Origin of the sequence: Methylobacterium sp. Leaf466, assembly GCF_001425565.1 — a bacterium.
In the GTDB taxonomy this organism is placed as follows: Bacteria; Pseudomonadota; Alphaproteobacteria; order Rhizobiales; family Beijerinckiaceae; genus Methylobacterium.
In genome coordinates this window covers 1-57671 of the sequence record NZ_LMRC01000001.1, presented here as the reverse complement: position 1 = coordinate 57671, position 57671 = coordinate 1, and the positions used below count along the sequence as shown (strand labels likewise).

Sequence of the window (57671 nt, the reverse complement as noted above, 5' to 3'; positions counted from 1 at the left end):
GACATGGGCGCCTTCAGCGGCCGTATCCGCGTCTCGGTGCCCAGGATGGGAGTGGGGGAGGCGGCGGCGACGACGCTGGCGCTCGTCATCCACGAGTTGGCGACCAACTCGCTCAAGTACGGCGCCCTCTCGGTCGCCACGGGCACCCTCGACATCTCCTGCCCCGTGCAGGAGGACACCGTGGTGATCACCTGGACGGAAAGAGGCGGCCCGCGGGTATCGGCTCCCACGGGGCCCGGCGGCTACGGCAGCAAGCTCCTGAACCGGGCCATGACCCAACAGCTCGATGGCGCGGTGGAACGGACCTGGGACGAGGCCGGCGTGGTGGTCACCTTGCAGATGAACAAGGCCTACCTGGTGGCGTGAGGTCCGGCCTCGGCCGACGCGAGACGTCGAGAGCCGTGGCGGCGGCCGTGAGCGACAGGGATGCGAACGATCCGTGTCCCAACGCGCCGGCGGGCCCGGGCCCCGCCCACGCCCGGCTGTCGGTTCTATGAACGGGGGCGACGCACCGTCGAAGCGTCATGGGTCTTCGGGACGGTCGGACATCGAGCACCGCCGTTCTGCACGGCGGCATCGGTCGTCTGGCCGGTCCGGCGGGGGCGCGGTGACGACGTTGCCGCCGCTTGAAGGATGATGCGATGACCGCTGACCGGGTCCAATATGACCATGGGAAGGCTCCTTGCCACAGACAATCGGAGCGCGACCGCATGGCTAAGGTAAAGTGACGACACAATTTTTTGTTCCGAATATCTTATGACGAATCCTTATTCCATTTTCTTTTCGTCTTGATTTCGAACTGAACCCGCTCGGTCATTTGTGTTTTTCCGCTGTCAATCTATTTCGTTGCTATCGCTGGTCGCAAATCGAGGGCGTCGGCGCCTGTGAGTAGGATGTGCTCCCGCCTGATCGTCGCGGAGAGACACTCGGCACCCACTGACATCGGCTGTCGCATGCCGTATCCGAACGGGATGATCGCAGCCGCGATGGCCTGCGGGTGGCCCGCGCCGGAGCCCTGCGGCCTCACGTCTCGGCGCCCCCAAGTCGTCGTGAGTTAGGTATCTTCCTGATTGAAGGCAGATATCGGCAAAAGCCGTCGCGTGAATCCGAACAATATTTTGATCTTCGCTCCGCACCGCCAAGGCCAAGCGAAACTTTTCCCGTTCGAAAGGGTTTCCGATTGTCGACAGTCGGGGTCGGCGTGCGCGTCGCACCCGAGTAAAAGCGCCTCGTCGCACGAACGACATCCGCGAATCGCCCGGACGTCGTGGCCACCGTCGGCTCACCAAGGCAATGCATGAAACTCCCTCACGGCCTGCCGGCCGCCTTCCGCGGCGGCGCGTTCCCAACTACTCGCGCCCTGGCCGAATGCCGGATCGCCGGTGCCACGTCGGAACAGGCGATCCTTCCTACGTCGGTGTCGGCGCGCGCTCCTCGGGCCTGCGGGCGGACCGGATCATCGGAGCCGAGGCTTGCGGTTCGGCCGACAGGATCGCCGGCATGGTCAGGAACGCCGTCTTCGCGCCGACGGACCGGCGCATCGACGCGGTCATGGACTCGGGCGGCTTCTTCAGCCCGGGCGAGGACGGCATCGTCGTGCCGATACGGGCGATGAAGGTGTCGCATGAGCGCGACAGTGTCATCCCGCCGTTCTTCCGCGCCGAGGTGAGGGGGATCCCCCCTATGGCGGACCGGGACTACAAGTGGCCCTCGAACGACGCCTGGCGCGCCCGCAAGGACGCCTTGTTCGGCCGCCCCTGCGGAGCGAGCACCGAGAGATTGTGAGGAAACCGATTTGAGCGACCGCGACGCGTCCATGCCTCCGCACGAGGTTCCGCGGGAGGACCAGCCGATGCACCGGGAAGCCGCGCTCGAAGCCGAGATCGCGCGTCTGAGGCGGGCCCTCGACGAGGCGGTGCAGCGCCTGGCCGAGGAGAGCCCCTCGGCGCGGGCCCAGGACGAGCGCGAGATCGCCGAGGGCCGAGCCGCCCTCGCGCTCGAACGGGAGCGTGCGGCCGAACTCGAACGGGCCCTGGCGGACCTGAAGGCGCGCTCGATGGTGCTCGCGGCCAGCGAGGCCCGGTATCGCCTCGCCGTCGAGAGCGCGAAGGATTACGCGATCTTCACCATCGACCTCACCGGCCGCATCACCGGCTGGAACACGGGGGCGGAAAACCTGCTCGGGTGGGCGGAGGACGAGGCGGTCGGCCGCCCCGTGAACGTCATCTTCACACCCGACGACAACCGGGAAGCCATTGCCGAGGAGGAGATGCGGCTCGCGGTCACCGACGGCCGGGCCGACGACAACCGCTGGCACCTGCGCAAGGACGGCGTGCAGTTCTGGGCCAACGGCCTGATGATGCCGATGCGCGACGACGCGGGCGGCCTGACCGGCTTCTTGAAGATCCTGAGGGATCTCACCGAGGCGCAGCTTGCCAGCGAGCATCAGCAGCTCCTCATCCACGAGCTCAACCACCGGGTGAAGAACACCCTCTCCACGGTCCAGGCCTTCACGACCCAGTCGCTGCGCACGGCCGCCTCGCTGCACGACGCCCGTGAGGCGATCACGGCACGGCTCATCGCCCTGGCCAAGGCCCACGACGTCCTCACCGCCGAGAAATGGGAGAGCGCCGAGCTCACCCGGCTCGTCGACGACGCGCTCAACCTCCACAACGCCGACCGGCAACGCTGTCGCTGGCAGGGCGACGCCGTCCGGGTGGTGCCCCGCACCGCGCTCGCCCTGTCGATGATGCTGCACGAACTGGCGACGAACGCGACCAAGTACGGGGCCCTGTCGAACGACGTCGGCACCGTGACGGTATCGTGGGCCATCCTCGACCGGGAGAACGGCTCGGAGGAGGCGAGGCCGCGTCTCACTCTGCGATGGCAGGAACGGAAGGGCCCGAGCGTGACGACGCCAACCCGGCGCGGGTTCGGCACGCGGATGATCGAGCGGGGCCTTGCCAGCGAACTCGGAGGCAAGGTGCAGATTGACTACGAGCCGGCAGGGGTCGTGTGCACCATCGACATCCCCCTCGAAGCGGTGTGAGCCGCGAGGTTGGATCGATCGTGTAGACGGCGGCTGAGGAAAGTCCCGACGATGAGTGTTCGCGTTTCCATGATCGATCTCGGGTTCCACCTCGTTCGCGATCGGGCGACCGCCGCGTGGCCGTGCCGGGCGCCGCTGCGCAGCCCGCCAGCCCGGGCCGTCCCGTGAGCGTCATCGTGATCGATTCTCCCGTCCTGGCCGGAAAGAGCGCCGAGCCATGGGCGTCCACCTTTCCGGGGGGCGGGGAGGCGGGCGCACTGATGCGGGCCCACGACTGGAGCGCGTCGGAACTCGGCGAGCCGGCGACGTGGCCCCCGCCGCTGATGACCCTGGTCACGGTGCTCCTGGGCTCGCGCCAGCCGATGTTCGTGGCCTGGGGCGAGCACCGCATCCTCCTCTACAACGACGCCTACGCCCCCATGCTGGCGGCGCGCCACCCCACCGCCATGGGACGCCGGTTCTTCGCGGTCTGGCCCGAGGTCAGCGAGTCGGTCGGTGCCCTGATGGACCGGGTCTTCGCGGGCGAACCCGTCCATATGGACGACCTCGAACTCACGCTGCATCGCAACGGCTACCCCGAAGAGACGCATTTCGCCTTCTCATACACGCCGGTGCCGGGCGAGGGCGGTGTCATCGCGGGTCTGTTCTGCGCCTGCACCGAAACGACGTTCCAGGTCCAGGCCGAGCGGCATGCGGCGGGCGAGCGCAGGCGCCAGCGCCAGCTCCTGCAGCAGATGCCGGGCTTCGTCGCCGTCCTCGCCGGTCCGGACCACGTCTTCGAACACGTCAACGACGCCTATATCGCCCTTTCGGGTCCGCGCACCTTCGTGGGGCGGAAGGTGCGCGACGTCTTTCCCGAGATCGAGGTACAGGGATTCCTCGTCCTGCTCGACGAGGTCTATCGCACCGGGCTGCCCTTCTCGGCGCAGGCGATGCCGATCCAGCTCGCGGGCGACCCCCACACGCGCTTCATCGACTTCCTCTACCAGCCGATCCGGGACGACCAGGGAACGGTCACCGGCATCTTCGCCGGCGGCTACGACGTCACCGAGCGGGTCAGGGCCGAGGAAGCGCTACGGACCACCGAGCGCCGGCAGGCGTTCATGCTCGCCCTCGGGGACGGCCTGCGCGGGCAGGCGGACCCGCGCGCGGCCATGCAGGCGGCGGTCGACGCCCTCGGTCGCCACATCGGCGCGGATCGGGTCGGCTACGGCCTGATCGAGCCCGACGGCGACACCGTCACCCTCGAGACCGAATATCTCGACCGGGTGGGGCCCCTCGTGGGCACCTATCCCCTGGACGCATTCGGTCCGGGCAACATCGCCAACCTCCGGGCGGGGCGGACATCGGTCTATGCCGACGTCGAGGCCGATCCGGGCACGGCCGGTCTGGGGCTTGGCAACTACGGCATCGCCGCCCTGATCGCGGTGCCCCTGGTGCGGTCGGGCGAGCTGCGCTCGGCGCTCTACGTCAACCAGCGGGTGCGCAGGGCCTGGACGCAGGACGAGGTCGAGCTCGTCGAGGAGGTGGCGGCGCGGGTCTGGGACGCGGTCGAACGGGCCAGGGCCGATGCGGCCAGGCGCGAGAGCGAAGAGCAGTTCCGCGTCTTCGCCCAGGTGATGCCCAACCAGGTCTGGGCCGCGTCCGCGGACGGGCTCCTGTATTGGTTCAACGATCAGGTCTACGCCTATTGCGCGGCCGAGCCGGGCGAACTCGACGGCACGACCTGGACGAACATCGTCCACCCCGACGACATCGAGGCGGCGGGGCTGACCTGGGCTGCCTCCGTGGCCACCGGGGACGTCTACGAGGCCGAGTTCCGCATCCGCCGGTTCGACGACGCCTATCGCTGGTTCCTCGTGCGCGCCGAGCCGATCCTCGGCGCGTCCGGCGAGGTGCTGCGGTGGGTCGGCACCAATACGGACATCGAGGACCAGAAGCGCATCTCGGCCGAGCTGCGCCATCTCAACGAGACGCTGGAGCAGCGTGTCGAGGAGCGCACGCGCGAACTCGGACTGGCGGAGGATGCCCTGCGCCAGGCCCAGAAGATGGAGGCGGTCGGGCAGCTGACCGGGGGAGTCGCGCACGACTTCAACAATCTCCTGACGGTCATCAAGTCGTCCACCGACCTCCTGAAGCGTCCCGACCTGCCCGAGGAACGGCGGCAGCGCTACGTCGGCGCGATCTCCGACACGGTGGCCCGGGCGGCCAAGCTCACCGGGCAGCTCCTCGCCTTTGCCCGGCGCCAAGCCCTCAAGCCGGAGGTGTTCGATGTCGGGCGCAGCGTCACGGGGGTCGCCGACATGGTCGGCACGCTCACCGGTGCGCGTATCCGCATCGTCACCCGGCTGGCCGAGACGGCCTGCTACATCGACGCCGATCCGAGCCAGTTCGATACGGCCATCGTGAACATGGCGGTCAACGCCCGCGACGCCATGGAAGGCGAGGGCGTCCTCACGATCGCGGTGGCGGCGACGTCGCAGGTGCCGGCCATGCGCTCCCATCCCGCGCGGTCCGGGAACTTCGTCGCGGTCTCGATCGCGGACACCGGCGCCGGCATCGCCCCCGAGGACATCGAGCGCATCTTCGAGCCTTTCTTCACCACCAAGGGCGTCGGCCAGGGGACCGGCCTCGGCCTGTCGCAGGTGTTCGGCTTCGCCAAGCAGTCGGGCGGCGAGATCGAGGTTCGGAGCACCCCCGGCATCGGCACGACCTTCACGCTCTATCTCCCGCAGGTCCCCCCTGGCGGGATCGCCCAGACGACAGCGCCCGACGACGAACCGTCGAGCGACGGCCACGGCATGCGGATCCTCGTGGTCGAGGACAACATGGACGTCGGCACCTTCGCCACCCAGACCCTCGCCGAACTCGGCTATGCCACGGTCTGGGCGACCAACGCCGACGAGGCCCTCGCGGAGCTCTCCGGAAACGCGACGCGCTTCGATGTCGTCTTCACCGACGTCGTGATGCCGGGCATGAACGGCATCGAGCTCGCCCACGAGATCCGCCGCCTCCACGGGGACCTGCCGATCCTGCTCGCGAGCGGCTACAGCCACGTGCTCGCCCGCAACGGGACCGACGGCTTCGAGCTCCTCCACAAGCCCTATTCGGTCGAGCAGCTCTCGCGGACCCTGCGCAAGGTCGCCGCGCGACGCAGGCGCGGCGGCGGGTCGGCCGCCTCGTGAACACATGCGCCGACGGACCGTCGTCTCCCGCACACCGTCGCGGATCGCGATCGCCGCGCTTTGCACGCTCGGGCGCACGATGCTTGGATGGTGGCCTGCCGCCGCGTCCCTGAGGGTCGCGGGCGATGCCCTGTCGCCGGCAGCGCGAGGAGGGAAGCCAAGATGATCGCCAAGAACACGATCTGCCTCTGGTACGACAAGGACGCCGAGACCGCGGCCCGCTTCTACGTCGAGACATTCCCGCAGAGCACCATGGGCGCCGTCCACCGGGCGCCGGCCGACTACCCGTCGGGACAGGCCGGCGACGTGCTGACCGTCGCGTTCACGGTGGCGGGGATCCCCTGCATCGGCCTCAACGGCGGCCCGGCCTTCCGGCACAGCGAGGCCTTCTCCTTCCAGATCGCCACCGACGATCAGGCCGAGACGGATCGCCTGTGGAACGCCATCGTGGACAACGGGGGCCAGGAAAGCGCCTGCGGCTGGTGCAGGGATCGCTGGGGCATCTCGTGGCAGATCACGCCGCGCGTCCTCACCTCCGCGCTGGCGGCCGGCGGCGTGGCGGCGCAACGGGCGTTCTCGGCCATGATGGCCATGCGCAGGATCGACGTCGCGGCGATCGAGGCGGCCATGGAGACCTGACGGCACCTCGGCTGCGCCGCCCGCCCGGGCGCGAAGTATCCCTTCGCGACCCGAGACGGCCGGGCGGCACGGGTCGGGCCGACATCTGGGACGCTCAGACACGTCGCGCGACGGACGGCCGGCGTCCCCCATGGTAGTCCTGCGCAACCAGACGCGGCGGGGCAGCGTGGCGGACAGTCGAGGCCATCGTCGTGACGAATCGGCGTTCGAAACGCTTGTGGCCTCCGGGCAAAGCCCCCGGCCGGGCAGCCTCGAACGGGAGGGCGCCCGGGTGCATCCCGGGTCGGCGCTCCTGGAGGCCCTCGGCCGGCTGGGGTGCGGCACCGTGATCCTGAATCACCTCGGCGCGGTCCAGGCCATGAATGCGCAGGGCCGGGCCGTGCTGGGGCAGGAAACCGCCCTCGTCGGCGAGGCAGCTGCCGACGATGGCGCGATCGCCGGCGCGGTCAGCGCCCTCCTGGCGCGCGGGGCGCGGCGATTGGGCCTCGGGGTCGACGACTGGACGGTCGTCGCGCGCGAAGGCCGCCGGCCGCTCCTTCTGCGTGCGGTGCCGATCGCACAGGCGGGGGGCGAGCGCAGCGATACCGCCCTGCTCCTGATCGACCTCGACCGGCCGGTGGCGCCCGACCGTTTCGCGATGGAGCAGGTCTTCGACCTAACTCCCGCCGAAGCGCGTCTCACCATCCTCCTCACGGGCGGCGCGAGCCCGTCCGAGGCTGCCGCGGCGCAGGGCGTGAGCCTTGCCACGGTCCGCAAACAACTTGTGTCGATCTTCGGCAAGACCAGGACGCGCGGTCAGGTCGAGCTCGTTGCATTGGCATCGCGCCTGGCGGGCCTGCCTTGACGATCGTGCAAGCCGCCCCGGATCGAGCGATCGCTGCCTACCTTATAACATGTGTTGGTATTCGACTGAACGTCGACCGCCTCGACTATCGAGATACTGCCGCAGATTGGCCACAGTTAATCAAAGCCGGTGAATGCTCGCTAACGTTTAAGGCGCATCATCCATATGGATGATGCGCCGGCCGCGCCGGCCCACTATGCCACTGTGCGAGAAGGCGCCTGTGCGACCGCGAGACGGACAGTCTCTCGCGGTCGTGGTGAGGCGTGCAGATCACCGCGAACAAGAAGGACCGACGACGCCTCCCGATCGGAGGGGGATCGCCGGGGCCGGGGGCCATGTCATGTCGCAGTCCGTCAGCAACACCCAGCCGTCGCTCGTGGTGAAGTCCTACATCACGACCCAGGGGCTCTATCCCACGGCCGGCAGCGGCGGCCCCGGCACGGCCCCACAGAACGACGACGAATACATGGGCGTCATCCGGCTGACCGCCGCGTCCTACGCGCCGGGCGTGGATGTCAGCGGCCAGACCTTGAACATCAGGGGTAACGAGGCGCTCTACTCGATACTCGGAACGCGTTACGGCGGCGATGGCCGGACGACCTTCAAGCTGCCCGACTTCATGGGCGACGTGTCGGTCGGTGTCGGCGGCGGCTTCCTGACCGGCCTCGGACAGCACGGCGGGACCACCGCGACAGCCCTGACCACCGCCAACCTGCCGGCCAACCTCGGCGGACAGGGCCAGGCCTTCGACAACCACCAGTCCTCGGAGGCCGCCAACTACTTGATCTCGGTCAATGGATTCTTCGGCACCTATCGGGCCGGGACTCTGATGCAGACGGCATTCGACATCGTACCGGAGGGCTTCCTCCCGGCCGACGGACGCCTGCTGAACAGCGCGGATTATCCACTTCTCTACGCCGCGCTCGGCACGGCCTACGGCGGCGACGGGACCACGTTCCGCCTGCCCGACCTCACGGGACGGGCGGTCATGGGCGACGACGCATCGACGGTGATCGGCCAGCAGGTCGGCTCCGCCACCGTCTCGCTGACGAACGCCAACGCCCCGGCGTCGGCTGGCGGATCCGGCCAGGCCTTCGCCAATGGCCAGCCGGCCCTCGTCATGACCTACCTGATCGCGGTCCAGGGGCTCTACCCGGACCGTGACGGAGGGCGCGGCGCGTACTCGGAGCCTTACATCGGGGAGCTGTTCGCCTATGCGGGCACCGACGTCAGCGACGCAAACCTGCCGGAAGGCTACCTGCGCGCCGAAGGCCAGCTGCTGCCGATCAATCAGTATCAGGCGCTGTATACACTGATCGGAGCAACCTACGGTGGCGACGGAATCAGTGTCTTTCGATTGCCGGACCTGCGCGGCCGGGTCGCCGTGGACGACGGGACTGACCGCCCCCTCGGTCAGACCTTCGGCCAGGCGGGCGAGACCCTCGACGTCAACGAGATCCCGGCGCCGGCCGCTCCGGTGATCACCGGCCCGGCCAACGGCGCGACGACCACCGACGACACGCCCGACATCAGCGGCACGGCGAGTCCCAACAGCATCGTCACCGTCGTCATCGACGGCGCGACCGTGGGCACGACCAGGGCCAACGCCTCGGGCGCGTGGACCTTCACGCCGACCGTCAAGCTCTCGGACGCCGCCCATAGCGTCACGGCGGCGGCCAGCTATGGCGGCGATCAGAGCCCGGTCTCGACCGCCCGGACCTTCGCGGTGGACGTCAACGACGCGCCGGCCCTGACCGGCCCGCAGACGGCGCTCGCCGCCGGCAGCGAGGACACCGCCTACACCGTGACGGCGGCCCAGCTCCTCCAGGGCTGGACCGATGCGGACTTCACCACCCTTGCGGTGACGGGGCTGATCACCTCCGGCGGCTCGGTCACATCCGACGGCAACGGCACCTACACCGTCACGCCGGCGGCGAACGCCAACGGCCCGGTGACGCTGAGCTACCAGGTGAGCGACGGCGTCAACGCGGTCAGCGCCACCCGCACCTTCACGCTGGCCGCCATCAACGACGCCCCTCAGCTCACCGGCCCGCAGGCGACACTGCCGGCCGGTACGGAGGACACCGCCTTCACCGTGACGAGCGCTCAGTTGCTCCAGGGTTTCTCCGATCCCGAGGGCACGACGCTCGTGGTCTCGAGCCTCAGCGTCGACCACGGCACGGTCGTCAGCGACGGCGCGGGCGGCTACACGATCATGCCCGAGGCGAACTACAACGGGCCGCTCACGATCAGCTATTCGGTCGGCGACGGCACCGCCTCGCTCCCCGCGACCCTGAGCACGACGCTCGCGGCGGTGAACGACGCGCCGCGCCTNCGACCGAGCTCGAAGCCCTCGACGAGCGCGTGCGTTCGCGCCTGGGCGGCCACCCGCGGGCCGCAGCGCGCCACCCTCGAACTCGCCATGGACGGCCGGGTCGTCAGCGACGGCGCGGGCGGCTACACGATCACGCCCGAGGCGAACTACAACGGGCCGCTCACGATCAGCTATTCGGTCGGCGACGGCACCGCCTCGCTCCCCGCGACCCTGAGCACGACGCTCGCGGCGGTGAACGACGCGCCGCGCCTCACCGGCGCGCAGGCGACGCTCGCGGTTGGCACGGAAGACACCGCCTTCACGGTGACGAGCGCACAGCTGCTCCAGGGCTTTTCGGACCCCGAGGGCACGACGCCCGTGGTCTCGAGCCTCAGCGTCGACCACGGCACGGTCGTCAGCGACGGCGCGGGCGGCTACACGATCACGCCCGAGGCGAACTACAACGGGCCGCTCACGATCAGCTATTCGGTCGGCGACGGCACCGCCTCGCTCCCCGCGACCCTGAGCACGACGCTCGCGGCGGNCGGGCCGCTCACGATCAGCTATTCGGTCGGCGACGGCACCGCCTCGCTCCCCGCGACCCTGAGCACGACGCTCGCGGCGGTGAACGACGCGCCGCGCCTTACCGACGCGCAGGCGACGCTGGCGGACGGCACGGAAGACACCGCCTTCACGGTGACGAGCGCACAGCTGCTCCAGGGCTTTTCGGACCCCGAGGGCACGACGGTCGTGGCCTCGAGCCTCAGCGTCGACCACGGCACGGTCGTCAGCGACGGCGCGGGCGGCTACACGATCACTCCGACCGAGCCTCAGCGTCGACCACGGCACGGTCGTCAGCGACGGCGCGGGCGGCTACACGATCACTCCGACCGCGAACTACAACGGGCCGCTCACGATCAGCTATTCGGTCGGCGACGGCACCGCCTCGATCCCTGCGACCCTGAGCACGACGCTCGCGGCGGTGAACGACGCGCCGCGCCTCACCGGCGCGCAGGCGACGCTGGCGGACGGCACCGAAGACACCACCTTCACGGTGACGAGCGCACAGCTGCTCCAGGGCTTCTCGGACCCCGAGGGCACGACGGTCGTGGCCTCGAGCCTCAGCGTCGACCACGGCACGGTCGTCAGCGACGGCGCGGGCGGCTACACGATCACTCCGACCGCGAACTACAACGGGCCGCTCACGATCAGCTATNCCCCGAGGGCACGACGGTCGTGGCCTCGAGCCTCAGCGTCGACCACGGCACGGTCGTCAGCGACGGCGCGGGCGGCTACACGATCACTCCGACCGCGAACTACAACGGGCCGCTCACGATCAGCTACAACGTGGGCGACGGCACCGCGTCGATCCCCACGACCCTGAGCACCGCGATCACGGCGGTGAACGACGCCCCGCGCCTCACCGGCGCGCAGGCGACGCTGGCGGACGGCACGGAAGACACCGCCTTCACGGTGACGAGCGCCCAGCTGCTGCAGGGCTTCACCGACCCCGACGGCACGACGCCCGTGCTCTCGAACCTCAGCGTCGACCACGGCACGTTCGTCAGCGACGGCGCGGGCGGCTACACGATCACCCCGACCGCGAACTACAACGGGCCGATTACGATCAGCTACGACGTCGGCGACGGCGTCTCCTCGGTCGCCGCGACGCGCGATGTGACCATCGACGCCGTCGACGACGCGCCTGTGCTGGCTGAGCCCGGCACCGTCACGCTGTCGGAGAGCGCCGCCCCCGGGACGACGGTCGCGACGCTGTCGGCGACCGACCCGGACGGCGCCGGCGTGCTGACCTATGCGATCCAGGGCGGGAACCAGGCCGGCCTGTTCACCATCGATGCCACCACCGGCGTGGTCGCGCTGGCCGCCGGCAGGAGCGTCGACGCGCAGACCGCGGCCCGGCACGTGCTCGGCGTGCGGGCCACCGACGGCAGCGGCCTCGTCAACGACCGGAGCCTCACCATCGACGTGCTCGACGTCGACCGGGCGGGGGTCCTGACCTTGACGGGCTTGACCGACGGCAATGCCCGCGAGGGCACGCCGATCGTCGCGCTGCTGGCGGATGCCGACGGGGCGACGGGGGCGATCACCTACACCTTCACCGACGTGAGCGATCCTCAGGCCCCGAGGGTGCTGTTGACCGGATCGTCGGCGAGCTACACGCCCGACTACACCGCGGCGGGGCAGGCGATTGCGGTGACCGTCTCCTACACCGACGACCAGGGCCACACCGGCCTGGCCTCGGCCTCGGCCGGCGTGGTCGGGAACGTCGACGTCGCGCCGCCGCAGACGCAGCTCGTCTCGGGGCCGGCCGCCGTCACCCGCGCGACGAGTGCCACCTTCACCTTCTCGGGCAGCGACGATATCGCCGTCGATCACTACGAGGTCAGCCTCGACGGCGGCGGCTACGTCAGGACGACGAGCCCCTACACGGTGACCGGGCTGGCCGACGGCGTGCACAGCTTCGCCGTGCGGGCGGTGGATGCGGCCGGCAATGCCGACCTCACGCCCGAGTCCACCCTCTGGACGGTGGATACCCAGGCGCCCACGGTCTCCGGCGTCTCGCTGTCCGGTCCGGGGATCGTCAGGGGCTCCGGCACCCTGACGGTGGGCCAGAGCGTGATCATCTCGGTGGCACTCTCCGAGCCCGTCACCCTGACCGATGCCGGCGGCCTGCGCCTCCAGCTCAGCGACGGCGGCGTGGCGGCCTACGACGCCGCGGCCTCCGATGCCTCGCACCTGGTCTTCACCCACACCGTCGTCGTCGATGGGGTCAGCGCCGATCTCGCGATCACCGGGCTGACCCTGGGGAGCGCGACGATCCTCGACGCGGCGGGCAACGTCGCCTCGCTCGCGGGCGCGGCGACCAATCCCGCCGGCACCCTGCGCATCGACGGCTATACCGGCACGGCCGCCGCCGAGACCTTCCACGGCACCCCCGGCGCGGAAACCTTCAAGGGGCAGGGCGGCAACGACACCTATCTGGTCGACAACGTCGGCGACCGGGTGATCGAGGCGATCGGCGGCGGCAGCGACAGCGTGATCGCCAGCGTCAGCTACCGTTTGGCGGCGGGGCAGGAGATCGAGAGCCTCGCCCTGTCCGCCTCCACCGGCGGCACGGCGTTGACCCTCACCGGCAACGAGTTCGTCAACATCCTCACCGGCAATGACGGCGACAACACCCTCAACGGCGGTCTGGGTGCCGACACGATGACCGGCGGGGCCGGGTCTGACTTCTACGTGGTCGACGATGCCGGCGATTGCGCCATCGAGTTCGCCGGCCTCGGCACGGATCTCGTCTACGCGACGGTGTCCTACTCGCTCGGCGGGTCGCAGCTCGAGAACCTGACCCTCGCCGGCACCGACAACCTCACCGGCCTCGGCAACTCGCTCGCCAACGTCATCTCCGGCAACGGCGGCGACAACGTCATCAACGGCCTGGGCGGTGCCGACCGGATGAGCGGCGGGGCGGGGTCCGACACCTACTACGTCGACAACCTCGACGACAAAGTCATCGAGGCCACCGGCGTCGTCGGCACCGACCTCGTCTACGCCTCGGTGTCGTACTCGCTCGCCGGGGCGCACCTGGAGAACCTGACCCTGACCGGAGCCGGTAACCTCACCGCCACCGGCAACTCGCTGGCCAACGTGCTCACCGGCAACAGCGGCGCCAACGTCCTCGACGGCCTGGGAGGCGCCGACACCATGTCCGGTGGGGCGGGCTCCGACACCTACTACGTCGACACCATCGACGACCGCGTCCTCGAGGCCACCGGCGCCGTCGGCACCGACCTCGTCTACGCCTCGGTGTCGTACTCGCTCGCCGGGGCGCACCTGGAGAACCTGACCCTCACCGGGGCCGGCAACCTCACCGCCACCGGCAACTCGCTGGCCAACGTCCTCACCGGCACTCGCGGCGCCAACATCCTCGACGGCCAGGGTGGCGACGACGTCCTGACCGGCGGTGCCGGTGCCGACACCTTCGTGTTCAAGACCGCGCTCGGTTCGGGCAACGTCGACCACATCACCGACTTCGTGGCCTCGACCGCGGCGGTACACGATACGGTGCAATTGGCCCGCAGCGTCTTTGCGACCCTGGCCGCGGGCCAGCTCACCGAGGCCGCGTTCAAGGACCTCGGCGTGAGCGCCGCCGACGCCAGCGACCGCATCCTCTACGACAAGGGCACGGGCGGGCTGTTCTACGATGCCGACGGCAGCGGCTCGGCTGCCACCGCGGTGCAGTTCGCGGTGATCGACACCAAGGTCACGCTCAGCCACCTCGACTTCTTCGTCGTGTGAGCGGCTCGACCCCGCTTGCGGATGGACCCCGCCGGCTGTCGGCGCCGGCCTCGATCGGCGCCGACAGGCCGGGGAAAACACGGCCTCGGTCGCCGCATTCGGGGTATTGATCGGGACCGACGAAAAACCCGGTGCGGTTCGGTGTCGTATCGGTCGGCCTCACCGCTGCGCCGGCCGACCGGTCGCCGCCGACAGGGCCGCCATGAGGTCGCCCTCGAACAGGAGGGCCGAGCCGTAGTGGAACTCCAGGTCGAAGGGCCGGCGCGAGTTCATCGACAGCGAGGCGCTCTGCATCGCGATCAGGTGCCCGCCCTCGTCGAACAATCCAGAGCCGGAACCGCCGAATCCGTCGTTGCAGTCGTGGCGGACCCGGCGCGCGCCGGCCTCGCTCGGCGGGTCGACCTGTCGGATGAAGCAGGTCTCGAGACTGCTCGGCCCGCGGTAGTTGCCGTGGCCGCCGGGCGACACCATAACGATCGCCATCGTCGTCGGTCCCGTGGCGAGGCCTGAGACCCGCGGCATCGGTTGCGGGCGCACTCCCTCGGCGGGCTGGGTCAGGCGCAGGATCGCCCAATCGTCGGTGATGTGCAGCCCGGCGGCGTTCGTGGGCGCCCCCAGTTGCAGGCTCGCTGGCACGAAGTCGTAGTTGCGCCCGCCGATCTGGAAGAAGCAATCCGCGACCTCGCGGGTGGTCTCCATCCGCCGGTTGCGAAAGTTGTGAGCGTTCAGGACGACCACGGACGGGTCGCCGATGAGCCATGCTGCGGACGCCTTGCGGGGGATGCCGTCCGGGCCGTGGCAGTACAGCACCCCGGCACCCGGATAGCGGTCGACGTCGGCACCGGTCATGTCCCTGCGGCGGTCGACCGGATAGAGGGCCGCGACCCGAGCCGGGGAGGCGGGCGCCACGGGAACGGCGAGGCAGGCCATGAACAATCCGGCGGCGGCCGAACGGGCCGAGCGCCGAACGGATATACCGGGCGCGGGCGGAAGTCCGGACCGGTGCCGTCGCCAGATCCCTCGCGTCATCCCGCTCCTGCCTCCCCCGATGACTTGGCGACGATCCGGTCTCTCACCGCTAGTCCGCCGCGTCCTTCTTCACGGATACGCAGATCTTGACCGCCTGCTCGAGCTTGATGTCGCCGGGATTGCCGATATTGGCGGTCTCTTCCAGGCACTTGATGAAGTAGTTCATGTCGAGTTCCGGTGACAGGCTCGAGAACGCCCGTCCCATGCGGGTGGCGAAATCGACCTTCTCGCCCGTGGTGGCGCGCGGCCAGCGGGCGACCTTGTCGTCCAGCGTCAGTTTGGCCGCCTGCGCCGGAGGAGCCAGGCAGACCAGGGACAATAAGAATACCCTCAGTGTCTTCACCGCCATCGATCACCGCCTGTCCTACTAGGGTGCCATGATTGTAGCGGTTGCGGCACCCGAGTAAAGGCTCGCCGCCGCCGAGATCCGATATCACGTCTTCTTTATCTGCCGGGTATGGCCGAAACACCTGAGCGAATGCGCAATAGAAACGCTTCTATTGCCACTTTGTCCCGCCGTAAAATGACGAACTGGCTGAAGACATTGTCTCAAGACGATGTTTATATATCGAGCCAGCGGATCAGTAATAAGTTTCTTATAAGACGCCAATTGCTTATGTGAATCTTATGAATACGCAGAGTCGATCCTGTTTTTCCGATGCTCTGCTCTGATCCGATGAAACGAAAGGCCGCGGTGGGCTTCGAGCATCCGCACGCGGCGCATAGGGCAGGAGAGTTCAGGATGAACAGGTTTCTTTACTCCGTCTCGGCGATGGCGGTCGTCGCCTTCGCCCCGATCGGGGCATCGACCCTCGCGACGGCCAACGACAAGCTGATCGAGCTGTCGAAGAACGACGCCAACTGGGTCATGCCGGGCAAGAACTACGATTCGGACAACTACAGCGCGCTCAAGCAGATCAACGCCTCGAACGTGAAGGACCTGAAGGTCTCCTGGACGTTCTCCACCGGCCTGCTCAACGGCCACGAGGGGGCGCCGGTCGTCGTCGACGGCAAGATGTTCATCCACACCTCGTTCCCCAACAATACCTTCGCGCTCGGGCTCGACGATCCGGGCCGGATCCTGTGGCAGGACAAGCCCAAGCAGAACCCGGCCGCCCGCGCGGTCGCCTGCTGCGATCTCGTGAACCGCGGGCTCGCCTACTGGCCGGGCGACGGCAAGACCCCGTCGCTGATCCTCAAGACGCTGCTCGACGGCAACGTCATGGCGCTCAACGCCGAGACCGGCGAGACCGTGTGGAAGGTCGAGAACTCCGACATCAAGGTCGGCTCGACGCTCACGATCGCGCCCTACGTGGTCAAGGACAAGGTCATCATCGGGTCCTCGGGCGCCGAGCTCGGCGTGCGCGGCTACCTCACCGCCTACGACGTGAAGACCGGAGCCCAGGTCTGGCGTGCCTACGCCACCGGCCCGGACAAGGACCTGCTGCTGGCCTCCGACTTCAACATCAAGAACGCGCACTACGGCCAGAAGGGCCTGGGCACCTCCACCTGGGAGGGCGACGCCTGGAAGATCGGCGGCGGCACCAACTGGGGCTGGTACGCCTACGATCCGGGCACCAACCTGATCTACTTCGGCACCGGCAACCCGGCGCCGTGGAACGAGACGATGCGCCCGGGCGACAACAAGTGGACGATGACCATCTTCGGCCGTGACGCCGACACGGGCGAGGCCAAGTTCGGCTACCAGAAGACCCCGCACGACGAATGGGATTACGCCGGCGTCAACGTGATGATGCTGTCGAACCAGAAGGACAAGGACGGCAAGGACCGCAAGCTCCTGACCCATCCCGACCGCAACGGCATCGTCTACACCCTCGACCGCACGGACGGCTCGCTGGTCTCGGCCAACAAGATCGACGACACCGTCAACGTCTTCAAGTCGGTGGATCTCAAGACCGGCCAGCCGGTGCGCGACCCCGAGTACGGCACCCGGATGGACCACCTCGCCAAGGACATCTGCCCCTCGGCGATGGGCTACCACAACCAGGGCCACGACTCCTACGATCCGGAGCGCAAGGCCTTCTTCATGGGCATCAACCACATCTGCATGGATTGGGAGCCCTTCATGCTGCCCTACCGTGCCGGCCAGTTCTTCGTGGGCGCCACGCTGAACATGTACCCCGGCCCAAAGGGTGACCGCCAGAACTACGAAGGTCTCGGCCAGATCAAGAGCTACAACGCGATCACCGGTGCTTTCCAGTGGGAGAAGATGGAGCGGTTCGCCGTCTGGGGCGGCACCACGGCCACGGCCGGCGGGCTGGTGTTCTACGGAACGCTCGACGGCTACATCAAGGCGCGCAACTCGGACAACGGAGACCTTCTCTGGAAGTTCAAGATGCCGTCGGGCGCGATCGGCTACCCGATCACCTACACCCACAAGGGTGATCAATACGTCGCCATCTACTACGGCGTCGGCGGCTGGCCGGGGGTCGGCCTCGTGTTCGACCTCCAGGACCCGACCGCAGGCCTCGGCGCGGTGGGCGCGTTCAAGAAGCTCGCCAACTACACCCAGATGGGCGGCGGCGTGATGGTGTTCTCGCTGAACGGCAAGGGCCCCTACGACGATCCGAACGTCGGCGAGTACCAGACGGCGGCCGCCAAGTAAGGCTCTCCCTCGGTGATCGGACTCCGCCGGCTCAGGCCGGCGGGGTCCTCCCCTCGGCGCACGTCGCACGCTCGCGGCAAACCACGCCATCGAGACATCTCGCGCGACGGCCGCTCCGGACACGCCATGTCCCTCGCAACGCCACCTCCCCCGCCGCGCCATCCCGACCTTTCAAGAAAAAACGGACCCGCTCCCATGTCGCTCGTCACCGGACGCCGCTCAGCGGCGACATCGGCCGCTGCCCTCCTGGCCCTCGGCTGTCTTTCCGCCGCCCATGCCGCCTCGCCGGACTCCGGCACGAAAGCCACCGACGCGAAAGCGGCCTCAGCGGACGCCGGCACCCTGCGCGTCTGCGCGGCCCAGCAGCCGCCGCTGTCGTTGAAGGACGGCTCCGGGCTCGAGAACCGCATCGCCGTCGCGGTGGCGCAGGCCATGGGGCGCAAGGCGCAGTTCGTGTGGCTCGACAAGGCCGCGATCTACCTGGTGCGCGACAGCCTCGACAAGAACCTCTGCGACGTGGTCGTGGGCGTCGACAGCGACGACCAGCGCGTGCTGACGACGAAGCCGTACTATCGCAGCGGCTACGTCTTCATCACCCGCGCCGACAAGGATCTCGACGTGAAGTCGTGGTCGGACCCGCGCCTCAAGACCATCGGCCACATGGTGGTGGGCTTCGGCACTCCGGCCGAGGCGATGCTCAAGGACATCGGCCGCTACGAGGAGGACATGGCCTACCTCTACTCGCTGGTGAACTTCCGCGCACCGCGCAACCAGTACACCCAGATCGACCCGGCCCGGATGGTGACGGAGGTCGCCACCGACAAGGCCGACGTGGCGGTGGCGTTCGGGCCGGACGTGGCCCGCTACGTCAAGGATTCCAGCCAACCCCTGCGCATGACCCTGGTACCAAACGACACCGTCCGCAGCGACGGCCAGCGGATGCCCCAGAGCTTCGACCAGTCCATGGGCGTGCGTCGCGGCGACGAGGCCCTGAGGCGGGAGCTCGATGCAGCCATCGTCAAGGCCAAGCCGCAGATCGACGCCCTCCTCAAGCAGGAAGGCGTGCCCCTCGCCCCACCCTCGAACTGACGTCCCCACCGCATCCCGGCGCCCCCCATCGGCTGGGTCGGCGCGACACACTCCGGCGCGTGATCGACGGCCGGAGGCACCAGAGCGAAGTCATGCAGTCCAACAAGCGTATCGCACTCAAGCGGATCGTCGGCGGCGCCCTGGGGCTCGTCGCCCTCTCGGCGGCCGTCGCGGCCATCGCCCAGCCGGCGGCGGGACCGCAAAGCGGTTTCGTCTTCCGCAACACCGTCACCGGCGAGCAGCTCGACATTTCCCAGGGCAAGGAAGGCGGGCGCGACACCCCCGCCGTCAAACAGTTCCTGCAGACCGGCAGGAACGCCTACATCGACGACAAGTCCTGCCTCAGGAATGGCGAGTCCCTCTACTCGACCTCCTGCTCGGGCTGTCACGGCCACCTCGCCGAGGGCAAGCTCGGGCCGGGTCTCAACGACAATTATTGGACCTACCCGTCCAACACCGAGGACACGGGGCTGTTCGCCACCATCTTCGGCGGCGCCAACGGCATGATGGGCCCGCACAACGAGAACCTGACGCCCGACGAGATGCTACAGGTCATCACCTGGATCAGGCACCTCTATACCGGGCCGGTCAAGGATGCGGTCTGGCTCAACGACGAGCAGAAGAAAGCTTACAAGCCCTACAAGGAGGGTGAGACCTTCCCCAAGGACGCCCCAGGACAGTGCAAGCCGCTGGATTGAGCGACCGAGGAAGTCACGCCGCGCTGCCGGCGCGGTGAACGATGGGCGGCGACACGCCTCATCAACCATCAACGGAGGAGACGACCATGCGGACATTCATCCTTGCGGCGACGATCGGTGCGAGCGCCCTTCTGGCCCTTCCGGCCCTCGCCTACGACGGCACCAAGTGCAAGGCGCCGGGCAACTGCTGGGAGCCTAAGCCCGGCTTCCCCGAGAAGATCGCCGGCTCGAAGTACGATCCCAAGCACGACCCGAAAGAGTTGAACAAACAGTCGGAGTCGATCCGGGCCATGGAAGAGCGCAACGCCAAGCGCATCGAGGCGGCCAAGAAGACCGGCAAGTTCGAATACGACGTGACCAAGATCTCGTCGAACTGAGCGCCACCGCGCTCGGCGTCGGAGTTCGGACGCGGATTCTCCCCTCCCCATTGTGGGGAGGGGTCGGGGGTGGGGGTGGCCCAACCGCGCTCCACAGAGGGTCGCCCCATCACCCCCACCTCCAACTCCTCCCCACAGGGGGGAGGAGAGTCGCCATTGGTCGGACGCGCGGCGACCAATTCAGTCTTTGGTTCAAGGCACATCATGAACGACATCCGCCGCGACGACGCGATGCTCACCGACTGGCGCGAGGCCGCCGGGCGGTTCGAACGGTCGGTGGCCTCGGCCGTGGTCGGCCAGGACCGGGCGATCCGGCTCATCACCATCGCCATCTTCGCCCGCGGCCACGTGCTGCTCGAAGGCGACGTCGGTGTCGGTAAGACCACCCTGCTGCGGGCGGTCGCCCGCGCGCTGGGCGGCGCCTACGAGCGCGTCGAGGGCACGGTGGACATGATGCCCACCGACCTCGTCTACCACACCTACCTCGCCGGCGACGGTCGCCCGCGGGTCGAGCCCGGCCCGGTGCTGCGGCAGGCCGAAGACCTCTCGATCTTCTTCTTCAACGAGATCAACCGCGCTCGACCGCAGGTACACGCCCTGCTGCTGCGCCTGATGGCGGAGCGGACCCTGACCGCCTTCGACCGCGAGTACCGTTTCCCCAACCTCCAGGTCTTCGCCGACCGCAACCGCGTCGAACGCGAGGAGACCTTCGAACTGCCGGCCGCGGCCCGCGACCGCTTCCTCATGGAGATCGGGATGGAGGCGCCCAGCGATGCGCAGGCCCGCCGCGCCCTGGTGTTCGACCCGCGCTTCCACGACACCGATGCGCTGATCGCCGGGATCGACGGCGCCGTCCTCGACCATGCCGCCATCGCCGGCATCGGCGCCGCGATCCAGCACGGCATCCGGGCGAGCCCGGCGATCGAGGTCTACGTGGTGGCCCTGTGGGAGGCCCTGGTGCGTCCGGGACCCGCTGGCATCCGCCTGCCCGGCATCGACATGGCCGCCCTGATCCAGGGCGGGGCCTCGCCGCGCGGGCTCGCCATGCTGGTGCGGGCCGCCAAGGTCAGGGCCTGGCTCGAGGGCCGCGACTGGCTGGTGCCCGAGGACATCCGCGCGGTCTTCCCCGAGGTGATGGCCCACCGCGTCTTCCTCGAACCGGTCTACGAGATGCGCCGCGCCGGCATCGTGCCGGCCCTGTGCCGCGCCGTCTTCGACACGGTGCCGGCGCCATGACCGCACCGATGAACGAGCCGATGCCCGACATCGTCTACGGGCCGCGCGGACGCAGCGCCGGCACGGCCCTCGGCACCCACCGCGGCCGCGACGCCGGAGGCCTGGGCACCTTCCGCGATCAGGTGCCGTTCCTGCGCATGCCGGACGCCCGGCGCATCGACCTGCGCGCCACCCTGCGCGATCCGTTCGAGGGCACCTGCGTCCGCCGTTTCGAGAGCCGTACCGCGATCGAGGTCTGGGCGCTCGTCGACCTCACGGCTTCCATGCGCTTCTGCGGCGAGGCCGACCGGATGGACCTGGTCGCGGCCCTGTGCGGCTCGCTGGCTGCCTCCGCCACTCGCATCGGCGACGCTTTCGGCCTGATCGGCGTCGACGCCGACGTGCGCGAGGACCTGTTCCTGCCCGCATCCCGCTGGCGCGTCCCGGCCGGCGACATCGCCGAACGCCTGTCGCGCACCCGGGCCACGGGAACCCGCGCCGACGGCATGGCTCTCGCGGGCCAGCACCTCGTCGGCCGGCCCAAGGTGGTGTTCGTGATCTCCGATTTCCGCTGGCCCGAGGCGCTGATCGGCGAGGTCTTCGCGAGCCTGTCCCGGCACGACATCGTGCCCGTCGTCCTCGAGGACGCCGTGGAGACCGAGGCGCTGCCAGCCTGGGGCCTGATGGAGCTCGACGACCTCGAAGGCGCGGGGCGCCGGGTCGTGTTCATGCGCCCCGCCCTGCGTCGTCGTTGGATCGCCCGGGAGGCGGCGCGGGTCGAGTCCCTGCGCCGCATCGCCACCACCCATGGCCGCCCGCCGTTTCGCCTCGCCGGCCGCTTCGACCCCGAGGCGGTCACCCGCCACCTACTCGGCACATGAGGGTGAACATGCGCCGCGCCGTCTCGACATCCCTCGTCCCGCTCGTCCTCGCCTCGTCGATGGCAGGGCCCGTGCAGGCGCAGGTGCGCGCCGTCGAGGTCCGGGCCCCGCGGGCGTTCGGCTACATGCTGGGCGACCTCGTGCGGGCCCAGGTCGACATCGTGGTCGAGGACGGGTTCGCGATCCAGGCCGCCTCGCTGCCACAGCCTGGCGCGCTCGCCTATTGGCTCGACCTGCGTGACATCGCCGTGTCGCAGGCCGATGCGGGCGACGCCCGGCGCGTGCGCCTCGACCTCACCTACCAGACCTTCTACGCGGCCCTCGACGTCCGCTCCCTGGAGGTGCCCGGCTTCACGGTGAGCTTCGTCAGCCAGGGCGCCAGCGGCGCCACCACGGCCTCGGCCCGGGTGCCGGCCTGGACCTTCACCATCTCGCCCCTGCGCGAGATCCTGCCGCCGGCCAAGGAGAATCCGCAGGACTACATGCGCCCCGACGGGCGCGTCGCCTCCCTCGACCCTCGTCCGACCCTTTTCACCGGCCTCGGCTTTGCCGGGCTGGCCCTGGTTGCGTTCGCTGGGCTGGCCCGCGACCGGACTTGGTGGCCCTTCCGGGTCCGGCGCGGGCGCGCCTTCGCGGCCGCTCGTCGGCGCCTGCGCGGCCTCAACGGCCGCCCCGACGCCGCGGAGGCCTATCGCGAGGCCTTGCTCGCCCTCCATCGTGGACTCGACGAAACCGATGGGCGCCGGGTGCTCGCCGACGATCTCGACCGGTTCCTCGACCGCCATCCGGCCTATCGCGGGCAGGCGCCCGGCCTCGTCGCCTTCTTCGAGGCCTCGCGCATCGCCTTCTTCGGAAACGACACCGCCCGGGCGCGTGGCCGTCTGGCCAGGCCCGAGATCGCCGCGCTCGCTGCGCGCCTGGCACGGGCCGAGCGCACGGCATGATCGACGCTGTGTCCCGGCTCGGCGTCTCGACACCGTGGGTGCTGTGGCTGCTGCCGCTGGCCCTGGTGCCGCTCGTGGCTTCGAGCCAGCGCGTGACGCCGGTCCCGGCGATCGCGGCGGCTCCGTCCGACGGCCCCTCGCGGATCGTCGGCTGGATGCTGCGCACGTCCGGCATCTTCGCCATCGCCGGACTGGTCCTGGCCCTGGCCGGCCCCTACCGGCACGGCGAGACCGTCACCCGCATCGGCATCGGGGCCCAGGTCTCCATCCTGGTCGATCGCTCGGGCAGCATGAACGAGACCTTCGCCGGGCGTCAGCCCTCGGGCGAGGAGGAATCCAAGGCCGCGGCCTCGCGCCGGATCCTCGGCGACTTCGTCGGCAGCCGCGCCCACGACCTGTTCGCGGTCACCGCCTTCTCCACCGCGCCGATGCTCGTGGTGCCGATGACCGACCGGCACGAGGCGGTGCGCGCGGCCATCGCCGCCATCGACCGGCCGGGGCTCGACTACACCAACGTGGCGCGGGGCCTCGCGATGGGCCTGTCGCAGTTCGGGGTGCAGGGCGCCTCGATCTCGCGGGCGCTGCTGCTGGTTTCGGACGGGGCGGCCGTCATCGATCCGCGGGTGCAGGGCGCCCTGCGCGCCGAGTTCGCACGCATCCGGCCGAACCTCTACTGGCTGTTCCTGCGCACCAAGGGCTCGGCCGGCATCGCCGACAAGCCCACGGGCGAGGACACGCCGCAGGCCGCACCGGAGCGCCACCTCGACCTGTTCTTCAAGAGCCTCGGCACGCCCTACCGCGCCTTCGAGGCCGAAGGGCCGCAGGCGGTCGCCGACGCCATCGCTCAGATCGAGCGCTTGGAGCGCGATCCGATCCCCTACACCGAGCAGCGTCCGCGCCGCGACCTGTCTGGGTTCGCCTATGGGCTGAGTCTGCTGGGGCTCCTGGCGCTGGTGGCGGCCAAGCTGGCCGAGGCCGACTTTCGCCGCGGGCGGGCGCGGGCCCTCTCGCCGCCGGCGACAGAGGCTCCCCAGCGGAGGCTCGCCGCATGAGAGCGAGCTCGAATCCGACCGGGACGCTGGCGCGCCTCCGCCTCTCCCCGGAAAACCTGCACGCGGCGAGAGAAGGGAGCACACCCGGTTTCCGGTTCGCCGGCGCCTGGCGCCGCATGCGCCCGCATGTCCTCCTCGCCCTACCGGTCTTGGCTCTCCTCGCGGCCATCGGGTTCGGGCTGGCAGGCTGGCGGATCCTGCGCGACGACGGCACGATGAAGGCGCTCCAGGCCGGACGGGACGTGCCGGTGGCCGTGGACGCCGCATCCCCGCTGCTCCTCGCGCGGGTCCAGCATCTCGCCCGGCGCGGGGTGACCGAGGAGATCGAGCCGCTGATCGACGCCCTCGACCGGCGGGGCGAGCCCGACCGCTCGGCGCGGGCCCGCTACGCCCTGGCCAATGCCCGCCTGCGGCAGGCGTTCGGCTACCTCGAGCGGGGCGACCTCGACCCGGCCGGCCCTCTGATCACCCTGGCGCGGCAGGACTACCGCCGCGCCCTCCAGGATCGACCGGATTATTGGGACGCCAAGTTCAACCTCGACGTCGCATCGCGGCTCCTGCGCGATTTCCCCGACTTCGACCGCAAGAGCGGCGACGAGTTGAAGGCGGAGCCCAACAAGATCTGGACCGACATCCCCGGCCAGCCCCGGGGCGAGCCGTGAGCGCACCACACCCCATCGCGCGCAACCTGCGCGACCGACGCTTCCAGGGGCTGGCCGCGGCATCCGTGCTGGTGGCCGCCACCTTCCTCGCCCGCCCGCTGCCCCTCACGCGCGACGGCCTCGAAGTGCTGGCGGTCCTCGACATCACCGGCAGCATGAACGTGCGCGACTACGTGAGCGCCGAGGGCAGGCCGACGAGCCGCCTGGAGACCGCCAAGGCCGCCCTGCGCGACCTCGTGGCGGCCATGCCGTGCGGCTCGCGCATGGCACTGGGGCTGTTCACCGAGCGCCGGCCGTTCCTGCTGTTCACGCCCATCGAGGTCTGCGGCGACTTCGCCCCCCTCGACGGGGCATTGGCGAGCCTCGACTGGCGGATGGCCTGGGAGGGCGACAGCCGCGTCTCGGCGGGGCTGTTCCGCTCGGTGGAGATGGCGGCCAGCCTCGGCACCGACCTCGTCTTCGTCACGGACGGGCAGGAGGCGCCGCCCCTTCCGATCGGGCGCGAACCGGCCTTCGAGGGCAAGCCCGGCGCCGTGCGCGGCCTCATCGTCGGGGCGGGCGCCTACGGCCTCTCGCCGATCCCGCGCTTCGACGACCGTGGCCGCGAGACCGGCTTCTACGGTGCCGGCGACGTGCAGCAGGAGAACCGCTTCGGACCCCCGCCCGCCGACGCTGAGGGCCGCGAGGGCTACAACCCGCGCAACGCCCCCTTCGGCTCCGGTGCCGCGACGGGCACCGAGCATCTCTCCTCCGTGCGCGAGCCTTACCTGAAGTCCCTCGCGGACAGGACCGGCCTCGCCTACGCGCATCTGGACGGGCCCTCGGGCCTCCTCGATCCCATGCGCGCCGTCGCCTCCCCCCGAGCCCTGCCGGGGAGCCTCGACATCCGCCCCTTCCTCGGCGCCGCGGCCCTTCTCCTGCTGCTCGCCACCTTCGCCGAACCCCGTCTCGGCGTGCTGCGTCTCGGCTTGCCGCGTCCCGGCGCGCGCCCGTTCTCCATCCTCAGGAAAGTCTGATCATGCGTCTTGCGGTACCCGCAGCCCTCCTTGCCCTCGTGGCGACCGCCGCCATCGCCCACGGCCCGACGCCGCAGAAGGTCGACCAGTCGGTGACCATCGCCGCCAAGCCCGAGGCGGTGTGGAAGGTGGTCGGCGATTTCGCCGGTATCGGCACCTGGCATCCCGACGTCGCCAAGGCCGAGGGTACCGACGGCAACACCTCCGGTGGCCGGCGCAAGGTGACGCTCAAGGCCGGCGGCACCCTCGACGAGAGCCTCGACGAGTGGAACGCGCAAGGGCGCACCTATTCCTACCGCCTGTCGGACGCCGACCTGAAGGCGCTGCCGGTCTCGTCCTATTCCGCCACGCTCACGGTCTCACCCGACGGCGAAGGATCGAAGGTGGAATGGCTCGGCCGGTTCTATCGCGGCGACACCGGCAACGAGCCGCCCGAGGAACTGAGCGATGCGGCCGGCAAGGCGGCCATGGTTCGCTACTTCGGCGACGGGCTGAAGGGTCTGAAGGCCAAGGTCGAAGGCGAGGCGGCCGCCGGCACGATGCCGGACGGCAGGGCCAAGCCGTGACCATGCGCCGCTTCGGCCTCGCCTGCCTTTGCCTGGCGCTATCCTGCGGCCACGGGATCGCCGGGACGGTCTACGTCGCGAGGCAGGAAGCCGGTGCCGTGGCACGGATCGAGGCCGGGACGACCGGGGCCCTGGCGGCGATCGCGGTCGGCGGCAGCCCGGCCCAGGTCGCGGCCGGGCCGGATGGACGCCTCTACCTCACCCAGCCCGATGGCCATGCGGTCACCGTGGTCGACCCCGCTACGAACACCGTGCTGCGGCGCCTTCCCTTCGCGGGCCAGGCCTTCGGCATCGCGGTCTCGGCGGACGGCGCCGGGCTGTTCGTCGGCGACTGGGCGAATGCGCGGGTGGTGCGGCTCTCGGCGGAAACAGGCGCGGTGGAGGGAAGCGTCGCGGTGGGCCGGGAGCCGGCCGGTCTCGTCCTCGACGCCCGGGGTCGCCTCTACGTCGCGGACCGGGAGAGCCGACAGGTGAGCGTGGTCGACACCGCCACCATGACCCGCACCGACACCTTGCCGGTGGGCCAGGCCCCCTTCGCCCTGGCGTTGAGCCCGAAGCAAGATCGACTCTACGTGGCCAACGTCCGCAGCGGCGACCTCAGCGTCCTCGAGACCGGCTCGGCCAGGGCCCTCGCCACGGTCCGTATCGGCGGCATGCCCTACGGCGTCGCCGCCAGCGCCGACGGGCGCCTCGTGCTCGTCACCGACCAGCAGGCCGGACGGGTGGTGGCCCTCGACGCGGCCACGCTCGGCCTACAGGCGACCGTGAGCGTCGGGCGCTACCCCGAGGGCATCGTCGTCGACGGCGATCGCGCCTACGTGGCGAACTGGTTCTCCGACTCCGTCTCCGTCATCGACCTGGCGACCTTGGTCGAGACCGGGCGTATTCCGGTGGGCGCCGGCCCGCGCAGCCTCGCGGTGGTCCCTGATCCCCCGGCCCGACGCCCTGGTGGTGGACGGCCATGAGGGGTGGGCCCGCGCTGGGCGTCCTCCTCCTGCTCTGCGCCTGCGACCGCGGCGAGGAGGCCGGTGCCTCCAGGGACGAACCGGCCCTGGTGGCGACGCAGGCGGATGCCGACGTGGCACCCTGGCTCCTGGCCACCGACCCGATGGAGCCCGCCCGCTGGCTCGCCAGCCGCGAGCTCGGCCGGCCCGCCCCGGAGACCGGCGCGCAGGCGGACCACCTGCGCCACAGTCTGGCCCGCGCCAAGGAGGCCTTCATCGAGGACCCGCGCATGGTCGCGAACCGGACGGTCCAGCTTGGCCAGATGCTCGCCGAGGCCGGCAAGGCCGAGCCCTACGCCGACCTGCTCGACGGCCTCGAGGAGGTCGCGGCGGCGACCGCCCGCAAGCAGCTCTACGGCGAGATGTGCCAGCACTATTTCAACACCCGCCAGCAAGGCCTCGACCGGGCTGCCGCGCTGGCCAAGCTCACCGAACGCTACGCCGCCCAGGGCGAGAACCGGGGCCGTTCGGAGACGTCGCCCCTGGCGCAGCCATGATGGCGGTGCCGACATGACCGCGGTCCTGATCGTCGACGACCATCCCGTGGTGCTGAGCGGCTTCCGGCGCCTCATGGAGGACGCCGGCGTCGGCACCGTGCACGAGGCCTCAGACGTGGTCGGCGCCTACCGACTGTTCCACCGCCTGCGCCCGCCGATGGTCGTCGCCGACCTGACCTTCCAGGGGAAAGGCCTGTCCGGGCTCGCGTTGATCCAGCGCATCCATGCCCTCGATCGCCGGACCCGCATCCTGGCCTTCAGCATGCACAACGACCCGTTCATCGTCTCGCGGGCCCTGGAATGCGGCGCCATCGGCTACGTCTTCAAGGACGTCCGGACGGCGGAGTTCCTGCGGGCCTTCCACGCAGTGCGCGCCGGCGAGGGCTACCTCGACCACGGCCTCGCGATCGCCGTCGCGATCCTGCACGCCGCGCCGCGGCGCTCGCCGGTGGCCGACCTCAACGCCCGCGAAAAGCAGATCCTGTCGCTCCTGAGCAAGGGCACCTCCTACCAGGACATCGCCGAAGCACTCTCGATCAAGTATCGGACCGTGATCAACAGCTGCTCGACCATGCGCCAGAAGCTGGGGGTCGGCACCCTGGCGGAGTTGATCCAGGTCGCGGTTCGGCAGGCCGATGCCACGGAGGCGTCGGGCTGGGCCTGAGCTGCGGCCGGTCCGATACGACCGATTGCGGCCGGAGGTGCGCCGCACGGCCTTGATGCAGGTCAAGGCGGCTGGACGCGCGGGATGGGATGCCGATACTGGTTCGCGCCCACGGAGCCGCGGCATGCTCATCGCCATGACGGCCAGCGTCGTCCTCGTCGTCACCACGATTCTGGTGCTCTACGAGACCCTGCGCCTCACCTCCGAGCATCTCGCGGAGCTGCCGGTGCCGCCGCGGGTCCGTATCCTCGCCGTGGTGCTGATGACCTTCGTCGGGCACACGATCGCGGTGTGGATCTACGCGGGTGCCTATTGGCTGCTGGTTCTCTGGCTCGGCGACGCCGCTTTCGCGGGCACGCCCGTCACGACCTTCCAGGACTGCCTGTACTTCTCGGTGGTCACCTACACGTCGCTGGGCTTCGGCGACCAGGTACCGGCGTCCCACACCCGGATGATCGCCGGGGTCGAGGCCCTGAACGGCCTCCTGCTCATCGGGTGGTCGGCCTCTTTCACCTATCTGGCGATGGAACGGTACTGGCCCCTCCACGTGAAGAACCCGGCGCCGCGGGAGTCCCCCGTGGCCGCGGCTGACGAGGACGCCGAGCCGGCCCGCTCGTGCCTCTTCCCGCCGACGACGGCTCCGTGAGGCCGGTCTTCGATCGCCGCAGGATGCCTCTCCTCAGGATTCCTCTCGCCCGTCGGCGGGTCGACCGCTGAGGCCGCCGCGGCGGGCGGGGCCCGGTCGATCAGCCCGCCCGTTCGCGTCCGATCTCCTCGGCCGCATCCCGGGGCTGCAGGATCGAGGCCAGCGCGTGGATGGTATCGGTGATGTGGGTCAGCACCACGCGGATACGCGGGGTGTCGCGGTTGTCCTTATGAACGAGGAGGAGGATCTCGGCGCTGGGCGGTTCCGTCGGCACCGGGAGCCGGGTCAGCCGGGGCTCGGCATCGCCACGGAACCGCGCCAGGCAGGCGAGGCCGCCACCATTGGCGGCCGCCAGAACGGCGGCCTCGTGGCTGCTCGTCTGCAGGACCACGGTGGCGCGCGCGGCCATGTCCGTGATCCAGGTGGATGGGGTCATCTCCTGGGTGTCGTCGAGCTGGGTGATGAGGCGGTGGCCGCAGCAGCCGTCGTCGAAATCCAACGCGCCACGATCCCGAAGATACTCGTGGGTGGCATAGACCCCGAAGGCGATGTCGCCGATATGGCGCACGACGAGGTCGTGCTGCTCGGGCTGCCTCAGCCGCAAGGCAATGTCGGCCTCGCGCATGGCGAGGCTGAGCTCGCGCGGATTGGGGATGAGCTCGATCATGATGTCGGGATGCCGCGCATGCAGCTCACCGAAGCTCGGTGCGAGGATCTGCGCGGCCAGCGTCTCGGCGCAGGTGACACGCACGAGGCCGCGAAGCCGGATGTCGCGCCCGGTGACGTCGCGTTCGAGGGCCAGCGCCTCGGCCTCGAGGCATTCGGCTTTCCGGCGCACCTCCTCGCCGGCCAGGGTCGGCACGTAACCCTCCGGGGTGCGGTTGAGGAGACGCACCGCGAGCGTCGCCTCCAGCGAATTCAACCGGCGCCCGACGGTGGATTGCGAGACGTGGAGCACCCTGGCGGCGGCCGAGAGCGTGCCATGCCGGGCGAGCGCCAGGAAAAATCGCAGATCGTCCCAGTCGAGCATCCGTCACCGGCCATCCATTTATGCATGTCCCCTCGTCGGCTTTGATCACCGACATTTCCGGCGGGAAGGATATACTCGATGTCACGCGACCACCACGGCAGACTGACTGCCGACTGTCGCATCGGTCGAGGCCCGATGCTGGTGCGAGGACGACATCCATGGCGTGCCCACCGACCCGATCCTTTGGAATGGCGGTCCAGCTGATTGCCGGACATCGCCCGGATCCGGCGATGGTGCAGGATCGGGCGGCCCCGATCGCTGTCCGGATCCTGCGGGACCAAACAATGGCGCAGGCTGGGACCTGCCCCCGCCAGCGGTGGCGGAGGACAAACCCGGGGATCTTCGTGCGGCAGGTGCCGCCTCGAACGCCTCCGAGGCTCTGCGCATTGGGCCGGGGGCGTACCTCACCGATCGCGATCCGCTCGCCGGAGCGCGACGTCGACGCCGATATCGCCGCGGCCCCGATGGGGGCCAGCACGATGCTGTCGTAGGCGTCGACCGTATCCGCGTTTTTGGTGGGATGGACCACGGACGCTCACGCAACGCCCCGGCGGCCATCGTCGGGCAGGCGTTGCTGCGGCCCGAGGCCGTCCACGACGCCGAGGCGATTGCGTCTTCGACCGCGACGAGATCGTCTCAAGGCGAAAGGACAGACCCATGTCGATCCATTCTCTGCCGCTCCGTCGAGCGACAATGGCGCCTGCGCGCGCTCTTTCGTCCTGCCTCGACAGCGGGATTCGCAAGGCCCGCCTCGTCAGCCAGTCGACCGCCCTGCCGCTGGCCGAGCGGGACGCCCTGGAGCCGCTGAGCCGGCGGATCTCCCTCGACCAGAAGGAAACCCTGTTCGGGCAGGACGAGCCGGCCTGTTCGGTGTTCAACGTCACCACAGGCGCGCTTCGCCTGTATCGTATCCTTCCCGACGGACGCCGGCAGGTCACGGGCTTTGCCTTCCCCGGGGACTTCCTCGGCTTGTCGCTCCTCGACCGCTATGCCGTCTCGGCGGACGCGCTCGGGCCGGTGACCGCGTGCCGATTCGAGCGGATCGCCTTCAAGAACCTGCTGCGGGCGCAGCCCGGCCTGCTCATGCACCTGCACGAGATCACCGGCCAGGAACTCTCCCGGGCCAAGGACATGATGATGCTGCTCGGGCGGCGCACCGCCGACGAGAAGGTCGCCGCTTTCCTGACGGGCCTGCAGGCCCGGTACGCCCGGATCGGCCTGTCCGGCGTCACCCTCGAACTGCCCATGGGCCGCCTCGACATCGCCGACCACCTTGGCCTGACCATCGAGACGGTGAGCCGGACCCTGTCGCGCCTCGACCGCGACGGCTGCATCCTGATCGTCCCGGGCGGCGTGCGCGTCATCGACCAGACCCGCCTCGACCGCCTGTCGGCCCACTGACGGACGGCGGTGAACATCCCCCGCGTCACGCCTCCAGAGCGCCGCGCAGGCTTCCGCTGACACGCCCGGCAATGGCCAAGGCGTCGATCGCCCGCGCTTCCGGCGAGATCAAGGTCCATCGGATAGCAAGGAGCGGGGCCCGTTCCGAGCGGGAACGGGATTGCGAGCGGCGGCCGACGCGTTCGGCAGAGCGCGACCCACAGGTCCGTCGGCCCCGACGGCATTCCTGTGCAGGCCGGGGCCGAAGACCGGGAGTGCCATCCTCTGGACCGGATCGATCCAGAACCAGCCCGATCGGACCCGTTTCGGCGATACAGCCAGGGTGACGTGACGCGACTCTTCGGCTATCCCGGCGTGCGAGCGTGAGCGTGCAGGGCCTGTAGCTCAATGGTTAGAGCCGACCGCTCATAACGGTCTGGTTGCAGGTTCGAGTCCTGCCGGGCCCACCACTCACTCCCAGCGAACCACGGGAGTTCGAGTGCGGCGGGAGACATGCGCAGTCTCAATGACTTAGCAGAAAACAGGCTTTTGGCGGCCCTTTCTCTAAGGTTGTGCTGGGGCGGATCTTTCGGGCGATGTGGGGCGAGTTCTCGTCTGTCGTCAATGCAGCTTCCGCATTTTACGCAGCCACGGTGATGGAGACGGGTTCGCAGGCCGACGGAGATCCCGTTCGCTGTTCGCCATGCACTGGCGTGTCGGTCGGTTCCGCGACTTCGGACTGGACTCGAGCCGCGAACGGAGCGGAACTGTCCTGGTCATCGAGGCCGCCGACGCGGTGAGTCCTCCACCCCCTGCCGATCCCTGGTGATCCGCGGGGTTGCGCTGGTGGCAGCAGACCCGCTGCCGGCACCATCGCAAGGTCCACCATGACAATCGACGAGCCCCACCACGCGCTGCTTCAAGCAGCAGCCCAAACCCGCAACCGGCTCATCGTCCGGCCCGCCGGGCTGAACTCCCGAGCGGCCAAGCTGCTGTTCGCCAGGCTCTGCAAAACCGCATCGGCGGCCGAGGTCGTGGTCTGCGAGGATGAACCGTACTGGCACAACGACGAGCGCGGTCGCATCGGACTGCGCTTGCCCCCAACCAGCCGGAAGAGGCTCGGACTCGATGGCGATGGCGATGGCTCCGACGCGTCGAAGCTGGTTACCGATGCGGGGCTCGGTCAGGGTGGGATCGCGCCGAGATCCGGGACGAAGCGGGCGCTGATCGTCGCGATGCTACGGCGCGACCAGGGCGCCACGCTCGTCGAGCTGATGGCCGCCACCGGCTGGCTCGCCCATTCCACCCGTGCCGCCCTGACGGGCTTGCGCAAGCGAGAGCTGCCCCTCACCAAAGCGCGCGATGCCGATGACCGGACCGTGTATCGCCTGATCGACGATGTGACGGCGAAGGCTCGGTGATGGCTGGCGCAATCCCGTCCCCGGCTGCAGGGACATCGTCGCTTGGCGCGATCGGTCCCGAACTCACGCGTGAGATCGAGGGGCTGACCTGCCTCGATCTCGGCGACCTGCGCATCCGCTGGCGACAGCATCTGCGATCGGCTCCGCCGCCGCATCTGTCCCGCACCCTGATGATGCGACTTCTCGCCTATCGCATCCAGGCGAAGGTGCTGGGTGACCTCGATCGCGACAGCGCCCGTTTGCTCGATCGGATCGCAAAAGAACGCCTGCGCCGGCGCGCTGCCGCCGAGCGGGCCGCCAAGCCGAAGGCGGTACCGATCGTCCCGCCGATCCCCGCGCCCGGGCTGCGGCCCGGCACGCTGCTGGTGCGGGAGTTCGCCGGTGAGGTTCACACCGTCACCGTGGTGGCGGGTGGCTTTGCCTGGAAGGAGGCGAGCTTTACCAGCCTGTCGGAGGTCGCCCGCGCGATCACCGGCACCCGCTGGAACGGACCACGCTTCTTCGGTCTGCGCGACAAAGTTCCATCCGGCAACACCGGCGCCGGCACGGCCGCACCTGGGGACGCGGGAGGGGCAGCGTGATGGCATCGCCTTCCAAGCCGCGGCACCCCAGCGCCTCGCATCCCAAGGCCCAGGCTCCCAAGACGCCGGCACTCAAGACGCTGCGCTGCGCGATCTACACCCGCAAATCCACCGAACACGGGCTCGAACAGGCGTTCAACTCGCTCGACAACCAGCGCGAGGCCGCCGAGGCCTACATCATGAGCCAGGCGCATGAGGGCTGGCGCCTGTTGCCGGAGCCCTACGACGATGGCGGCGTCTCGGGCGGCAGCCTCGACCGTCCGGCCCTGCAGCGGCTGCTTGCCGAGATCGAGGCGGGACGTGTCGATGTGGTGGTGGTCTACAAGGTCGACCGGCTCACCCGCGCCCTGTCGGACTTTGCCAGGCTGGTCGCGCTGTTCGACGCGCACGGCGTCTCCTTCGTCTCGGTCACCCAGGCCTTCAACACCACCAACAGCATGGGACGGCTGACGCTCAACGTCCTGCTGTCGTTCGCCCAGTTCGAGCGCGAGGTCACCGCCGAGCGCATCCGCGACAAGATCGCGGCCTCGAAGCGCAAGGGCATGCGCATGGGCGGACCGGTGCCGCTGGGCTACCGTGTCCACGACAAGAAACTGGTCCCCTGTCCCGACGAGGCAGAGCAGGTGAGGACGATCTTCGAGCACTACCTTGCGCTCGGCTGCCTGAACGGATTGGCGACCGCTCTGCAGAGCCGGGGCATCCTCACCAAGCGATCTCCGCGTCGCGATGGCACGATCCGCGGCGGCATCGCCTTCACCAAGGGGCCGCTGGCCTATCTGCTGCGCAACCGGGTCTACATCGGTGAGGTGATCCACAAGCACCGGCATTATCCCGGTGAGCACGAGGGCATCGTGCCACGCGAGCTGTTCGAGGCGGTCCAGGTCGCGCTGAGCGAGAAGGCGCAGGCGCAAGCAACTGTGCGAGCCAACATCGGCTCGCTGCTGACGGGGCTGCTCTACGACGACCGCGGCAACCGGATGACGCCGAGTTCGGCCAGGAAAGGGGCTCTGCACTACCGCTACTACGTCTCGCGTGCCCTCGAGACCGGGAAGCGCAGCGAGGCAGGCTCGGTCTCGCGGGTGTCCGCACCGGAGATCGAACAGGCGGTGCGGGACGCACTACGAACGGCCTCTCTCGACCTGGCCGTTCTCTCCGACGCGCTGCCGCCAATCGCCCAGGTCAGCCGCATCGTCGTTCATCCGAGCTATCTGGCGATCAGCTTCGTCCAGTCGGACGAGGCCATGGACGACGACAGGATGGGCGGAGCAGGAACTGGAGCGGGAACTCCTGGGCCATCCCAACTCCGTGTGTCGTGGTCGGCCCGACCAAACCGTCGCCGCCGCGAGATCATACGTGCCGAGGGCGATGAAGAGACCCCATCACTGCGGCCGATGCGGACCGAAACCCGAGCCCGGCTCGTGGACGGGATCGCCAAGGCACGCGTCTGGCTCGACGACCTCGTGGCCGGCCGTGTCAGTGACACCCACGCGATCGCCACGGCGGAAGGCTGCAGCGAGCGCTCGGTGCGCATGACCCTCAACCTCGCCTTCCTCGCTCCGTCCATCGTCAAAGCGGCGATCGAAGGCACACTGCCGGAGGGTTGCGGTATCTCGGCGCTGATGAACGCGCCAATGGCCTGGACAAAGACGTCGATTGCCCTGGGCGGCCATGCTGCGTAACAAAGCACTTCCTGCGCTCGACCGGCTGTAGATATCGCCCTGCCTTGGGACGCTCATTGTTATGTCGTTCCGGCAGCAATGCGCCAGGAGCAGACATCAACCCACGGCCCGGCAGTAGACATTCACGTTCTGCTGAACGACCGTCCGGTGTCGAGCCTTCACAGACCCTCGGAAGGTCCGCTTCGCGGCAGTTTGATGGGCGGTGACGTAAGACCGGGTTGGATAGGTTTCTGCTTGTCTGCTTCTGAGTAGATTACTGATAAATTCGACGTCGCTCAGTTATCGCTAGGCTCCATCTAGGATTCTTCAGGTCGCCGAGGTCCAGGGATAGAACGGAAAAATGAGCTCAACTTCACCTGCCCTAATGTGGTCCTGTGCGCTCAGGGTCACGTCTGCATAACAACGACGTGTCCGACTTCCTTTGGCCTGGCAGTTCTTTTCGATTAGCCCGGCTCAAAGACAGCCGGTTAGGTCAGGCGTCTAGGTTCAGACAGAAAATCCACTAAGCGGCTCTTGCCCGATTTTGGACCGACCCTTCCAATATAAAACTGCTAGCCGAACCCTCAGCCGAGCAGCGCTCGCTTTTGCGCAGCACCACGAGTATGCGGCAGGTCCGGATCAAAATCTCCGTCGTACCCGTCGTCGACCGAGGCGCCTGCCTTTGCCCACGCTTTCATATTGAGTGGCGTTACCACCATGCCCTGTCCCACTGTCCCAGGTATGCTCGCATGACTCCCTCGGCCTCGCAGATCGAACCGAAACTGCTTCTGAAAAGCCTCCGCGCCTTCCGCAAAGGCGATTTCTCGGTCCGCCTGCCCCTCGACCTCACGGGTATCGACGGGGAGATCGCCGAGGCCTTCAACGACATCGTCGAGCTGAACCAGGGCTTGTCGCGCGAACTCGACCGGGTCGCTCGCGCGGTCGGCAAGGACGGACGCATTGGCGAGCGCGGAAAGCTGCCCGCAGCAACCGGCGGATGGAACGAGTGCGTCGACTCCGTCAACGCTATGATCGGCGATCTCGTCCAACCGACGACAGAAGTGGCACGCGTCATCGGAGCAGTCGCCAAGGGGGACCTCGGCCAGACCATGCAGATCGAGATCGAGGGCCGTCCGCTGAAGGGCGAATTCCTTCGCATCGGCAAGGTCGTCAACACCATGGTGGATCAGCTCAATTCCTTCGCTTCTGAGGTAACCCGCGTTGCCCGCGAAGTAGGATCAGAAGGTAAGCTTGGCGGTCAAGCGCAGGTGAAGGGTGTCGGCGGCACCTGGAAGGACCTCACCGACAACGTGAATCTGATGGCGGAGAACCTCACGGGGCAGGTCCGCAACATCGCCGAGGTCACTACGGCGGTCGCGAATGGCGATTTGTCGAAGAAGATCACTGTCGACGTGAAGGGCGAGATCCTCGATCTCAAATCGACTTTCAACACGATGGTGGACCAGCTCAACTCGTTTGCGTCCGAGGTGACCCGCGTCGCTAAGGAGGTGGGATCGGAGGGTAAGCTCGGCGGTCAGGCGCAGGTGAAGGGTGTCGGCGGTGTCTGGAAGGACCTCACCGACAATGTGAACATGATGGCGGAGAACCTCACCGGTCAAGTTCGCAATATTGCCGAGGTAACAACAGCCGTGGCTCGCGGCGACCTCTCGAAGAAGATCACCGTCGACGTGAAAGGCGAGATCCTCGCCCTCAAGCTCACCATCAATACCATGGTGGATCAGCTCAACTCCTTCGCCTCCGAGGTGACGCGCGTTGCCCGCGAGGTCGGCACAGAGGGCAAGCTCGGCGGCCAGGCCCAGGTTGAGGGTGTTGGCGGGACTTGGAAGGACCTCACCGACAACGTGAACATGATGGCGGCAAACCTCACGGGACAGGTCCGCAACATCGCCGACGTTACCACTGCGGTCGCGAATGGGGATCTGTCCAAGAAGATCACGGTGGATGTGCGCGGCGAGATCCTGGAGCTGAAGAACACCATCAACACCATGGTGGATCAGCTCAACTCGTTCGCCTCCGAGGTGACCCGCGTTGCCAAGGAAGTGGGATCAGAGGGCAAACTCGGGGGCCAGGCGCAAGTACGGGGGGTGGCCGGCACCTGGGCTGATCTCACCGACAACGTGAACTTGATGGCGGCAAACCTCACGGGACAGGTCCGTAACATCGCCGACGTTACCACCGCGGTCGCGAATGGGGATCTGTCCAAGAAGATCACGGTGGATGTGCGCGGCGAGATCCTGGAGCTGAAGAACACCATCAACACCATGGTGGACCAGCTCAACTCCTTCGCTTCCGAGGTGACCCGCGTTGCCAAGGAAGTGGGATCAGAGGGCAAACTCGGGGGCCAGGCGCGCGTGGAAGGCGTCGCCGGCACCTGGGCCGATTTGACCAACAACGTGAACCTCATGGCCGAGAACCTGACGGGGCAGGTCCGCAACATCGCTGACGTGACGACGGCTGTCGCGAATGGGGATTTGTCAAAGAAGATCACCGTCGACGTGAAGGGCGAGATCCTGGAGCTGAAATCCACCATCAACACCATGGTGGACCAGCTCAACTCCTTTGCTTCCGAGGTGACGCGCGTCGCCCGCGAGGTCGGCACAGAGGGCAAGCTCGGCGGCCAAGCCCAGGTGAAGGGTGTCGGTGGCGTGTGGAAGGGCCTGACCGACAACGTGAACATGATGGCCGCCAACCTCACCGGCCAGGTTCGCAACATCGCTGACGTGACGACGGCGGTCGCGAATGGAGATCTGTCCAAGAAGATCACGGTGGCGGTCGAGGGCGAGATCCTGGAGCTGAAGTCCACCATCAACACCATGGTGGACCAATTGAATTCCTTTGCGAGCGAGGTGGTGCGCGTCGCCCGCGAAGTGGGCATCGAGGGCAAGCTCGGCGGTCAGGCGCAGGTGCGCGGCGTCGGCGGGACCTGGAAGGATCTGACCGACAACGTGAACATGATGGCCGCCAACCTCACCGGCCAGGTTCGCAACATCGCTGACGTGACGACGGCGGTCGCCAATGGGGATCTGTCAAAGAAGATCACCGTCGACGTGAAGGGCGAGATCCTGGAGCTGAAATCCACCATCAACACTATGGTGGATCAATTGAATTCCTTTGCGAGCGAGGTGACCCGCGTTGCCCGCGAGGTGGGATCTGAGGGCAAGCTCGGCGGTCAGGCGCAGGTGCGCGGCGTAGGCGGGACTTGGAAGGATCTGACCGACAACGTGAACATGATGGCCGCCAACCTCACCGGCCAGGTTCGCGGCATCGCCGACGTTGTGACGGCGGTCGCGCAGGGCGACCTGAAGCGGAAGCTTTCGGTGGACGCCAAGGGCGAGATCGCGGCGCTCGCTGACACCGTCAACGAGATGATCGAGACTCTGGCCACCTTCGCCGATCAAGTCACGAACGTCGCCCGCGAGGTCGGCGTCGAGGGAAAGCTCGGCGGCCAAGCCCGGGTGCCGGGTGCAGCGGGCCTGTGGCGCGATCTCACCGACAATGTGAACCAGCTTGCCGCTAACCTGACGACCCAGGTTCGCGCCATCGCCGAGGTAGCCACGGCGGTGACCAAGGGCGATCTCGCCCGCTCGATCGCCGTCGAGGCCTCCGGCGAGGTCGCATCGCTGAAGGACAACATCAACGAGATGATCCGCAACCTGCGGGACACGACGCTCAAGAACGCTGAGCAGGATTGGCTGAAGACCAACCTCGCCAAGTTCACCCGCATGCTGCAGGGCGAGCGCGACCTCGCTACGGTCTCGAACCTGATCCTATCCGAGATCGCCTCCCTGGTGAACGCGCAGCGGGGCGTCTTCTACATGGTCGAGAACGACGGGACGGAACCCGTGCTCGACCTGATGGCGAGCTACGCCTTCACCGAGCGCAAGAACCTGTCGAACCGCTACAGGATGCGCCAGGGGTTGGTCGGACAATGCGCTTACGAAAAGAAGCGCATCCTGCTGACCAACGTGCCGGGCGACTACATCACCATCGGCTCGGCGCTGGGTGAGGCCGCCCCCCTCAACATCATCGTGCTGCCCGTCCTCTTCGAGCAGGAGGTCCGGGCGGTGATCGAGCTGGCCTCGTTCAACCGCTTCAGCGAGACGCACCAGCTCTTCCTCGACCAGCTCACCGAATCCATCGGCATCGTGCTCAACACGATCGCCGCCAACATGCGGACGGAGGGCCTTCTGAAGCAGTCGCAGCTCCTCACGGGCGAGCTGCAGAGCCGCCAGGAAGAGTTGAAAAAGACCAACGACCGCCTCGAACTGCAGGCCGCTTCGCTTCAGCAATCGGAAGACCTGCTCAAGAACCAGCGCGAACGCCTCCAGACGACGAACGAGGAGCTGGAGGAGAAGGCCCGCCTGCTCGAGATCCAGAAGAAGGAGGTCGAGGGTAAAAACCGCGAGGTGTCGGTCGCGAAGACCGCGCTGGAGGAGAAGGCCGAGCAGCTCTCGCTGACCTCCCGCTACAAGTCGCAGTTCCTGGCCAACATGAGCCACGAACTGCGGACCCCGCTCAACAGCCTGCTGATCCTCTCGAAGCTGCTGACCGAGAACCGGGACGGCAACCTGACGGACAAGCAGCGGGAATTCGCCAAGACGATCAACGCGGCCGGCTCCGACCTTCTATCGCTCATCAACGACATCCTCGACCTCTCGAAGATCGAATCCGGAACGGTCTCCCTCGAAGTCGGCGACGTGCCGCTGCAAGACATTGTGGACCACCTCGACCGGACCTTCCGCCAGGTCGCCGAGGAGCGTCATCTCGCCTTCGCGATCAAGGTCGCCCCAGGCCTGCCCCGGGCAGTGCGTACGGATTCGAAGCGGCTACAGCAGGTCCTGCGCAATCTCCTCTCGAACGCCTTCAAGTTCACCGAGAAGGGGAGCGTGACCCTGCGGCTCGGGTCGGCTGAAGGCTCCCCGCTCCGGTCGGGCAGCCAATGGATGGCCCTCTCGGTGACCGACACCGGCATCGGCATTCCGGAGGACAAGCAGCGCATTATCTTCGAGGCCTTCCAGCAGGCCGACGGTACCACCAGCCGGAAGTATGGCGGGACGGGCCTCGGCCTCGCGATCAGCCGTGAAATCGCGCGACTTCTGGGCGGCGAGATCGTTCTGGAGAGCGTGCCCGGCGAGGGCAGCACCTTCACGCTGTTCCTGCCCTTCGAGACTCCCGTGACCTCGGGGGTGAGCCGCCCGATGGAGGTTCACGAGGGCAGCGGGGCCGCCCCGCCGGTGAGCCGGCAACCCTCCGCCGCCATGGCGCTCTCGGCCTCGGCCGACGACCGTCATGCCATCCAGGCCGGCGACCACATCGTGCTCATCGTCGAGGACGATGCCATGTTCGCCTCCGTCCTGCTCGAACTCGCGCGCGAGCGCGGCTTCAGGGGCCTGATCGCTCAGGACGGGGCAGGGGCGCTCGCGCTCGCCCACCGTTACAAACCCCACGCCATCACCCTCGACATCGGCCTGCCCGACATGGATGGCTGGGCGCTCCTAGACCTCTTGAAGAACGACCTCCGCACCCGGCACATCCCGATCCACGTCATCTCGGTCAACGACGAGAAGAAGCGCGGGCTGAAGGCCGGCGCCTTCGGGTTCCTGGAGAAGCCGGTCGACCGAGAGGGACTGCTGAAGGCCCTCGAACGGTCAAAGGAATTCATCAGCCGGCCCGTTCGCAACCTGCTTCTCGTCGAGGACGACGACAACCAGCGTGCCAGCATCACCGCGCTGCTGAGCGAGGAGGACGTCAAGGTGTTTGGGGTTGGTACGGCCTCCGCCGCCCTCGAAGCCGTGACGGGCGGCCGCTTCGATTGCGCCATCATCGATCTGGGGCTTCCCGACATGGGAGGCTCGGAGTTGATCGAGCAGATTCGGGCCTCCCAGGACGGGGAGGAGCTTCCGATCATCGTCTATACGGGCCGGGAACTGACGGCGGCCGAGGAGCAGCACCTGAAGCAGACGGCGTCCACCATCATCCTCAAAGATCCGCTCTCGTCCGAGAGGCTGCTCGACGAAACCGCCCTGTTCCTCCACCGAGCACTCGGCAACGCACCCGCCGAGGACCCGATCCTGATCGAGCGGAAGGACCCAGCCTCGCTCCAGGGCTGCCGTGTTCTCCTCGTTGACGACGACCTGCGCAACATCTTCTCTCTCACCAGCGCGCTGGAGCAGTACGGGCTAGAGGTCCTCTTCGCAGAGAATGGGCGTGATGGCATCGCGCTTCTGAAGGCCAATCCGAACATCGACGCGATGCTAGTCGACATCATGATGCCGGGGATGGACGGATACGAGACCATGCGCGAGATTCGGACCAACGATGCCTTCCGGACCTTGCCCCTGATCGCCGTCACCGCCAAGGCGATGAAGGGCGATCGCGAGAAGTGCCTCGACGCGGGTGCTTCCGATTACGTGTCGAAGCCCGTCGACATGGATCAACTCCTCGCCGTCCTGCGGGTGCAGCTCGAACGGCGCGGACAAGCCGCCGCCGGCCCGCAGCGCCGTGGGAATGGCGCGGCCGACACTGTTGGGCATGCCCGATGAGGGATTTGCCGCAGCCATCCTCGTGGGACTCAGATCCCGTCGGCGATCCGGGCCGCGCACCGGGGCAGCTTCTGATCCGTGCGAAGATCCTCATCGTCGATGACGACCGCCGTAACCTGTTGGCCGCTTCGGAAGTGCTCGACGAGCCCGGCCTCGAACTTGTGCTGGCGGACACGGCGGAGGAGGCCCTACGTAGAACGTTGCGGGAGGACTTTGCCCTCGTCCTGCTCGACGTGCAGATGCCCCGCATGGACGGCTATGAGGTCGCGTCGCTGATCCGGAGCCGGCCCCGGACTTCCCGTGTGCCGATCCTGTTCCTGACCGCGCACAACAAGGAGGACGTTCACATCTTCCGCGGCTATTCCGCCGGCGCGGTCGACTACGTCTTCAAGCCAATCCAGCCCCTCGTCCTGAAATCGAAGGTCGACGTCTTCGTCGACCTCTATCGCAAGACGGAGGAGATCAAGAGCAAGGCGGCCGCCGAGAAGCAGCTTCTCCTAGAGAACTTGCGGGTGCGCGGCGAAAAGCTCGACGCAGAGCGGGCGCTGCGGCGGAGGGAGGAGCACCAGGCCGCCGTGCTGCGGGGGCTCCCCATCGCCCTCTACACGGCCTCCCTCGGAGAGGCAGACCGAAGCTTGTACTTCACCAATGATAGCATCCAGCGCATCACCGGTTTTCCCTGGGACGCCTTTAAGGCACCGGGGTTCTGGCAGTCACGAATCAATACAGAGGACCGGGTAGAGGTTTTAGACGCCCTCCGGACGGTGGTCGAGACGGGCTCGGCTACGCTCGAATATCGCTGGCGCAACGCGGACGAAGCGGAGAGACACATCCTCGAACAAATCGTCGTCAATGCCGGTGAGGACGGTGCCCCGTCGGAGCTGTTCGGCATGTGGTTCGACGTCTCCGAGCGCAAGGAACTGGAACTCAACCTCCTGCATGCCTCGAAGCTTGAGGCCGTAGGACGCCTGACCGGAGGTATCGCCCACGACTTCAACAACATGCTGAGCATCGTCATCGGTAACCTCGACCTGTTGCTAAGCTCAATGCAGCCAGACGAGAAGACGCGCCGTCGCGTGCAGAACGCTATCGAGGGAGCCCAGCGTTGCGCCGAACTCACCAGCCGCCTTTTAACCTTCTCGCGTCGGTCACCACTGCAGCCCAAGACTTTGAATTTCTCTGATTTTATGCCGGGTCTGATTAGATTGCTAGAACGCACCTTGGGGGAGCGAATAGGCGTCACACTGACCATGGACGAAATTCTTCCCGAAATCTGTGTTGACCACGCTCAACTTGAAGCGGCGCTCATCAACCTCGCCGTTAATGCTCGTGATGCGATGCCGGATGGCGGACATCTCAATATAACGGTTCGACATTCGGACGGGGATACACTGCAGGACGAAAGTACGGGAAGGTCGGTTAAGATCTGCGTTAAAGATACCGGATCAGGAATGTCCCCTTCTGTCCTCGCCCGAGTGTTTGAGCCCTTCTTCACCACCAAAGAGGCGGGCAAAGGTACCGGGCTGGGCCTCAGCATGGTCTATGGTTTTGTTCAGCAAAGCTGCGGAACCATAACCGCCGATAGCATTTTGGGACAGGGAACAAGCATCACGATAACCTTGCCTGCCTCGGTCGAAAGCAGATTTGAGCCATCCGTTCAGACACACACCCATGGTATGACACATCTAAACGGGGCAGGAAGATCTGTTCTCGTTGTCGAGGATGAGGAGGACGTTCGGCAAATTGCCGTTTCGGCTCTAATGGCACTCAAATTCAATGTCATTGATGCAAGAAGCGGCGAAGAGGCTCTTGGGATTTTAGAACAAACCCAAGATATTAAACTTGTTTTTAGTGATGTGAATATGTCAGGTGCTTTGACAGGAATCGAGCTTGGACACATCATTATGCGTCGCTGGCCAAATATACCTGTTCTTCTAACATCAGGTTATATCAGAGAAGATCAAGATACAGTCCCCTTCGACGTTTTGCAAAAACCCTTTCGTGCTTCAGAGATGATAGACAAAATTACTGCATCATTATCAACTGGTAAGGTGGACGCGTCTAGGTCCGTTACAACAGAAGATTTAAATAAATAATCCCGTCACACATTAATACAAGCATAGTTGTCTCACTCTTTATATTCAGTCCATCGTGATTTAGGCGTATAGGGCTCGATGTCATTCCGAGCCCAAAATTCAGCTAGCTTTCCGCGTTCCATCAGAACAGCCAGCGAACGACCGCTTTCGAGACTGGCACAGACCGGCATCAAAGACGTGGTTGGGTCGAAAGCAGAACGTCCGCTTCCGGGCGCGACGCCCAGTTCCGTTCACCACCGAGGCTGTGTGAAAACGAAGGCACGCTGCGAGACCGTAGAACAATCCTCTAGTCGGCGGACTTTCCAACCAGCCAAACAGCCATGCTGATGAAGACAAGGCACCCATTCCGATGCTGCCAAGAGCATCTAGGGAAATATACATCTACCTCGACTAACGCCTTCCCCGTTTTCACACAGCCTCCACCCATAGTGGACGTCGGTTTAGACCCGCCGCGTTTGCTGCTTGCCACCTTCGATCATGGAGCGAATGCGTGCTGCCATGGTTTCCATCGCAAATGGCTTCGTCAGCACTGCCATGCCGGGTGCGAGTTGCCAGTTGCCCAAGATTGCGTTCTCCGCGTAGCCGGTGATGAATAACACCCTTAGATCCGGCCGGTCGACGCGTGCAGCATCCGCCATCTGGCGGCCGTTCATGCCGCCCGGTAGGCCAACATCGGTGACCAGAAGATCAATCCGGACGTCCGATTGTAGCACCTTAAGACCTGCGACGCTGTCCCCAGCCTCAATGGCCGTGTAGCCGAGATCTTCCAGGATGTCGGTGACGAGCATGCGCACGGTGGGCTCGTCGTCCACGATCAGCACCGTCTCGCCCTGTTCCGAACGCGGTAGATCAGTGATCGGAATTTTGCCCTCATCGTCCGCGACCTCGCCGTAGTGGCGCGGCAGGTAGATGCACACCGTGGTGCCTTGCCCCACTTCCGAGTAGATCCGCACCTGTCCGCCTGATTGCTGGGCGAAGCCGTAGATCATGGACAGACCGAGGCCCGTGCCCTCGCCAATAGGCTTGGTGGTGAAGAAGGGCTCGAACACACGCGCGATGACCTCCGGCGGCATGCCGGTGCCGGTGTCGGTGACACTCAGAGCAATGTACTGCCCCTCCGGCATGTCGTGCTGGCGTGCCGCCCGTTCGTCGAGCCACTTGTTGGCGGTCTCGATGGTGATGCGGCCGCCATCCGGCATCGCGTCGCGGGCATTGATGCAGAGGTTGAGAAGCGCGTTCTCCAATTGCGGCGGGTCCACCAGGGCAGGCCAGAGGCTCGCGGTGCCGATCACCTCAACCGGTATGGCAGGGCCTACGGTGCGTTGGATCAACTCCTGCATGCCCGTGGCGAGGCGGTTCACGTCGGTGGGCTTCGGGTCGAGGGTCTGCCGGCGTGAGAAGGCGAGCAGCCGGTGCGTTAGCGCAGCGGCGCGTTTTGCTGCTCCCTGCGCCGCCATCATGTAGCGGTCGACGTCAGTCAGGCGGCCTTGCTGCATCCGAGTCTGCATCAACTCCAGTGAGCCGGAGATGCCTGCGAGCAGGTTGTTGAAGTCGTGGGCGAGCCCACCGGTGAGCTGGCCCACCGCCTCCATCTTCTGGCTCTGGCGCAACGCTTCCTGTGCGGCCGCGAGTTCGGCCGCGGCTTCCTTCTCCGCCGTCACGTCCCGGCCGACCGCGTAGAAGACGTCGCCCTCCGGCACAAGCGTCCAGGAGATCCAGCGCCAACTGCCATCGCCGTGACGGAGCCGGTCCTCGAAGCGAGCAACGCTCTCACCCCGAAGAAGCACCTCCATCACCGCGCGGACGGCATTGTGATCATCCGGGTGGACCTGATCGGGAAAAGGCAGGGACAGCAACGTCGCCGCGTCCCTGCCAAGGGTCGTCTCCCAGGCCGGGTTGATCGCCTTCAGGTGGCCGTCGAATCCCATGATCGCAAAGAGGTCTCGGCTCATCTCCCACACACGATTGCGCTCGGCCGCCTGCTCGGCAACCTTCTGTTCGAGCTGCTCGTTCAGTTCGCGCAGGCGTACCTCGTCGGCCTTGCGCGCGGTCACGTTGATTGCCGTGCCGATCACGCGCACGCAGCGGCCAGTGTTGTCGAAGATGCCTCGCCCCTTGGCCGCCACCCAACGGACGACGCCGTCCTCCTTGCCGATGGTCCGGTACTCGACGTCGTAGAGAGGACGACGATCTAAATCGCTCGCGGCCTCATAAGCCGCACGGATCTTCTCCCGGTCTTTAGGGTGAACGCCGTTGTGGAAGTCGTCCAACGTGACTGGCACGTCCGGCGATATCCCGAACATCGCCTTGATACGCGGCGGCCAGAACATGGCGCCGGTGTCGTTATCGACGTGCCACTGGCCGATCTCGGCTACCTCAAGAGCAAGCCGAAGTCGCTCCTCGCTCAGCGCCAGCCGGTCCTCGGCTTCGCGACGCTCATCGATGTCGATGACCGAGCCGACATAGCCGAGGAACACACCGTCCGGGGTGAACCTCGCGGCAGCCGCGTCGATGGTCCAGCGGTAGACGCCATCAGCGCGGCGCAGGCGAAAATCGACCCGGTAGTCGCGGCGCTCGGCATTGGCCGAGACGAAGGCCTGTTCGGCGGCCGGACGGTCGTCGGGGTGAACGGCGTCAAGCCAGCCTAAGCCTTCGCCCGATCCCGGCGCCTGCCCGGTGAACTCGTACCAGCGCGCGTTGAGGTAGGTGCAGTACCCGCTGGGGTCGGTCACCCACATCATCACCGGCGCGTTGTCGGCCATGTTGCGAAAGCGCGCATCGCTCTCGCGCAACGCCGCCTCGGAGGCGCGCAGCCGGTCGATCACCACTAACTGGCCGCGCGCCAGCTCGTCCCGCCCCTCGGCGTCGCCGCGCAGCCGCACCACCTCGGAAACGTCCTCGACGTGGTGGAGGATCAGGACAACGTCGCCATCCTTGCCGAGAACCGGCTTGTTGACCGGGGTCCACCACCGTTCGACGAAGCGCCCGTCCGATCCTCGCAATGCGTAGCGCTGTACCGCCATCGTATCGGTCGACCGCGTGGCGACCACCCGCTCGAGCGAGGCTGTCAGATTGCGTACCCCGTCCGCCTCAGGGTCATCGGGGTCATCCGGGAAGACGTCGAATAGCCGGCGTCCAATCTGTTCTTCAAGTGTCGTACCTGTCACGCGAAGGTAGGCCTCGTTGGCCGTGACGATGGTCCAGTCGGGCGGGGCCACCACGAGGAAGGGGGTGGGCGAAATGTCGAACAGCGCCTGGAAGACGTCGGACGGACCAACGCCGACGACCGCTTGCGTCAGCCGGCGCCCTAAGGCGTTGCGCTCCGCATCGGACAGAGTTTCTATGCGGGTCTGCTTGACGATGAGCGCCGACAGATCAGGGTTGCTCAATGCGTCACCGGTTTTTTGGGTTAAGGAGTGTCCGCACTTCCAAGGACCCGCACGAAAGGCTTTGTCGGTGGTGCTTGCTACCTAGCACAGGCAGGCGCCGCGCCCATACGACACGGCCATGACGGCCGCAGCTTTAAGGATTCTGCGGCTGGCAGGACACAAAGGTTGCGGCGAATGACGTCGGGCGAGGTCACGAGCCTGAGCAGCACTGCGGCTATTTCCGGCGCGGCGGCCATCAGCCGGGCATCGGCCAGTCGCTGGAGGCCGGTGGCGATGGGGAGCGGTGCATAACCGAGTGCGAAGGGCCGAGCCTACCGGATCAGGTCGGAAAAGCCGCCCGGCCGATCCTCGGTCGATACTCGCCATCACGCCTCGGATGGGACGGAGGAGGAACTTCGGCTCCGGGGCGGAAGGCCAAGGTCCGGTTGCCACCGAGGCTGTGTGAAAACCCAGTCAGTCCGCGAAACCGGAGATCAATCTTACGCTATTGCCGTTCCAACATTTCATGCGTCGTTTTCGATGGCGTGGAGGGCTGGCGACGGGGTCTGGCTTGCCCGTCCAGGGAAGAAAACTCTACCCTCTCCTGCCGGGCCGGCGTTTTCACACAGCCTCCACCCATTCCGGCTGTAAGGCCGGCCGGCTGCTTTCGACCCTTGTCGAACCTTCAGAGCGTCCGCTTCTGGGCAGCCCGATGACCGGATGCGCCTGACCGGGATGGGTGGTTTTCTGCCTGTCTGCTTTCGGACGGAGATTTGGCGAAGCGGACGTTGAAATGACTGGCTTCCGAGTGGGCGCCGGTTGCCAATTCACTCTATAGCATGTATTATTTGGCTAAGACTAGCCGCATACAGGTTGCCGCGACGTCGACCGGTGCGTAGCTGACAAACGACGTCTGAACTTTTCTGCAGGACAATTTAGCAATCCGATCAAGTCTCGACCGCGCCTCCCTCAAAAACGCGACCTTACCGATTGAAGGATTGATCAGCCCCCATTGAAGTGGTCCGCCCTTTGGTATGGCTTTTGAGCCTGGAGGACGGACAAGATGGCAAAGCAACCGAATCCTGAGGAGATTGTCGCCAAGCTACGGCAGGCGGATGTGCTGATCTCACAGGGCCAGAGCGTGGCCGATGCAATCCGCGCGCTCGGCGTGAGCTCAGTGACGTACTACCGGTGGCGGCGTGAGTTTGGCGGCCTGAAGTCGGATCAGGTTCGACGGATGAAGGATCTGGAGACCGAGAACGCTCGGCTTCGAAAGGCGATTGCGGATCTCACCCTCGACAAGCTGATCTTGCAGGAGGCGTCCCGGGGAAACTTCTGAGCCCCGCGCGCCGACGCGCCTGTGTCGAGCACATCATGCTGACGATGACCGTCTCCGAGCGCCGCGCCTGTCGGGCGCTCGGACAGCATCGCTCGACACAGCGCAAGGTACCGCGGGGCCGCGATGACGAAGAGGCGCTGACGACTGATCTCGTGGCGTTGGCCGAGAAGTACGGGCGCTACGGCTACCGCAAGATCAGTGCGTTGCTGAAGGCGGCCGGGTGGTTCGTCAACGACAAGCGGGTCGAACGCATTTGGCGGCGTGAGGGGCTGAAAGTGCCGGCCAAGCAGCCCAAGCGAGGGCGGATCTGGGACAACGACGGCTCCTGTGTTCGTCTTCGCNGAGGGGCTGAAAGTGCCGGCCAAGCAGCCCAAGCGAGGGCGGATCTGGGACAACGACGGCTCCTGTGTTCGTCTTCGCCCGGAACACCGCAATCACGTCTGGTCGTACGACTTCGTCGAGGCCCGCACGCACGATGGGCGCAAGATCCGGATGCTCAACGTGGTCGACGAGTTCACACACGAATGCCTGGCGATCCGGGTCGCACGCAAGCTCAAGGGGATCGACGTCATCGACGTGCTCTCGGACCTGTTCATCCTGCGTGGCGTACCGGGCCATATTCGTTCGGATAATGGGCCGGAGTTCATCGCGAAGGCTGTGCAAGCCTGGATCACCGCGGTCGGCAGCAAAACCGCCTATATCACGCCAGGCTCACCGTGGGAGAATGGGTACGTCGAGAGCTTCAACGCGCGTCTGCGCGACGAACTCCTGAATGGCGAGATCTTCTACACACTCAAGGAGGCGCAGATCGTGATCGAAAGCTGGAGGCGTCACTACAACGGCGTGCGCCCACATGCATCGCTGGGATACCGGCCGCCGGCACCCGAGGTGTTCGTGCCAGCGTTCTCCGCTTGGCCAGCTGCGCTCGCCCGACCAGCTCCGCCGGCCAAGCTACCCGTGGTGGAGCGGCCTACCGCGCACTAACTTTACCCTTGGACCACCGCGTGGGGGCCGATCAGCCGGGGTGCGCGAAGCCATCGAGGCGGTCGGCGCACAGGTGCTCTATCTCCCGCCCTACAGTCCGGACTTTAACCCCATCGAACAGGTCTTCGCCAAAGCGAAAGCCCTGCTCCGGACCGCCGCAGCGCGAACCGCCGACGACCTGAACCGCGCCATTCACGACGCTTTCGCGGCATTCAGACCTGACGAATGCCGAAACTATCTCACCGCCGCTGGATACGATGCCTATGATCCAATCTGAACGGGCACGGCTCTAGCGGAGCCACGACATCGACGTGATCAGCAAATTGTTCGGATGACAAGGTACGAATTGAGCAGCCGAAAGGGCGGTCACACCACTGCATAATTTTTGGCGATCTGCAGGATAAGTTCTTGCTTCAACATCGGACGCCCAAGGTGGTAGCCCTGCAATAGGTCGACGCCGAAGGAGGCGACGAGTTCGACTTGGTCCGCTTCCTCGACGCCCTCCACAATCGTTCGCTGCGCGCAGCTACTGACGAGATCGATGATGTTTTTCAGAAGCTTTGCGCCCCGTGGGGTATCGCAACTCTGAACGAAAAATCGATCGATTTTCACCATGTCGAAGCGCAACTCGCTGAGACAGGTCAGGCCGGCAAACCCAGTTCCGAAATCGTCGAGCCAAACGCGGATCCCGATCGCGGACAGCTGTTCCATCAGCAGGGCGACCCGAGGGTTTCCGCTGATCTGGCCACCCTCGGTGATCTCGAGGGCTAAGCGGGAGGGCGCGATCCCGGCGGCCTGGACAATCGCGACAATGACGCCCACGAAGTTTGGGTCCTCGATTTGCCGCCAGGAGACGTTGACGCTGACGACCGGAAGCGAGGGTTCGCTGGCCAGAAGATCGCAGGCCTCGCGCAGCATCCATTCGCCGAGTTCGAGGATGACACCCGTCCGCTCGGCCACGGGGATAAAAGTGTCCGGCGAGATCGCCCGACCTTGTGGGTCCTTGAGGCGCATCAGGGCTTCCGCGCCCCAAATCAGGCCGGACGTCACGTCGACGATGGGCTGAAATGCCGCCGAGATGCGCTGGTCCGTGACGGCCGAGCGCAGCATCTCAGCCGTGAGGGTGTCGCCCGCGTCGGATTCCAACATCCGCCGGTCAAAGATCCGGACGCAGTTACGCCCCTCATCCTTCGCCACATAGAGTGCAATATCTGCCGCCGTGACCGTCCGTTCGGGTTTGTCGCCGGCAACATCCCCCGAAAAAGCCGCGCCGATGCTGACCGTGATTGCCGAGAGGTGATCGCGGCGCGCCGTATGGCCAATCTGCAAGCTCTCGACCGCCAGTCGGATCTCCTCGGCGAACGCGGCGACCTGTTCCATCGAATCGGCCGCAAAAAGAGCGGCGAACTCCTCGCCGCCGAAGCGGCCGAGGGCGTAGCGTCGAGGCTCGGCCATACTCGACATCGCGCGACTGATCCCGGCCAAGCAGCGATCACCCTGCTGATGCCCGTATCGGTCGTTGTAATATTTAAAGTAATCGACATCGATCAGAATAACGCCGAACGCTTGGTTCGACTCTTTGCTGTCGAGCCAAAGATTTCGCAGGATGTCGTCGATCGCCCGGCGGTTCGCCAGGCCGGTCAAGGCGTCTGTGGTCGACAGCCTAACGAGCTCTTCGCCACGTTTCACGATCTCCTGCTGACGCAACTCTGCCCGACATGCATTCAGGTGAACCCGATAGCGCTCGCGATTGTACTTATAGTTCAGAAAAACGGTCAACATAAAACTGAATAGGTATAGTGATCCGAAACATATAATATAAGTAGTATCGCCGACGAACATCAGCGCCCAAATCAGGAAAACTGCGGATATCAGACCCGATGATAGAAGCGCGAACTCAAAGCTGAGATTGAAAAAAAGATTGGCAACGAGCATAAATATCAGCCCGTAGCCGGCATAGTACAGCGTTGCCGTTGTCTCTTTGCTCTGAGAGGCGAGGAGCAGCCACGCGGTGAAGCCGATGACGATTCCGATCGCGCATTGAAATTCGAGGATGCGCGTTCCCACGCCGCGCCCAACCTGCATTCCGATCGCGACCACGTAGACCGCACCTACGGCTAAGCGGAGCGGCAGGATGTAGGGGAGCATGTCGTGGATGAGCAGGGCGTCCATCGCCCCGAACGCGACGTACAACATGCCGACGAACTGGCACGCCCTTGTGAGCTCCAAGCGCAGGGCTTTCGAGTGTTGCACCTCGAAGGCCGCATCGAGCTGAGGCGAGCGACGCTCGAACCAACGCTTTCCGAGTTCCTGGTCGAGCAGATCTAGCGTTGCTGTGGCCATCGTTCTGGCGCCTCCCACACGGTGGTAGCAGCGCAGATTTCCTAAAACCCTAAAGGAATGAAAGCAGACGCCTACCATTCGGGCGCCGATCGTCCATGCGCTGGCTCGGTCCACAACCTTCGAGCATCGCGTCTTTACGCCGCGAGAGCCTGCGTGAAGCTCGCATTACCTGCGCGTCTACGCCCGTAAACCGAGCCCGGTGAGCCGTTTACAGGGGGTCGGGACGGCAGCATCCAACTGCCAACGGGTTCGCCCCCCCAGCTCGCACGCACCTCAAAAAATTTTACGCAATGGGAAAGTTTGCACCGCACTCTGGACAAGCCGTAACCCCTGGTTAACCTTAACTTGCGCGCCCGGAATTCTCCGAGCGTTGGTGCGCAAGGGCGTTGAAAATATGGCTAGCGGGGGACTTTCGCTTGTTGGTGAACGCAATCGCCTGAGCAACTTCAGATCTCTGGAGGGTGGCTTACGGCAGGTTGTCGATAATAAATATTCGCTTTTACTGCCGGAAGCGCTTTATCCCGTTGTAGCCGACGATGTCGGTCGGGCCTTGAACGATATTATCGATCTTGCAGATCCCGGCGACTACACGGCACTGACAGATACGCTCATAGACCTTTTAAGCATTTTAAAGGAAACTTTCAGCGATCTGACGTGGCGCGAGGCGGTGCTGCCAGCTGCTCGTTCTCATGCTATCGCAGATCTGGTCCACGAATGTCCTTTTACATGGCACTCATTCTCGAAGCCGCGCGGGTACCCCGGCGATGCCGGGCTTATCGACTTCGTGTATCGCCATCCGGCAGCGAGACCTGCGCAGGAAGCAGCTACGAAAGCTGGTCGCACGGTCATGACTTTCACCGTCGACGTGACGGCCTGTGAGGCGGTTCGCCACAGACGCTCCATTCTGGCCGCGAAGATCGACGAAGCAGCCGCCCGCCGCGAGATGCCCTCGATCCTGTCTCTGGCCAGCGGCCATCTCCGGGAGGCGGAATTAAGTATCGCCTTGAAGGAGGGGCGCGTCGGACGGCTGCTCGCCGTTGACCAGGACGCCGAAAGCCTAGCTACGGTCGAAGGATATTGCCGCTCGGTCTCGCGCGCGATCGAGCCGCGGCAGGCGACCGTCCGTCAGATCCTGGCGGGCAGGACTGATCTGGGGCGGTTTGATCTCGTCTATGCCGCCGGGTTGTACGATTACCTCGATGCCAGGGTGGCGGCGCGCCTTACGCGAGTCCTGTTCGATCATCTGAAAGAGGGCGGCAGACTTCTAATCCCGAATTTCTTGTGGGGTGTCCGTGAAGAGGCCTACATGGAAGTGTTCATGGACTGGCACCTTCTCTACCGCACGCCTGACGAGATCCAGGGCTTCGCACAGGAAATTGCACCGGCTGCGATCCGGAACACGCGATATACGCAAGATGATGCTGGCACAATCGGTTATTTAGAGATCGAACGGATCTAATTGGTGCTTAGAAATTCTGGTTACGTATGGCGACACCTTATGGATATCAACGGATACGCCGTCGCTTTTTCGTTCCGCCGGACTTCATTGGGGCCCGTCCGATAACGTCCGGCAGGGGTTGAGTGGCCGGAATGGCAGTGATTCCAGAAGGGTGCCGAAGCCTGACCTGGAAGTGCCATGTGGACCCCGGCCACTCGCCGGCAGCATAGCCGCGCCGACATGCGCTACGAAACCGACCTGACGGATGGTAAGCGGGCCGTAATCGCGCCGCTGATGCGGAGCCGGCCTCGTGCGGTCGTCCGCCTGTCTGGACGATGCGAAAGATTCTGAACGCTATTTTCCACGTGCTGCGCGGCGGCATCGCGTGGCGGATGATCCCGAAGGACTTGCCTCCGCGCAGCACGACGTTCGGCTCCTTTGCGCGCTGGCGCGACGACGGTCTGTTCGGCCGGATCAACCATCACCTCGTCATGGCGGACCGCGAGCGGGTCGGTCGAAGCGCCTCGTCGACCGCCGCATCAGCCGCAACCGTCGCCTTTGGAAAGACCCGGAGGCGACCCTCGCCTCGGCCCAGGCCTTCCTCTACGCCGCCGCCGTCATGATCCTCGTCCGAAGGCTCGGCCGAGCGGCATGACTTATCGGACGGACTCTGAGGGAAAGACACTCGGGGTAGGGTATTTCCCCCAGTGAGGAGTGTTTTTACAAATATCATTCAGGATTCGGAAATGAAACCTTCGCGTCGATTGGGGAAGCCGGCCTGAACACAGGACGGTCCTCGCATTTGACCGGGTCGGCGAATGCCGCCCGCGTCGCGCGGAGGGTATCATGGCCGTCCATCTCAACCAGCAGGATCTGACCTTCATCTTGAGGCAGATCAAGATCGCCGAAGCCCACGCGAGCGGCGTCAAGCTGACCGAGTTGAGGGTCGACGCCGCCACCGGCGAACTCCTGACGGACCGCGCCCTTTACGACACGGGCGGCAACTGGTCGGGGCTGCCGGACGCGCCCCGCGCCGTTCCCGACCCCCACACCCCGTACGGCCTGCGCACCGTGGACGGCACCTACAACAACATCGTGCCGGGCCGGGAGACCTGGGGGGCGTCCGGCCAACCCATGCCGCATCTGCTCGATCCCAGCTTCGCGAGCTCCGGCTACCCGATCGCCGGCAGCGTCACCGACGCGGATCCGCGCACCATCTCGAACCTCGTCGTCGACGCGAGCCTGGACAACCCGGCCGCCATCGCCGCCGCCCTCAGGCTCGCCGGATCCGCGGACATCCTCGGCGACTTGGCGCTGGTCACCAATGCCTACGAGGCCGTGAGGTCGGCGCCGGCGACCACCTCGGCCGAAGCCCTCGCCGTCCTCGAGACCAACCTCGCAAGCGTCCTCGCGGACAAAGGCATCACCCTGACGAACGGGTCGATCGACGTCCTGAACGTCACCCCGGACGAGGGCTTGTCCAAGCCCTTCAATGTGTTTCGGCGTGCAACTTTGACCCCGTGAGGTGGGGGATCGGCGTCCAATTCTGACCCCCTAACCTCGTTCTCGCAGACTGCTCTCCGGTACGGCCGGAAGGGNTGCTCCTCGATCTGCGCCAGGACGCGGGTCATTACCTCCTCGGCGTGGTCCCAGTGTGTTTCGGCGTGCAACTTTGACCCCGTGAGGTGGGGGATCGGCGTCCAATTCTGACCCCCTAACCTCGTTCTCGCAGACTGCTCTCCGGTACGGCCGGAAGGGTGGTGTAGGGGGATGAAGGGCGTGGACACGATTGCGCGCATCCGGCGCGAGTTCTTCACCCGCGGCCGCGCGATCAAGGACATCGTCCGCGACCTGCACGTCTCCCGCAACACGGTCCGGAAGGTCATCCGGTCGGGGGCCACCACCTTCGCCTACGAGCGCGAAGTGCAGCCGCTGCCCAAGCTCGGACCGTGGCGCGACGATCTCGATCGGATGCTGACCACCAACGCCGGCAAGTCCGCCCGCGAGCGGCTGACGCTGATCCGGATCTACGAGGCGCTGCGCGGGCTCGGCTACGAGGGCGGCTACGATGCCGTTCGGCGCTATGCCAAAATCTGGAAGCGTGAGCGCGCTTCGGTCACGGCTCAGGCCTTCGTGCCGCTCATCTTCGCCCCGGGCGAGGCCTACCAGTTCGACTGGAGCCACGAGATCGTGCTGATCGGCGGCACGACCGTCACGGTCAAGGTCGCCCACGTCCGCCTCTGCCACTCGCGCATGCTGTTCGTGCGGGCCTATCCGCGCGAGAGCCAGGAGATGGTGTTCGACGCTCACGACCGGGCGTTCGCGTTCTTCCGCGGCACCTGCCAGCGCGGCATCTACGACAACATGAAGACTGCGGTGGAGACGATCTTCGTCGGGCGCGAGCGCGCCTACAACCGTCGCTTCCTGCAGATGTGCTCACACTACCTCGTCGATCCGGTCGCCTGCACGCCGGCCTCGGGCTGGGAGAAGGGGCAGGTCGAGAACCAGGTCGGGCTGGTGCGCGAGCGCTTCTTCACCCCGCGTGTCCGGGTGAAGAGCTACGAGGAGCTGAACGCGCTCCTGCTCGATGGGGTGATCGCCTACGCCAAGACCCATCCCCATCCTGAGGAGCGCGAGCGCACCGTCTGGGAGCGGTTCGAGGCCGAGCGGGCAGCCCTCGTCCCCTATGCCGGCCGCTTCGACGGCTTCCATGCCGTCACCGCTTCGGTGTCCACGACCTGCCTCGTGCGCTTCGACAACAACCGCTACTCGGTCATGGCCTCCGCCATCGGCCGGCCGGTCGAGGTGCGGGCCTACGCCGAGCGCGTCGAGATCCGGCAGGACGGGCGCGTCGTCGCCGAGCATGAGCGCGCCTTCGGGCGGGATCAGACCGTGTTCGATCCCTGGCACTATGTCCCAGTGCTGGCCCGCAAGCCCGGCGCGCTCCGGAACGGCGCACCGTTCAAGGACTGGGTCCTGCCTCCCGCCCTTGACCGGGTCCGACGCAAGCTCGCTGGCAGTGCCGGAGGTGACCGGCAGATGGTGGAGATCCTCACCGCCGTGCTCGGCGACGGGTTGCAGGCCGTCGAGGCGGCCTGTGCCGAGGCGCTGCGCGAGGGCGTGCACTCGGCCGACGTCGTCCTCAACATCCTCGCCCGGCAGCGCGAGCCGACCGCGCCCGTCACCATCCTGACGCCCGAGAGCCTGCGGCTGCGCCACGAGCCGGTCGCGGATTGCGCCCGCTACGACAGCCTGAGGAGCCCCCCATGATGGAACGCCAGAACATCCTCGCCACCATGGGCGAGCTGAAGCTCTTCGGGATGAAGGCGGCCTACGACGAGATCATCAAGGTCGCGCTCAAGCGCACCCACGAACCGCAGCAGATCGTCGGCGACCTGCTCCAGGCCGAGATCTCCGAGAAGCAGGCACGCTCGATCCGCTACCAGATGACGATCGCCAAGCTGCCTCTGGCCAAGGACATCGCCGAGTTCGCCTTCGACGGCACCCCGATCAACGAGGGGCTGGTGCGTGACCTCGCCGGCGGCGAGTTCCTGGCTCACCAGCGCAACGTCGTGCTCGTCGGCGGCACCGGTACCGGCAAGACCCATCTGGCCATCGCCATCGCACGGGCCTGCATCCGGGATGGCGCGCGGGGCCGGTTCTACAACGTCGTCGACCTCGTCAACCGGCTCGAAGCCGAGGCGCGCGCTGGCCGGCAGGGCCGCATCGCCGACCATCTCGCCCGACTCGACTTCGTGGTGCTCGACGAACTCGGCTACCTGCCGTTCGCGCAGTCGGGCGGCCAGCTCCTGTTCCACCTGATCAGCAAGCTCTACGAGACCACCTCGATCGTGGTCACCACCAACCTCGCCTTCGGGGAATGGCCAAGCGTGTTCGCCGGCGACGCCAAGATGACCACGGCGCTGCTCGACCGGCTCACCCACCATTGCGAGATCGTCGAGACCGGCAACGAGAGCTGGCGCTTCAAGAACCGCGCCTGAGGCCGGCGCACACGTCCCGCCTGCTGGACCCCTGATCAGCCCGGCTGCGCCACCCCGACCCGCTTCGCCGGGCTGATCAGGGGCGCCCCGCCATACCCATCCGGGGGGTCAAAGTTCGACGCCGATCCAGGGTCAATGTTCAACGCTGTTTGACA

Annotated in this window: 36 protein-coding genes, 1 tRNA gene and 4 pseudogenes (1 of these 41 running past the window's edge); 36 read left to right on the top strand and 5 right to left on the bottom strand. The window is 66.7% G+C overall.

Annotation, left to right across the window (positions count from 1 at the left end; translation table 11 throughout):
• The 6 genes from ASG59_RS00210 to ASG59_RS00185 form a co-directional block, all read left to right on the top strand.
• A protein-coding gene (locus ASG59_RS00210; RefSeq protein WP_055883601.1) for a sensor histidine kinase crosses the window boundary here: on the top strand, positions 1-366 show its 3' end. 636 nt of this gene lie to the left of the window's left edge; only the last 366 of its 1002 coding nucleotides appear in the window; its start codon lies off the left edge, out of view; it ends in the stop codon at positions 364-366.
• Positions 367-1500: 1134 nt separating this feature from the next.
• Positions 1501-1785, top strand: coding sequence for a hypothetical protein (locus ASG59_RS00205; RefSeq protein ID WP_056406306.1), 285 nt, complete (start codon positions 1501-1503; stop codon positions 1783-1785).
• Positions 1786-1852: 67 nt separating this feature from the next.
• Complete coding sequence (locus tag ASG59_RS00200) at positions 1853-3049, top strand: HWE histidine kinase domain-containing protein (protein WP_056406670.1); 1197 nt, start codon at positions 1853-1855, stop codon at positions 3047-3049.
• 176 nt (positions 3050-3225) lie between these two features.
• Positions 3226-6234: a PAS domain-containing protein gene (locus ASG59_RS19580; protein ID WP_156399053.1), complete on the top strand. Its 3009-nt coding sequence runs from the start codon at positions 3226-3228 to the stop codon at positions 6232-6234.
• 165 nt (positions 6235-6399) lie between these two features.
• On the top strand, positions 6400-6873 hold the full coding sequence (locus tag ASG59_RS00190; protein ID WP_156399072.1) for a VOC family protein: 474 nt from the start codon (positions 6400-6402) through the stop codon (positions 6871-6873).
• Between the two features lie 130 nt (positions 6874-7003).
• Entirely contained in the window at positions 7004-7717 is a 714-nt protein-coding gene (locus ASG59_RS00185; protein ID WP_156399052.1) for a helix-turn-helix transcriptional regulator, read from the top strand.
• A 6790-nt stretch (positions 7718-14507) separates the two neighbouring features.
• Here the strand turns inward: ASG59_RS00185 and ASG59_RS00175 are convergent.
• Both ASG59_RS00175 and ASG59_RS00170 read right to left on the bottom strand, forming a co-directional pair.
• On the bottom strand, positions 14508-15278 hold the full coding sequence (locus tag ASG59_RS00175) for a trypsin-like peptidase domain-containing protein (protein WP_056406298.1): 771 nt from the start codon (positions 15276-15278) through the stop codon (positions 14508-14510).
• Between the two features lie 148 nt (positions 15279-15426).
• Positions 15427-15726: a hypothetical protein gene (locus tag ASG59_RS00170; protein ID WP_244472314.1), complete on the bottom strand. Its 300-nt coding sequence runs from the start codon at positions 15724-15726 to the stop codon at positions 15427-15429.
• A gap of 393 nt (positions 15727-16119) precedes the next feature.
• Here ASG59_RS00170 and ASG59_RS00165 point away from each other — a divergent pair, with 393 nt between their 5' ends.
• The 15 genes from ASG59_RS00165 to ASG59_RS00095 all read left to right on the top strand — a co-directional run bounded on the left by ASG59_RS00165 (position 16120) and on the right by ASG59_RS00095 (position 29314).
• On the top strand, positions 16120-18003 hold the full coding sequence (locus tag ASG59_RS00165; RefSeq protein WP_055883580.1) for a methanol/ethanol family PQQ-dependent dehydrogenase: 1884 nt from the start codon (positions 16120-16122) through the stop codon (positions 18001-18003).
• Positions 18004-18198: 195 nt separating this feature from the next.
• On the top strand, positions 18199-19092 hold the full coding sequence (moxJ, locus tag ASG59_RS00160; RefSeq protein WP_056282568.1) for a methanol oxidation system protein MoxJ: 894 nt from the start codon (positions 18199-18201) through the stop codon (positions 19090-19092).
• A 92-nt stretch (positions 19093-19184) separates the two neighbouring features.
• Positions 19185-19790 (top strand): cytochrome c(L), periplasmic, encoded by a 606-nt coding sequence (moxG, locus tag ASG59_RS00155; RefSeq protein ID WP_056406668.1) that lies wholly within the window; start codon positions 19185-19187, stop codon positions 19788-19790.
• An 86-nt stretch (positions 19791-19876) separates the two neighbouring features.
• Positions 19877-20167, top strand: a complete 291-nt coding sequence (locus ASG59_RS00150) for a methanol dehydrogenase [cytochrome c] subunit (protein ID WP_055883570.1) — start codon at positions 19877-19879, stop codon at positions 20165-20167.
• A 204-nt stretch (positions 20168-20371) separates the two neighbouring features.
• Positions 20372-21403, top strand: coding sequence for a MoxR family ATPase (locus ASG59_RS00145; protein ID WP_056406297.1), 1032 nt, complete (start codon positions 20372-20374; stop codon positions 21401-21403).
• Entirely contained in the window at positions 21400-22263 is an 864-nt protein-coding gene (locus tag ASG59_RS00140) for a DUF58 domain-containing protein (protein WP_056406295.1), read from the top strand. Before ASG59_RS00145 ends, ASG59_RS00140 begins: the two co-directional genes overlap by 4 nt.
• 8 nt (positions 22264-22271) lie before the next feature.
• On the top strand, positions 22272-23207 hold the full coding sequence (locus ASG59_RS00135; RefSeq protein ID WP_056406666.1) for a hypothetical protein: 936 nt from the start codon (positions 22272-22274) through the stop codon (positions 23205-23207).
• Entirely contained in the window at positions 23204-24259 is a 1056-nt protein-coding gene (locus ASG59_RS00130; RefSeq protein ID WP_056406293.1) for a vWA domain-containing protein, read from the top strand. Before ASG59_RS00135 ends, ASG59_RS00130 begins: the two co-directional genes overlap by 4 nt.
• Positions 24260-24375: 116 nt before the next feature.
• Positions 24376-24921 (top strand): MxaK protein, encoded by a 546-nt coding sequence (locus tag ASG59_RS00125; protein ID WP_156399070.1) that lies wholly within the window; start codon positions 24376-24378, stop codon positions 24919-24921.
• On the top strand, positions 24918-25937 hold the full coding sequence (locus tag ASG59_RS00120) for a vWA domain-containing protein (RefSeq protein WP_082528549.1): 1020 nt from the start codon (positions 24918-24920) through the stop codon (positions 25935-25937). Before ASG59_RS00125 ends, ASG59_RS00120 begins: the two co-directional genes overlap by 4 nt.
• 2 nt (positions 25938-25939) lie before the next feature.
• On the top strand, positions 25940-26503 hold the full coding sequence (locus ASG59_RS00115; protein ID WP_056406291.1) for an SRPBCC family protein: 564 nt from the start codon (positions 25940-25942) through the stop codon (positions 26501-26503).
• A gap of 2 nt (positions 26504-26505) precedes the next feature.
• Positions 26506-27468 carry a YncE family protein gene (locus ASG59_RS00110; protein ID WP_056406289.1) on the top strand — a complete coding sequence of 321 codons (963 nt, stop codon included), beginning with the start codon at positions 26506-26508 and terminating at the stop codon, positions 27466-27468.
• Positions 27465-28004, top strand: coding sequence for a hypothetical protein (locus tag ASG59_RS00105; protein ID WP_056406287.1), 540 nt, complete (start codon positions 27465-27467; stop codon positions 28002-28004). The genes ASG59_RS00110 and ASG59_RS00105 overlap by 4 nt, the downstream gene beginning before the upstream one ends.
• A gap of 13 nt (positions 28005-28017) precedes the next feature.
• Positions 28018-28668, top strand: a complete 651-nt coding sequence (locus ASG59_RS00100; RefSeq protein WP_056406285.1) for a response regulator transcription factor — start codon at positions 28018-28020, stop codon at positions 28666-28668.
• Positions 28669-28792: 124 nt separating this feature from the next.
• Positions 28793-29314, top strand: a complete 522-nt coding sequence (locus ASG59_RS00095) for a potassium channel family protein (protein ID WP_056406283.1) — start codon at positions 28793-28795, stop codon at positions 29312-29314.
• 100 nt (positions 29315-29414) lie between these two features.
• Here the strand turns inward: ASG59_RS00095 and ASG59_RS00090 are convergent, their stop codons facing one another.
• Complete coding sequence (locus tag ASG59_RS00090; RefSeq protein ID WP_056406282.1) at positions 29415-30344, bottom strand: LysR family transcriptional regulator; 930 nt, start codon at positions 30342-30344, stop codon at positions 29415-29417.
• A 657-nt stretch (positions 30345-31001) separates the two neighbouring features.
• Here ASG59_RS00090 and ASG59_RS00080 point away from each other — a divergent pair.
• The 7 genes from ASG59_RS00080 to ASG59_RS00050 all read left to right on the top strand — a co-directional run bounded on the left by ASG59_RS00080 (position 31002) and on the right by ASG59_RS00050 (position 44043).
• Positions 31002-31745 carry a cyclic nucleotide-binding domain-containing protein gene (locus tag ASG59_RS00080; protein ID WP_200945901.1) on the top strand — a complete coding sequence of 248 codons (744 nt, stop codon included), beginning with the start codon at positions 31002-31004 and terminating at the stop codon, positions 31743-31745.
• 373 nt (positions 31746-32118) lie between these two features.
• Positions 32119-32194 (top strand) — tRNA-Ile (locus tag ASG59_RS00075).
• A gap of 417 nt (positions 32195-32611) precedes the next feature.
• Positions 32612-33145 carry a DUF3489 domain-containing protein gene (locus tag ASG59_RS00070; protein ID WP_056406276.1) on the top strand — a complete coding sequence of 178 codons (534 nt, stop codon included), beginning with the start codon at positions 32612-32614 and terminating at the stop codon, positions 33143-33145.
• Entirely contained in the window at positions 33145-33726 is a 582-nt protein-coding gene (locus ASG59_RS00065) for a DUF2924 domain-containing protein (protein WP_055883530.1), read from the top strand. Before ASG59_RS00070 ends, ASG59_RS00065 begins: the two co-directional genes overlap by 1 nt.
• A complete protein-coding gene (locus ASG59_RS00060) occupies positions 33726-35405 on the top strand; it encodes a recombinase family protein (RefSeq protein WP_082528548.1) in 1680 nt (559 codons plus the stop codon). Before ASG59_RS00065 ends, ASG59_RS00060 begins: the two co-directional genes overlap by 1 nt.
• A 728-nt stretch (positions 35406-36133) precedes the next feature.
• Positions 36134-41947 carry a HAMP domain-containing protein gene (locus ASG59_RS00055; RefSeq protein ID WP_056406275.1) on the top strand — a complete coding sequence of 1938 codons (5814 nt, stop codon included), beginning with the start codon at positions 36134-36136 and terminating at the stop codon, positions 41945-41947.
• The gene (locus ASG59_RS00050; RefSeq protein ID WP_056406273.1) at positions 41944-44043 is read left to right on the top strand and encodes a response regulator; all 2100 of its coding nucleotides are present in this window, start codon (positions 41944-41946) and stop codon (positions 44041-44043) included. The genes ASG59_RS00055 and ASG59_RS00050 overlap by 4 nt, the downstream gene beginning before the upstream one ends.
• Positions 44044-44483: 440 nt before the next feature.
• Here the strand turns inward: ASG59_RS00050 and ASG59_RS00045 are convergent, their stop codons facing one another.
• Positions 44484-47432: a PAS domain S-box protein gene (locus ASG59_RS00045; RefSeq protein ID WP_056406271.1), complete on the bottom strand. Its 2949-nt coding sequence runs from the start codon at positions 47430-47432 to the stop codon at positions 44484-44486.
• Between the two features lie 1042 nt (positions 47433-48474).
• Between ASG59_RS00045 and ASG59_RS21110 the strand changes: the two are divergent.
• From ASG59_RS21110 to ASG59_RS00030, 3 genes and pseudogenes are all read left to right on the top strand, one after another.
• A pseudogene (locus tag ASG59_RS21110) lies at positions 48475-49091 on the top strand (IS3 family transposase); the annotation flags it as partial.
• Between the two features lies 1 nt (position 49092).
• On the top strand, positions 49093-49734 hold a 642-nt coding region (locus ASG59_RS21105; protein ID WP_244475578.1), incomplete at its 5' end, for an integrase core domain-containing protein.
• Positions 49735-49762: 28 nt separating this feature from the next.
• Positions 49763-50011 (top strand): annotated as a pseudogene (locus ASG59_RS00030) (transposase); the annotation flags it as partial.
• A gap of 89 nt (positions 50012-50100) precedes the next feature.
• Here the strand turns inward: ASG59_RS00030 and ASG59_RS00025 are convergent.
• Positions 50101-52077: a GGDEF domain-containing phosphodiesterase gene (locus ASG59_RS00025; RefSeq protein WP_056406264.1), complete on the bottom strand. Its 1977-nt coding sequence runs from the start codon at positions 52075-52077 to the stop codon at positions 50101-50103.
• 373 nt (positions 52078-52450) lie between these two features.
• Between ASG59_RS00025 and ASG59_RS00020 the strand changes: the two genes are divergently transcribed.
• The 5 genes and pseudogenes from ASG59_RS00020 to istB all read left to right on the top strand — a co-directional run bounded on the left by ASG59_RS00020 (position 52451) and on the right by istB (position 57516).
• Positions 52451-53536 (top strand): class I SAM-dependent methyltransferase, encoded by a 1086-nt coding sequence (locus ASG59_RS00020; protein WP_244472315.1) that lies wholly within the window; start codon positions 52451-52453, stop codon positions 53534-53536.
• A 177-nt stretch (positions 53537-53713) separates the two neighbouring features.
• A pseudogene (locus ASG59_RS19575) lies at positions 53714-54170 on the top strand (transposase).
• A gap of 191 nt (positions 54171-54361) precedes the next feature.
• Complete coding sequence (locus ASG59_RS00015) at positions 54362-55039, top strand: hypothetical protein (RefSeq protein ID WP_056406263.1); 678 nt, start codon at positions 54362-54364, stop codon at positions 55037-55039.
• Between the two features lie 246 nt (positions 55040-55285).
• Positions 55286-56773 (top strand): annotated as a pseudogene (gene istA, locus ASG59_RS00010) (IS21 family transposase); the annotation flags it as partial.
• A gap of 8 nt (positions 56774-56781) precedes the next feature.
• Positions 56782-57516: an IS21-like element helper ATPase IstB gene (istB, locus tag ASG59_RS00005; protein WP_277996084.1), complete on the top strand. Its 735-nt coding sequence runs from the start codon at positions 56782-56784 to the stop codon at positions 57514-57516.
• Positions 57517-57671 lie beyond the last annotated feature (155 nt).

Bases quoted from the DNA above. Each gene is read 5' to 3' on its own strand.
- ASG59_RS00170 (WP_244472314.1), bottom strand. From the start codon at position 15,726: ATGGCGGTGAAGACACTGAGGGTATTCTTATTGTCCCTGGTCTGCCTG.
- ASG59_RS00205 (WP_056406306.1), top strand. From the start codon at position 1,501: ATGGTCAGGAACGCCGTCTTCGCGCCGACGGACCGGCGCATCGACGCG.
- ASG59_RS00130 (WP_056406293.1), top strand. From the start codon at position 23,204: ATGATCGACGCTGTGTCCCGGCTCGGCGTCTCGACACCGTGGGTGCTG.
- ASG59_RS00200 (WP_056406670.1), top strand. From the start codon at position 1,853: ATGCACCGGGAAGCCGCGCTCGAAGCCGAGATCGCGCGTCTGAGGCGG.
- ASG59_RS00185 (WP_156399052.1), top strand. From the start codon at position 7,004: ATGGTAGTCCTGCGCAACCAGACGCGGCGGGGCAGCGTGGCGGACAGT.
- ASG59_RS00135 (WP_056406666.1), top strand. From the start codon at position 22,272: ATGCGCCGCGCCGTCTCGACATCCCTCGTCCCGCTCGTCCTCGCCTCG.
- ASG59_RS00060 (WP_082528548.1), top strand. From the start codon at position 33,726: ATGGCATCGCCTTCCAAGCCGCGGCACCCCAGCGCCTCGCATCCCAAG.
- ASG59_RS00105 (WP_056406287.1), top strand. From the start codon at position 27,465: ATGAGGGGTGGGCCCGCGCTGGGCGTCCTCCTCCTGCTCTGCGCCTGC.
- ASG59_RS00050 (WP_056406273.1), top strand. From the start codon at position 41,944: ATGAGGGATTTGCCGCAGCCATCCTCGTGGGACTCAGATCCCGTCGGC.
- ASG59_RS00015 (WP_056406263.1), top strand. From the start codon at position 54,362: ATGGCCGTCCATCTCAACCAGCAGGATCTGACCTTCATCTTGAGGCAG.
- ASG59_RS00110 (WP_056406289.1), top strand. From the start codon at position 26,506: ATGCGCCGCTTCGGCCTCGCCTGCCTTTGCCTGGCGCTATCCTGCGGC.
- moxG (WP_056406668.1), top strand. From the start codon at position 19,185: ATGCAGTCCAACAAGCGTATCGCACTCAAGCGGATCGTCGGCGGCGCC.
- moxJ (WP_056282568.1), top strand. From the start codon at position 18,199: ATGTCGCTCGTCACCGGACGCCGCTCAGCGGCGACATCGGCCGCTGCC.
- ASG59_RS00100 (WP_056406285.1), top strand. From the start codon at position 28,018: ATGACCGCGGTCCTGATCGTCGACGACCATCCCGTGGTGCTGAGCGGC.
- ASG59_RS00090 (WP_056406282.1), bottom strand. From the start codon at position 30,344: ATGCTCGACTGGGACGATCTGCGATTTTTCCTGGCGCTCGCCCGGCAT.
- istB (WP_277996084.1), top strand. From the start codon at position 56,782: ATGATGGAACGCCAGAACATCCTCGCCACCATGGGCGAGCTGAAGCTC.
- ASG59_RS00175 (WP_056406298.1), bottom strand. From the start codon at position 15,278: ATGGCCTGCCTCGCCGTTCCCGTGGCGCCCGCCTCCCCGGCTCGGGTC.
- ASG59_RS00070 (WP_056406276.1), top strand. From the start codon at position 32,612: ATGACAATCGACGAGCCCCACCACGCGCTGCTTCAAGCAGCAGCCCAA.
- ASG59_RS00065 (WP_055883530.1), top strand. From the start codon at position 33,145: ATGGCTGGCGCAATCCCGTCCCCGGCTGCAGGGACATCGTCGCTTGGC.
- ASG59_RS00095 (WP_056406283.1), top strand. From the start codon at position 28,793: ATGCTCATCGCCATGACGGCCAGCGTCGTCCTCGTCGTCACCACGATT.
- ASG59_RS00025 (WP_056406264.1), bottom strand. From the start codon at position 52,077: ATGGCCACAGCAACGCTAGATCTGCTCGACCAGGAACTCGGAAAGCGT.
- ASG59_RS00125 (WP_156399070.1), top strand. From the start codon at position 24,376: ATGCGCCCGCATGTCCTCCTCGCCCTACCGGTCTTGGCTCTCCTCGCG.
- ASG59_RS00140 (WP_056406295.1), top strand. From the start codon at position 21,400: ATGACCGCACCGATGAACGAGCCGATGCCCGACATCGTCTACGGGCCG.
- ASG59_RS00115 (WP_056406291.1), top strand. From the start codon at position 25,940: ATGCGTCTTGCGGTACCCGCAGCCCTCCTTGCCCTCGTGGCGACCGCC.
- ASG59_RS00145 (WP_056406297.1), top strand. From the start codon at position 20,372: ATGAACGACATCCGCCGCGACGACGCGATGCTCACCGACTGGCGCGAG.
- ASG59_RS00150 (WP_055883570.1), top strand. From the start codon at position 19,877: ATGCGGACATTCATCCTTGCGGCGACGATCGGTGCGAGCGCCCTTCTG.
- ASG59_RS00055 (WP_056406275.1), top strand. From the start codon at position 36,134: ATGACTCCCTCGGCCTCGCAGATCGAACCGAAACTGCTTCTGAAAAGC.
- ASG59_RS00165 (WP_055883580.1), top strand. From the start codon at position 16,120: ATGAACAGGTTTCTTTACTCCGTCTCGGCGATGGCGGTCGTCGCCTTC.
- ASG59_RS00080 (WP_200945901.1), top strand. From the start codon at position 31,002: ATGTCGATCCATTCTCTGCCGCTCCGTCGAGCGACAATGGCGCCTGCG.